Origin of the sequence: Chitinophaga sedimenti, assembly GCF_023156195.1 — a bacterium.
GTDB classification, from domain to species: Bacteria; Bacteroidota; Bacteroidia; order Chitinophagales; family Chitinophagaceae; genus Chitinophaga; species Chitinophaga sedimenti.
The window spans coordinates 4,357,642-4,415,312 of sequence record NZ_JAKUKA010000001.1; the positions used below are offsets into that span (position 1 = coordinate 4,357,642).

The 57,671-nt window shown below is 48.5% G+C and carries 55 protein-coding genes and 1 pseudogene (2 of these 56 only partly in view); 2 read left to right on the plus strand and 54 right to left on the minus strand.

What is annotated here, in order from left to right:
• Together MKQ70_RS24890 and MKQ70_RS24895 are read left to right on the plus strand one after the other, a co-directional pair.
• Positions 1–238, plus strand: partial view of a response regulator gene (locus MKQ70_RS24890; RefSeq protein WP_248075069.1) — the 3' portion only. The gene continues 98 nt to the left of window position 1, outside the view; 238 of the gene's 336 nt are visible here — the last part of the coding sequence; its start codon lies beyond the left edge, outside the window; its stop codon occupies positions 236–238.
• Positions 184–522, plus strand: a complete 339-nt coding sequence (locus MKQ70_RS24895; protein WP_248075071.1) for a response regulator transcription factor — start codon at positions 184–186, stop codon at positions 520–522. The genes MKQ70_RS24890 and MKQ70_RS24895 overlap by 55 nt, the downstream gene beginning before the upstream one ends.
• Before the next feature lie 16 nt (positions 523–538).
• On the opposite strand, the gene MKQ70_RS24900 is transcribed toward MKQ70_RS24895, so the two are convergent.
• From MKQ70_RS24900 to MKQ70_RS25150, 54 genes and pseudogenes are all read right to left on the minus strand, one after another.
• Entirely contained in the window at positions 539–1,645 is a 1,107-nt protein-coding gene (locus tag MKQ70_RS24900; RefSeq protein WP_248075073.1) for a hypothetical protein, read from the minus strand.
• A gap of 132 nt (positions 1,646–1,777) precedes the next feature.
• Entirely contained in the window at positions 1,778–2,221 is a 444-nt protein-coding gene (locus MKQ70_RS24905) for a DUF5362 family protein (RefSeq protein ID WP_248075075.1), read from the minus strand.
• A 233-nt stretch (positions 2,222–2,454) separates the two neighbouring features.
• Positions 2,455–2,733, minus strand: coding sequence for a hypothetical protein (locus MKQ70_RS24910; RefSeq protein WP_248075077.1), 279 nt, complete (start codon positions 2,731–2,733; stop codon positions 2,455–2,457).
• A gap of 70 nt (positions 2,734–2,803) precedes the next feature.
• Complete coding sequence (locus MKQ70_RS24915; protein ID WP_248075079.1) at positions 2,804–3,796, minus strand: Hint domain-containing protein; 993 nt, start codon at positions 3,794–3,796, stop codon at positions 2,804–2,806.
• Positions 3,797–3,809: 13 nt separating this feature from the next.
• On the minus strand, positions 3,810–4,034 hold the full coding sequence (locus tag MKQ70_RS24920) for a hypothetical protein (protein ID WP_248075081.1): 225 nt from the start codon (positions 4,032–4,034) through the stop codon (positions 3,810–3,812).
• Between the two features lie 13 nt (positions 4,035–4,047).
• Complete coding sequence (locus tag MKQ70_RS24925) at positions 4,048–4,506, minus strand: aminotransferase class I/II-fold pyridoxal phosphate-dependent enzyme (RefSeq protein WP_248075083.1); 459 nt, start codon at positions 4,504–4,506, stop codon at positions 4,048–4,050.
• Between the two features lie 55 nt (positions 4,507–4,561).
• A complete protein-coding gene (locus tag MKQ70_RS24930) occupies positions 4,562–4,966 on the minus strand; it encodes a hypothetical protein (protein ID WP_248075085.1) in 405 nt (134 codons plus the stop codon).
• Between the two features lie 31 nt (positions 4,967–4,997).
• Positions 4,998–6,571: pseudogene (locus tag MKQ70_RS24935) on the minus strand (flavin monoamine oxidase family protein).
• A gap of 363 nt (positions 6,572–6,934) precedes the next feature.
• Positions 6,935–7,816: a glycoside hydrolase family 43 protein gene (locus tag MKQ70_RS24940; protein WP_248075087.1), complete on the minus strand. Its 882-nt coding sequence runs from the start codon at positions 7,814–7,816 to the stop codon at positions 6,935–6,937.
• An 8-nt stretch (positions 7,817–7,824) separates the two neighbouring features.
• Entirely contained in the window at positions 7,825–8,655 is an 831-nt protein-coding gene (locus MKQ70_RS24945) for a beta-galactosidase small subunit (RefSeq protein ID WP_308199532.1), read from the minus strand.
• Positions 8,619–10,199, minus strand: a complete 1,581-nt coding sequence (locus MKQ70_RS24950; RefSeq protein WP_248081631.1) for a glycoside hydrolase family 2 TIM barrel-domain containing protein — start codon at positions 10,197–10,199, stop codon at positions 8,619–8,621. The genes MKQ70_RS24945 and MKQ70_RS24950 overlap by 37 nt, the downstream gene beginning before the upstream one ends.
• A 16-nt stretch (positions 10,200–10,215) precedes the next feature.
• Positions 10,216–10,854 carry a sugar-binding domain-containing protein gene (locus tag MKQ70_RS24955; RefSeq protein ID WP_248075088.1) on the minus strand — a complete coding sequence of 213 codons (639 nt, stop codon included), beginning with the start codon at positions 10,852–10,854 and terminating at the stop codon, positions 10,216–10,218.
• A gap of 97 nt (positions 10,855–10,951) precedes the next feature.
• Positions 10,952–11,398: an alpha-L-arabinofuranosidase C-terminal domain-containing protein gene (locus MKQ70_RS24960; RefSeq protein ID WP_248075090.1), complete on the minus strand. Its 447-nt coding sequence runs from the start codon at positions 11,396–11,398 to the stop codon at positions 10,952–10,954.
• Entirely contained in the window at positions 11,352–12,791 is a 1,440-nt protein-coding gene (locus MKQ70_RS41485) for an alpha-L-arabinofuranosidase family protein (protein WP_248075092.1), read from the minus strand. The genes MKQ70_RS24960 and MKQ70_RS41485 overlap by 47 nt, the downstream gene beginning before the upstream one ends.
• Positions 12,728–12,913, minus strand: a complete 186-nt coding sequence (locus MKQ70_RS24970; RefSeq protein ID WP_248075095.1) for a hypothetical protein — start codon at positions 12,911–12,913, stop codon at positions 12,728–12,730. The genes MKQ70_RS41485 and MKQ70_RS24970 overlap by 64 nt, the downstream gene beginning before the upstream one ends.
• Before the next feature lie 271 nt (positions 12,914–13,184).
• Positions 13,185–13,379 (minus strand): RagB/SusD family nutrient uptake outer membrane protein, encoded by a 195-nt coding sequence (locus MKQ70_RS24975; protein ID WP_248075098.1) that lies wholly within the window; start codon positions 13,377–13,379, stop codon positions 13,185–13,187.
• A gap of 17 nt (positions 13,380–13,396) precedes the next feature.
• Positions 13,397–14,716: a RagB/SusD family nutrient uptake outer membrane protein gene (locus tag MKQ70_RS24980; RefSeq protein WP_248075099.1), complete on the minus strand. Its 1,320-nt coding sequence runs from the start codon at positions 14,714–14,716 to the stop codon at positions 13,397–13,399.
• Positions 14,717–14,734: 18 nt separating this feature from the next.
• A complete protein-coding gene (locus tag MKQ70_RS24985; protein ID WP_308199533.1) occupies positions 14,735–16,951 on the minus strand; it encodes a SusC/RagA family TonB-linked outer membrane protein in 2,217 nt (738 codons plus the stop codon).
• Positions 16,918–17,844, minus strand: coding sequence for a TonB-dependent receptor plug domain-containing protein (locus MKQ70_RS24990; protein WP_248075101.1), 927 nt, complete (start codon positions 17,842–17,844; stop codon positions 16,918–16,920). The genes MKQ70_RS24985 and MKQ70_RS24990 overlap by 34 nt, the downstream gene beginning before the upstream one ends.
• On the minus strand, positions 17,808–18,233 hold the full coding sequence (locus MKQ70_RS24995; RefSeq protein ID WP_248075103.1) for a hypothetical protein: 426 nt from the start codon (positions 18,231–18,233) through the stop codon (positions 17,808–17,810). Before MKQ70_RS24995 ends, MKQ70_RS24990 begins: the two co-directional genes overlap by 37 nt.
• 243 nt (positions 18,234–18,476) lie before the next feature.
• Positions 18,477–19,082, minus strand: coding sequence for a FecR family protein (locus tag MKQ70_RS25000; protein WP_248081635.1), 606 nt, complete (start codon positions 19,080–19,082; stop codon positions 18,477–18,479).
• The gene (locus MKQ70_RS25005; protein ID WP_248075105.1) at positions 19,082–19,357 is read right to left on the minus strand and encodes a hypothetical protein; all 276 of its coding nucleotides are present in this window, start codon (positions 19,355–19,357) and stop codon (positions 19,082–19,084) included. The genes MKQ70_RS25000 and MKQ70_RS25005 overlap by 1 nt, the downstream gene beginning before the upstream one ends.
• A 64-nt stretch (positions 19,358–19,421) precedes the next feature.
• A complete protein-coding gene (locus MKQ70_RS25010; protein ID WP_308199534.1) occupies positions 19,422–19,652 on the minus strand; it encodes a sigma-70 family RNA polymerase sigma factor in 231 nt (76 codons plus the stop codon).
• A complete protein-coding gene (locus MKQ70_RS25015) occupies positions 19,544–20,020 on the minus strand; it encodes an RNA polymerase sigma factor (protein ID WP_248075106.1) in 477 nt (158 codons plus the stop codon). Before MKQ70_RS25015 ends, MKQ70_RS25010 begins: the two co-directional genes overlap by 109 nt.
• Positions 20,021–20,167: 147 nt before the next feature.
• Complete coding sequence (locus MKQ70_RS25020; protein ID WP_248075107.1) at positions 20,168–22,555, minus strand: ABC transporter permease; 2,388 nt, start codon at positions 22,553–22,555, stop codon at positions 20,168–20,170.
• Between the two features lie 212 nt (positions 22,556–22,767).
• Positions 22,768–23,418: an alpha/beta hydrolase family protein gene (locus tag MKQ70_RS25025; protein WP_248075108.1), complete on the minus strand. Its 651-nt coding sequence runs from the start codon at positions 23,416–23,418 to the stop codon at positions 22,768–22,770.
• Positions 23,388–25,106 carry a TolB-like translocation protein gene (locus MKQ70_RS25030; protein WP_248075109.1) on the minus strand — a complete coding sequence of 573 codons (1,719 nt, stop codon included), beginning with the start codon at positions 25,104–25,106 and terminating at the stop codon, positions 23,388–23,390. The genes MKQ70_RS25025 and MKQ70_RS25030 overlap by 31 nt, the downstream gene beginning before the upstream one ends.
• 204 nt (positions 25,107–25,310) lie before the next feature.
• Positions 25,311–27,866 (minus strand): T9SS type A sorting domain-containing protein, encoded by a 2,556-nt coding sequence (locus MKQ70_RS41490; RefSeq protein WP_248075110.1) that lies wholly within the window; start codon positions 27,864–27,866, stop codon positions 25,311–25,313.
• Positions 27,764–28,966, minus strand: coding sequence for an SGNH/GDSL hydrolase family protein (locus MKQ70_RS25040; protein WP_248075111.1), 1,203 nt, complete (start codon positions 28,964–28,966; stop codon positions 27,764–27,766). Before MKQ70_RS25040 ends, MKQ70_RS41490 begins: the two co-directional genes overlap by 103 nt.
• A gap of 233 nt (positions 28,967–29,199) precedes the next feature.
• Complete coding sequence (locus tag MKQ70_RS25045; protein ID WP_248075112.1) at positions 29,200–33,153, minus strand: T9SS type A sorting domain-containing protein; 3,954 nt, start codon at positions 33,151–33,153, stop codon at positions 29,200–29,202.
• A 5-nt stretch (positions 33,154–33,158) separates the two neighbouring features.
• Positions 33,159–33,482 carry an SGNH/GDSL hydrolase family protein gene (locus MKQ70_RS25050; protein WP_248075114.1) on the minus strand — a complete coding sequence of 108 codons (324 nt, stop codon included), beginning with the start codon at positions 33,480–33,482 and terminating at the stop codon, positions 33,159–33,161.
• A gap of 215 nt (positions 33,483–33,697) precedes the next feature.
• Entirely contained in the window at positions 33,698–35,875 is a 2,178-nt protein-coding gene (locus MKQ70_RS41495; RefSeq protein WP_248075116.1) for a T9SS type A sorting domain-containing protein, read from the minus strand.
• A gap of 37 nt (positions 35,876–35,912) precedes the next feature.
• Positions 35,913–37,748: a fibronectin type III domain-containing protein gene (locus MKQ70_RS25060; RefSeq protein ID WP_248075118.1), complete on the minus strand. Its 1,836-nt coding sequence runs from the start codon at positions 37,746–37,748 to the stop codon at positions 35,913–35,915.
• A complete protein-coding gene (locus MKQ70_RS25065) occupies positions 37,711–39,639 on the minus strand; it encodes an SGNH/GDSL hydrolase family protein (protein WP_248075120.1) in 1,929 nt (642 codons plus the stop codon). Before MKQ70_RS25065 ends, MKQ70_RS25060 begins: the two co-directional genes overlap by 38 nt.
• A gap of 258 nt (positions 39,640–39,897) precedes the next feature.
• Complete coding sequence (locus MKQ70_RS25070) at positions 39,898–40,101, minus strand: hypothetical protein (RefSeq protein ID WP_248075122.1); 204 nt, start codon at positions 40,099–40,101, stop codon at positions 39,898–39,900.
• Positions 40,098–41,033: an acyltransferase family protein gene (locus MKQ70_RS25075; RefSeq protein WP_248075123.1), complete on the minus strand. Its 936-nt coding sequence runs from the start codon at positions 41,031–41,033 to the stop codon at positions 40,098–40,100. Before MKQ70_RS25075 ends, MKQ70_RS25070 begins: the two co-directional genes overlap by 4 nt.
• A 134-nt stretch (positions 41,034–41,167) precedes the next feature.
• Positions 41,168–41,374, minus strand: coding sequence for an ABC transporter C-terminal domain-containing protein (locus MKQ70_RS25080; protein ID WP_248075125.1), 207 nt, complete (start codon positions 41,372–41,374; stop codon positions 41,168–41,170).
• A 49-nt stretch (positions 41,375–41,423) separates the two neighbouring features.
• On the minus strand, positions 41,424–43,058 hold the full coding sequence (locus tag MKQ70_RS25085) for an ABC-F family ATP-binding cassette domain-containing protein (RefSeq protein ID WP_248075127.1): 1,635 nt from the start codon (positions 43,056–43,058) through the stop codon (positions 41,424–41,426).
• A gap of 1,051 nt (positions 43,059–44,109) precedes the next feature.
• A complete protein-coding gene (locus tag MKQ70_RS25090; protein WP_248075129.1) occupies positions 44,110–44,415 on the minus strand; it encodes a hypothetical protein in 306 nt (101 codons plus the stop codon).
• A gap of 470 nt (positions 44,416–44,885) precedes the next feature.
• Positions 44,886–45,560: a hypothetical protein gene (locus tag MKQ70_RS25095; protein WP_248075131.1), complete on the minus strand. Its 675-nt coding sequence runs from the start codon at positions 45,558–45,560 to the stop codon at positions 44,886–44,888.
• A 203-nt stretch (positions 45,561–45,763) separates the two neighbouring features.
• Entirely contained in the window at positions 45,764–46,900 is a 1,137-nt protein-coding gene (locus MKQ70_RS25100; protein ID WP_248075133.1) for a glycosyltransferase family 4 protein, read from the minus strand.
• 7 nt (positions 46,901–46,907) lie between these two features.
• Positions 46,908–48,179 (minus strand): glycosyl hydrolase family 28-related protein, encoded by a 1,272-nt coding sequence (locus MKQ70_RS25105; RefSeq protein WP_248075135.1) that lies wholly within the window; start codon positions 48,177–48,179, stop codon positions 46,908–46,910.
• Complete coding sequence (locus MKQ70_RS42670) at positions 48,179–48,520, minus strand: glycosyltransferase family 4 protein (protein ID WP_372490031.1); 342 nt, start codon at positions 48,518–48,520, stop codon at positions 48,179–48,181. The genes MKQ70_RS25105 and MKQ70_RS42670 overlap by 1 nt, the downstream gene beginning before the upstream one ends.
• A gap of 39 nt (positions 48,521–48,559) precedes the next feature.
• On the minus strand, positions 48,560–48,856 hold the full coding sequence (locus MKQ70_RS39470) for a glycosyltransferase family protein (RefSeq protein ID WP_282456700.1): 297 nt from the start codon (positions 48,854–48,856) through the stop codon (positions 48,560–48,562).
• Positions 48,837–49,256 carry a glycosyltransferase gene (locus MKQ70_RS39475; protein ID WP_282456701.1) on the minus strand — a complete coding sequence of 140 codons (420 nt, stop codon included), beginning with the start codon at positions 49,254–49,256 and terminating at the stop codon, positions 48,837–48,839. The genes MKQ70_RS39470 and MKQ70_RS39475 overlap by 20 nt, the downstream gene beginning before the upstream one ends.
• A gap of 5 nt (positions 49,257–49,261) precedes the next feature.
• Positions 49,262–50,029, minus strand: coding sequence for a glycosyltransferase family 4 protein (locus tag MKQ70_RS25115; RefSeq protein ID WP_248075137.1), 768 nt, complete (start codon positions 50,027–50,029; stop codon positions 49,262–49,264).
• 795 nt (positions 50,030–50,824) lie between these two features.
• The gene (locus MKQ70_RS25120; RefSeq protein WP_248075139.1) at positions 50,825–51,313 is read right to left on the minus strand and encodes a hypothetical protein; all 489 of its coding nucleotides are present in this window, start codon (positions 51,311–51,313) and stop codon (positions 50,825–50,827) included.
• Positions 51,314–51,633: 320 nt separating this feature from the next.
• Entirely contained in the window at positions 51,634–52,530 is an 897-nt protein-coding gene (locus MKQ70_RS25125; protein WP_248075141.1) for a glycosyltransferase family protein, read from the minus strand.
• A gap of 8 nt (positions 52,531–52,538) precedes the next feature.
• The gene (gene wecB / locus MKQ70_RS25130; RefSeq protein ID WP_248075143.1) at positions 52,539–53,660 is read right to left on the minus strand and encodes a non-hydrolyzing UDP-N-acetylglucosamine 2-epimerase; all 1,122 of its coding nucleotides are present in this window, start codon (positions 53,658–53,660) and stop codon (positions 52,539–52,541) included.
• Between the two features lie 11 nt (positions 53,661–53,671).
• Entirely contained in the window at positions 53,672–54,841 is a 1,170-nt protein-coding gene (locus MKQ70_RS25135) for a glycosyltransferase family protein (RefSeq protein ID WP_248075145.1), read from the minus strand.
• A complete protein-coding gene (locus tag MKQ70_RS25140) occupies positions 54,838–55,509 on the minus strand; it encodes an MATE family efflux transporter (RefSeq protein ID WP_248075148.1) in 672 nt (223 codons plus the stop codon). Before MKQ70_RS25140 ends, MKQ70_RS25135 begins: the two co-directional genes overlap by 4 nt.
• A gap of 134 nt (positions 55,510–55,643) precedes the next feature.
• Positions 55,644–55,880, minus strand: coding sequence for a hypothetical protein (locus MKQ70_RS42675; RefSeq protein WP_372490032.1), 237 nt, complete (start codon positions 55,878–55,880; stop codon positions 55,644–55,646).
• 260 nt (positions 55,881–56,140) lie between these two features.
• A complete protein-coding gene (locus MKQ70_RS25145; RefSeq protein ID WP_248075150.1) occupies positions 56,141–57,274 on the minus strand; it encodes a DegT/DnrJ/EryC1/StrS family aminotransferase in 1,134 nt (377 codons plus the stop codon).
• Positions 57,275–57,344: 70 nt separating this feature from the next.
• Positions 57,345–57,671: the 3' portion of an acyltransferase gene (locus MKQ70_RS25150; RefSeq protein WP_248075152.1), read on the minus strand. 246 nt of this gene lie beyond the right edge of the window; only the last 327 of its 573 coding nucleotides appear in the window; the start codon falls outside the window, past its right edge; the stop codon is at positions 57,345–57,347.

Below are 57,671 nucleotides of genomic sequence, written 5' to 3' on the forward strand. Positions count from 1 at the left end.
CGGCAGCTGCGAAGAGGCGCTTAAAAACCTGCAGACTGACCAGCCTGACCTGGTACTGATGGACATTGAACTTCCGGGCATGAGCGGGATTGAAGGGATTACCCAGGTAAAAAAACGTCTGCCCGCCTGCATCATACTGATAATTACCGTGCATGAAGACAGCGAAAAGGTATTCCGTTCGCTTTGCGCCGGCGCCGGGGGTACATCATCAAAAATTCCGATACCGGGGCCATCGTAAAAAGTATACACGAAGCATTTGCAGGCGGCGCGCCCATGAGTTTGCAGATTGCAAAAATGGTGGTGCAATCCTTCAACCGCGAACAGGACTCGCCTTTATCGGACCGGGAAAAAGAGGTACTGCGCGGTATTGCAGAAGGCAAAAGTTATTCTAAAATAGCACTGGACTTATTCATCAGTAAAGAAACCGTCCGAAGCCATATCAAAAATATCTATCAAAAACTGGCCGTCAACTGCAAGGCCGATGCGTTAAAAGTGGCCGGGAGTAATCGCTGGCTGCATTAATGAACGGCCCCCCTCTCTAAGGGTACTTTACTTTAAAAACACCATCTGTCATTGCATGCGTTATTATTTGCCCGGTTATCGACTTCACTTTAAGGTCCGCGGTAAAACTGCCGGCAATTGTTTTAGTATCGGCATCTATCGCAGTAATAATAACAGTTGCTTTTCCACCTTCCTTTTTGCTGGATGAGGGCGGCAATCCGAACATGATGCGTTCCGCCTTATAATGATAGGTCATTTCTGAAACGGTAGACGCGTCGCAGATGTAAGTACCCGGCCCGGTAACATTTTCCAGTTTTATATTGATTTCCGTGCTGGAGGAATTGCCATCCAGTCCGCGGACAGCGTTCGATTGCCGCAGACCTTTAATACTTAAAGCCGACGACGTATAAGCAACGGATATAGAAGTATTCCGATTGTCATTAAACGTATCCCAAGAAGTAAAAGTGTCATTCAGCTTGCAGGATAACTCCCCGGTATTTACCAGCGGCGTAAAAATCACCTGACCGATATCTACCAACTGACTTTTTACAACAGTAACCGTTTCACTTGCCCGCCTCACAAAATCGCTGGCCGGCGTAAAATTGATCTCGTAAGTGTCAGCAGGTATCTGCCCCACCGAAAAGCGCCCCGTGCCGGGATCCGGTTTAAGCAGGAAATATATACCACCGTTCGACGTACTTCTGATATAGACCTCGCGGGCCGCTGCCGCGGGAACAATGGTGCCACTAATACTGGCGTTACCGGCAGATGCTATTTTGATAGCACCAGCCAGCACATTCTGTCCGCCAGTTAGGGTCACGGAAATATCATTGGGCTTAATGTAATCAGCCGCCGGTACAAAACTTAACTTGTAACTGCCGGGCAGTACGTCCCGGAAATAAAACTCCGGGGTGCCGTCCATTGGCAGTACCGATACGGTTTTTCCGGCAGCATCCAGCAATTCTACCGCTGTAGCCGACCTTGTTGGCATTACGCTCCCCGAAATGGTGCCCGGCCTGTAAAGGTGGCCCGTACTGGTCGTATCGGGTATATTGGGAGGAACAGGGCTGTTGTCGGCGCCATTTTTACGGCAGGCCGCCAATTGCAGGCATAGTATGATCAGGCAAAGAATAAGCTGCTTCATGTGATTGGCTGTTGGAGCACAAAATTACAAATCGGGGAAAGCCTTGACAATACAGCAGATTGGGGGATTTTTCGAGGTATTAAAAAAGGGATGCAGCAGCTGCACCCCTTTTCTACATGTAAATATTTTCAACTAGCTCATCAGCAACGCGCCGCCAAGCCCAAATACCAGCAACAAAGCGTAGAACGACAACACGATCAGTGTTACGATACCTACAAACTTGAAGCAGGATTTCAGGTTGCCCGCAGATTTGTTGAACGCTTCCTGGTCCAGCGTACGCAGTGCTACCTGCATTTTGCTGGCAAAATTGTAAAGGAACAGGCAAGGGAAAAAGTAAAGCAGCGCAATCAGGATATACACAACGGTCATAGCACCGCCGGCAGCAGCCATACCCCGCTCTCCGTAGATGCCGGACATAGCGCTCATGATAGCGCCCATAAAAAAGGACAACAACACGATAAGTCCACATACTACAAAGCCTACAATAGACAGGAACTTAGCCCAGCGCGCAGCCTGTCCGAAAAATGAGGTTGTTTCAGCGTCAATACGAAGTTCGAAAAGGTTTTGATTCTCCATTGGGTTAAAGGTTTTGCTTAAAATTATACATTATTTTCATTTGTTTCGCATTCTTACACTGTAAATTATTGCGCCGAGCAGACCAAACGCCGCAGCGAGATAACCGAACGAATGCATATACCCTACCGTGGTAAATGTGCCGGCTGCCACAACAAGGCCACACACAGCACCAATAACAGCCCCCAATACAGCCGCCCCCAGTACTATCCCCAGGGCCCGTTTTGCCACGGGCATTATTTTTTCTTTATGTTGATACCAGATGCCGTAACCGCCAATGCCAGCCCCGTCCACAAACCAACCCACCAGGTAGCCGCTACCGCCACGTATACGACCAGCGTCCGCGTCGGCAAAGCTCCCACGTAATCCGCCAGCCCACTCTGCTCGAACTTAAAAGTGGTATAATACTCCGGCGATATCGTATAGGTGAGCTGATCGTGCAATATCCCGTAAACAACGGCCATCGCAATCGCCAGCACGATCGTCCTGAAAAAATAGAAAACTCTTTGTTTCATAGATGGGATCAAATTAATAAAAAAGCGGCAGCACGCAATGTGCTGCCGCGCTGTATCAGGGCAGGATAGATTATTTCTGTAACACCATCACTCCGTTCATCATGAACGTATCACCACCATCAGCTACGATGTTATATACCGGCTGTGTGCCGCCGGCCTTCTCCATTTTGTCCCACACGATAAAACGGCGGTAAGCGCCGGTTTTCTCGTCCTTACAAATCACTTCTTCCGCTACGTTCACATCGCCCGCCTTTTTACGACCGTCGGCCGTCGTCATGGGATGATTGGGCGTGGCCTGCAATACACGGCTTAGTAAACGCACATCCTTCCCGGCGGTCGTTTCTGTTTCCTCGGCCGACAATAACAACAATTGTGTGATCGCGTAATTTTTAGCATCATGCCTGGTCAGTTCCTTCACGGTCACCGCGGTCGTGCGTTGTGTCGCGGGATCCACCGTCACAACGCGGTCGCCGGCCTGCACATCCTGCAACAGTTTCTGCGAACCGTCTGCCATGGACACCAGCTGCGAGCCGGGAAAACAGATGTCGCTGCCATAAGTGGCCGATTCCGGCTTCAGGTCTTTGCCCCGGTGCTGGGCTTTGTATAATTGGAACGCACATTCTTTCGACAGTACGTACGACAGCTTCAGCACGAAATTCTTTTCTTCTTTGTCAATTGCATGAATGTCCTCAAAGTAACGGTCCCATACTTTCGAATCTGCCGTAAAGTTGGGCAATACCGCAGTATACAGCTTTCCTTTTTCATTCGTGTAATAAATCATTGTACCCAGTTCCTGCATGCCTTCTTTGGCGAGCAGTTTATAAAGATCCACGCGTTTCTTCAGCCCATCATCCCCCGTGATGTAGTAGGGTTTGCGCATTTCGTAGCGGTCAAGCACATACGCATTTTCGAATTTCGCGTACGTATCGTTGTCCAGGTCTTTTACCGTAAACTTCTTTGCTTTTTCGTATTCATCCATTGTAATGGCGCGCGCCGGCTTGTCCTGCGCACCGGCTGCCAACCCGATACAGGCGAACAACAGCATAAAAAATGACTTCATCATCAACCTAAAAAATTTAAGATATTTCTTTAAATGCAGCAGCGAAGGCCTCCATTTCATCCATGCGGCCAATACTTACGCGGCACCAGTTCTTCCCGGAAAACTTCCAGGAACGCACACCAACGCCACGTTTCATCATCTCTTCCACGAACCGTTCGCTGTCCATTTTAACCGGGAACATCACGAAATTGGCTACAGACGGGATGTACTCATATCCTTCGGCCTTTAATGTTTTATACAAAAACGCTTTACTCTCATTGGTTTTCGCGAGCGCCCCCGAGGAATTCTTTATCCTGGTAAGCGGCAATGGCCGCATGGGTCGCCGGCGCCGAAATCGAAAAAGGGCCGGGCGTCACGCTCTCCAGCTTTTTGATCGTGTCCGGCAACGCCACTACATACCCTACGCGCAGTCCCGCAAACCCGTACAGCTTTGAAAAAGTACGTGCCACAATAATGTTCTGTCCTTTCTTCACCCCGCCAATCATGGTGGCGGCAGCCGGATCGGGCATATAATCTATGTAAGCCTCATCCACCATCACCATCACTTTCTTAGACACCCGATCGCAAAACGCCTGCAATTTCGCGATGTCCACCGCGGTGGCCGTGGGATTGTTTGGATTGCACACGTACACGAGTTTCGTATTGGCGTCTATAGCCTTTTCCATGGCATCCAGGTCCAGTTTATATTCAGCGGTCAGCGGTACTTTTTCCATGTGGCGCCGTACGAGGCCGAGCGCTCAGGCAAATCGTCGTAGGTAGGATCGCCGGTTACCAGGTTACCGCCGCCATGGCAAAACGCCAGCGCAGTCGCCAGCAACAGGGGGAGGAACCGGAAGAAAAAAGCAACATATCCTCCTGCACACCCTCATACGCTGCCACCTTCTTTACCAGGTCGCCGAAATACATAAAAGGATATTGATACGAAGAAGCCAGGTTGTCCACGATCGCCTTGCGCGCCTTTTCAGAGGGACCGAAAGGGTTTTCATTCGCAAACAATCGCGCCTTGAGGTCGGGTGGGGCCAGGCGTTCAAATTCGGCATCGCTCAGCTGGCGGTTGGGGTTATCCGCCCTGCGAGGACTTGCAAAACTGCCGAACGACGACAGGAATGGCAGTCCGCCTGTTACAATTGCGCCTGTCCGCAGCCAGTCGCGCCGGTTCATTAACGTAGGCATAAAAATATTTTATGGTTGATAAATAAGCAGTCTAAATTCCTGCGTACGCCACCCGCTGGCCCGTTACGCGCGCATGCAGCTCCGCCACTGTTTTGCGTGCCGACTCAAAAGCTCCCGCCATCCGGGCATTCAGGTAAGTCATATGCTCACCCGCAAAATACACCTGCTTGTCTGCCCGCTGCAACGCCGCATACGACGACTGCCGCGTTGCCGCCGTGTATAATGCCCAGCCACCAAGACTATGCTCGGTTTTATGCCAGCACACAGAAAATGCCTTTTCAAATTCCTGCTGATACTGCGGATGAATCAAACGGCCTTTGTCCAGCGCCAGCTGCTGACGTTGCACAAAATCCAGGTCGCCCATCTTTTTGCACGCTCATTAAAATTGTAAAAGCCTATCAGGATGCCCTTTTTGCCAAGATAGTCGTAAGAGGGGTAAAAAATTTGCGCCAGTTCGTTGTTGGTATGGGTGATGCCACCGTAAATCTGCTCGTCTTCTTCCCAGAAGCGCCGTTTAAACTGCAGTCCGATTTTACACGTTTGCATGTACGGCACAAAATCAATCGCCCTGCTCACGTCGGATGAAAAATTGTGATCGATGTTGCTTAATACCGGCAGGGGTATGGTACAGATGCAAAGATCGGCAGTTATTTGCTTTTCGCCACCATTATCTTTATACGTGACTTTTACGCCTTCCGGCTGATTGTGTATGGCGGTCACCTGGCAACCAAATTTGATCGCTGTGCCCACCTTGCCTTCAAACGCTTTCGCGATCGTGTCCATTCCGCCCACGGCCTGGAACATCGTCATTTGCAATTCGTACGCATATTCGGCTACATTGTAAAAATCGGGATCCATCAGCCCGGAGGATATAATGTCGCTTAACCTGTGCGGGTCCGCAATGCGGCCGGCTTTATCGCCCGCGCCGGGATGTTCTATGAAACCGCGCCGGTCGGATGCCTTGTATAATTTATCAATATCCAGCCCTCCTTCCGCGCGTAAAAACTCGATGATCTTCTGCGTATCCTCTTTCGTTAAACCCGCATCCAGCTGTCCCTGATCAATGGCCTTGGCGAGCATTTCCGCGGTATAACCGCGCACATCGCTGTGTATTTCGCGTACCCTTACTTTCTTATTACTCAGCATTCCATTTCCCTCAGCGAAATAATAGGCCGCCTCGTTGATGTTGTTGTACACCTGTAACGGCACACCTAATTCTTTACAGTAGTGCATCGTCAGCTCATGATGGTGCGGAATGCGCGAGGGACCGGCATTAAAATACTGCCCATCATCAAAAGCCGCTGTCTGCAAGGGCGCATCTGTTTCTTTATTCGTACTCCCTTTACGGACGGAAAACACACGGCCGCCCGCCCGCTGCCGAGCTTCGAGTATGGTACAGCGATACCCGAGTTTCTGCAATTCATACGCGGCAGCCATTCCCGCCAGCCCGGCGCCTAAAATCAGTACATGCTTGTTATCTCCGCTGCCTTCCAGTTCAAAAGCATGTGCCGGTGCAGATCGCAGCATACCCAAAGCCAGCATGGCGGGGTAGGCGGCAAGTGCAGAAGTACCGTTTCGGAGAAAAGCGCGTCTAGATATTGGCATTAACTCGTATATTTTCCATCTATACTAAAAATAAACCATTTTTCGCTGACATGGCAAGCATTATCCAGATAGTTAAAAATTGAATATGATTGACCAAAAACGGTTTACCATAAAAAAACGCCCGCCCACAAGGGCAGGCGCTCCTGACAAAACAATACGAAAACAAAAATCTTTTCTTCAGCTAGCTGGCAAACAACGCGTTTCAACTGCTATCATAGTACTATCCTTGCTACATCCTTCGCTGATCCTTCGCTCAACCTTCGCTAAAACCGCTGTGGCAGCCAATTAAGCATAGGATGAGCGAAGGATCAGCGAAAGATGCTGTTACTTACCTCATACCTTCCAGCACTTTCCTGCTCACCTTCAACACCGTACCATGGCGGATTCCTTCGGCATTTCGAGCTTTTCGCTCTCTTCCGTCCAGTTCACCAGGTCGGTGGAGGTAACCACGCCATACTTGTGCTGGGTATATTTATCAAAATACACTAACCATTTGTTGCCGATCTTGATCGCGGTAGGACCTTCGGCCCAGTAATTACCGGTGATCGGTTTGGTGGGTTTGCCGTAGCCACCGGTCAGTTTTTTGCTGGTCACCAAGTACAGCTTCTTCTGCGGTTGCGGTTTCAACGTTTCATCTTTCAGGAACATGAGGTATTGCTTACCATTTGGCTGAATACTCGCGTCGATTACATTAAAACCCTGGTCGTACAGCAATTTGGCCGGGGTGTAGGTTTTAAAATCCTTCGTGGTCACGTAATACATGCGGTGGTTATTGTCGCCCAACGAATCCGTAGCCGGAAAACGGCCCGGGATCGTAGTGGCCCAATAAATCATGTATTGCTTTCCTTTGGCGTCATATATAATCTCCGGCGCCCAGCAGTTCTGCGCATTTTCATGCGCCATTACCGGTACGTTTTGCTGTTCCGACCAGTGCACCAGGTCTTTCGACGAGGCGTAACCAATCGTTTTTTCGTGCCAGCTCACCGTCCACACCATATGAAACAAACCGTCCGGCCCCTGGATGATGCAAGGGTCACGCATCAGCTTATCCTGACCGGCCGTGGGTTTCAGGAAGGAACTATCGCCACGGAGCGCGCTCCATTTGTAACCATCTTCACTGTAAGCAAAGTGCAAACCATCCTCGCCGTTACCTTTAAAGTAGGAAAACAGGTATACGTCTTTTCCCTGCGCAAACGCAGCGGCAGAAAAGCACATCAAAAAAGCATTCAACAAAAATTTTCTCATATCAATCACTATTTACCGGGTATCAATCTCAAAATATAACTGTAAGCATAGGTTTTCTCCAACAGGCGATACTGCCTGTGTGGCAGAGCACCCCAGCTGTCATCGCCACCAAGGCCACGCTGCGCCAGGTCTACATGAAGGTACACTTCCCTGCGCGGTTTAATATCTGTCCAGTGCTGCTGCTTCTTCGTCATACCCGGATCAAAGTCTTCGGTCATGTGGTTCAGTGCGGAGAAGCCGATCGGTTTCGCGCCCTCTACCTGCAAACCGGCACCCGATTCGTCGGTAAGACGCAACCAGCGCACATCTGTTTTGTAACCATTTTCCTGCGGACGAATATAATTCTCGGTGCCCTGGTTGCTTACACTGTCTTTATAAATACCCACGAAGGCTGCGGTATTTCGGTCCGCGTAGTTTTCCCAGGGACCACGGCCGTAGTAAGCCAGGTTTTTATAAGCCGGCGGCAATTGCAAACGCATACCGAAACGCGGCAACTCTGGCAGCTCGCGACCAGCCATATCGATAGCAGCGGTAATTTTCACCGCACCGTCGTTCTGCACCTGGTAACTAACAGTATAGGTTACACCGATGCCGGTAAGCTCATAATCCACCTTAATATTAATACCGCCGGCATTCTGTTCACCTACCTGCACGGCTTTCACTTTACGGTTCACGTGTGCGTTACGCCATATGCCCATATTGGATTCCATGCCGTTACCAAAATCGTTATCTGTGGGAGCACGCCAGAAATAAGGCTCCGGCAGTTGCGCTATGATTCGCTTTCCGCTTATGCCATAACGGTTCAGCCGGCCGGACTCTGTATCAAATTCACCATTGATATTACCGGCAGTGAAGGATAACCTTTGCCATCGCGGGTTACTTTCAACGAACCGCCCTTGTCGCTTTCGGCGGCGAAGTAATTATCATTACCCACGACAAACTGCTCATTCGCTATTTCGTAACCGGCTGGCAGCAACCTGTCCGGCACTTTCCTGTGTGCGGAAACATTCAGCCGGTACTCCACACCAGCGGCCTCCTCCAGTGCAGGCAATGAAAGCTGTACGTCCTGTTCGCCGCGCGGCGCGGCTTTCACAGCAAACGTCCCTTCTTTTACCACTTCTCCATTTCTATATAAAACCCACTTGTAGTTAAAGTTATCGGCAGCGGTAAAAGCATACAGGTTCTTCACATGGATAATACCTTTGGATAAATCTTTCGCGCTGAACAGAATATCCTGGTACACTTTCTTCACTTCTTTTAAGGCGGGATGGGGCACACGGTCGGAACCGACCACACCATCGGAACAGGAGTTTTCGTCGTTCTGCAAATGGTACGCACCAAAGTCGCCACCATATGCCCAAAAGTAGCGGCCATCGGGCGTACGGGTCTTAATGCCCTGGTCTACCCAATCCCAGATAAAACCGCCCTGCATTTGTTTACTGCTGTAAATAATATCCCAGTAAGCCTGGAAGTTTCCGGTACTGTTACCCATCGAGTGTGCATATTCACACATGATGTAAGGACGTTTTTTATCAGTCGCTTTCGCGTACTGCTCCATATTGCGGATACGCGGGTACATCGGGCAAACGATATCAGTATTCCAGTCTTCACCCGCCTGTTCGAACTGTACAGGACGTGTGCTGTCCTGGCCTTTCAACCATGTATACATATCGTGGAACACGGCCCCGTTACCACATTCATTGCCCATACTCCAGATAATAATCGAAGCATGGTTCTTATCTCTTTCGAACATACGCGTAATACGGTCCTTGTGCGCCGGCGCCCACAGCGGCAAATAGGCGGGATGCTTCGTTTTATCGAACCAGGCCTGAAATTCAGCCCCCATGCCATGTGTTTCGATGTTCGCTTCGTCTACCAGGTAAATACCGTACTGATCGCAGAGTTTGTACCAGTAAGGATCATTGGGGTAGTGACTGTTACGCACAGCGTTCACATTATGCTCCTTCATCAGCTGAATGTCTTTCAGCATCAAAGCGCGGCTGGGTGTATGTCCTTCGTCCTCGTCATGTTCGTGGCGGTTAGTGCCGTGTACGATGAGCGGCTGGCCATTCAGCAACAGCTGTGCATTACGGATTTCTACCTTGCGGAAACCTACCTGCTGCTCCACCACGCCGAGCGACTGCCCATTGGCATCCGTCAACGTTAATTGCAAAGCATATAAATTTGGCGCTTCACTGCTCCATCGTTTTACATTTTTTATTTGTGTGTTGAAGCGAAGCTGGTACATCGTATCATTGCCTACCTGCAATGGTTTGGTCGCCTGGAACACGATACTGTTACCATCTTTCAGCACCACCTGCAACGACGCGTTTTTCGTAGCGGCGCCGGCAAATTTGCGGAGGTCTACTTCCAGATTAAACACACCATTGCGGTAGCTGTTATCTAATCCCGCCTGTACGAAATAATCCCAGATGGTCAATTTGGGCTGCGCGTACAGGAATACATCGCGCTCGATGCCGCTCAAACGCCAGAAGTCCCGGGTCTTCAAGGTAGCTGCCATCGTGCCAGCGGAATACCTGTACCGCGAGCAGATTTTGCCCCGGCTTCAGGTAACGGGTTATATTGAATTCGGCTTCTGTTTTGGAAGCCTTGCTCATGCCCACTTTCTGGCCATTTACATATACAAAGGCACAACCGGTAATAGAACCGAAGTGCACCAATACCTCTTTATTGCTCCACGCCGCTGGCACCGTGAACGTTTTACGGTAAGTACCCACCGGATTATTATCGCCCACGAATGGCGGATTACGAGGGAACATATAAGTGATGTTCGTGAACACCGGCAACCCGAAACCCTGCAACTCCCAGTTGGAAGGCACTTTAATATCCTTCCACTCGTTATCATCTAAATCGGGACGAAAGAACTCCATCGGCCGCGCAGAGGTTTTGTCTGCATACCAGAATTTCCAATTACCGTTCAGGGACTGATAATACGAAGAGCGGCTGTAATCTTCCGCCGATACTTCACCCGCATGATCAAACACCATGAAATTGGCGCGGGGCTTTTCTTTGTTCAATTCATAAAGAGAGGGATTTTCCAGTCGTTCTGTTGCGCGACGGCCAGCTGTGATAACAGCAGACCGCCTATCAATAATGCTTTCATCTATGTTTCTTTTATTTTACCGGCACACTGATCACCGTGAAAGAGGCGGGTTTCAGTGATGCGGTAAGGCTGGATTTCTTCGTTTTAAGCGTGCTGATAACAGGTGTTACTTCATTTGGTTTCTCCAGTGTATTGTAACTGGAAAGTGCCGTTGCTGCCAGTGTTTCCACTTTCACATTACTGTTGGCAGCAGCGCCTGCGATATTGAACGTGACTGTTTTGGTTTGATGAGAAGTGTTCACGATTTTGATATAAGCCGTTTTCGTGGGCTGGTCGATCACCGCGCTGGCGTACAGGCTGTCTTTTCCCGTAAGTGCCGCACCGTTCGCTGTAATAGGCAGTACATTAGATCCTTTATAATTGCCATACAACTTCTGTACATAAAAATTCGGCGTACCCACGGTCTGCAGGTTATCGAACCAGATCAGGTCGGGGGCGCCACTGCCATGCTTCCACATGTGCGAACAGTGGCGCGTAGGAACACATGTGTACTACGTCGGCATTACGTTCCAGGCCGGTCATGAAGGCAGCTTCGGCCAGTGCGCTCAGCCAGGTATTACGGCTTTCAGATTGCGGCTTTTCTTCCTTTTCATGCGCGGCATATTCGCCGGCAAATACTTTCGGGCCCTTACGATCATAATTGTCGTAACGGGCAGCATTCAGGAAGAACCAATCCGGCGGACGGTAATAATGTTCGTCGATTAATGGCGCATTCAGCTTACGCAGTTCTTTCCAGGCAAACTCAAACTCCTTCCCGCTTGCTCCGGGGCCAGAGCCCGATACCAGCACAATTTCAGGATGCTGCTTCTGCAGCACTTCTGCAAATATTTTATACCGGTCAATGTATTGTACATCCCATTGCTCGTTGCCAATGCCGAGATATTTCAGGTTGAAAGGCGCCGGGTGCCCCATGTCTGCACGCAGTTTACCCCATTTGGTAGTGACTGCACCGTTCGCGAATTCGATCAGGTCAAGTGCATCCTGTACGTAAGGAACCAGTTGATCCAATGCTACCACTTCGCCGGTGTTGTACTGGCAAGCCATACCACAGTTCAGGATCGGGAGCGCCGCAGCACCCAGATCTTCCGCCAGCTGGAAGTATTCATAAAAACCAAGACCAAACGTCTGGAAATAATCCGGTGCATTACGATGCGAAAATTCTGTATTCCAGCGGTTGATGATCAGCTCCCTGTCCTCTACACGTCCCACTGTTTTTTTCCACTGGTACCGGTTCATCAGGTCGCGGCCCTCCACTATGCAACCACCGGGAAAACGCACGAAGCCGGGTTTCAGTTCAGCCAGTCTTTCTACTAAATCCTTTCTTAAACCACCGGGTCGGCCTTTCCAGGTATCTTTCGGGAACAGGGAGATCATATCCGCTTCGAGCACGCCTTTTCCTTCGAAATAAATTTCCAGGTGTGCTTTGGCTGCTGTTTTAGTCGCGGTGATCGCCGCTTTATGCTGGTCCCACTCGCCGGTAAATCCGCCCAGGGTCGTTTCGCCCAGCTTATCGCCATTCGCATCCACCAGTGCAATCCGCAGTTTGATATCACCTTCCGCCTTACGCGCCCACAATGAAAAATCATAACCAGCACCCTGCTTTACACCCATGCCACGGAAGCCGTCGTTGGACAAACCAAACATGCCTTCCGATGTAATGGTGGCGTAACGGGGGTTAGCGGGATTAGCCGCCACGTGATTATTGATGAGCACCTTGCCGCGCAATCCTTCCCTGCGAATGTCTTTCCATGCCATCATTGGCTGCAAAAATTCGAAGGAGCGGTTCTTCACCATTTCGGCGTACAAGCCACCGTCCGCGGCGAAGTTGATGTCTTCAAAAAGATCCCCCACATCGTGGATTGAATGGGAGCGCCGGGCTTATTGGCCAGTACTGAAATCTGCTGCGCCTGTGCGCCCGCCATCGCCTGGGAAATTAACAGCAGCGACAAAGCTGCTTTCCGAAGGATATTCATAAGTATCAGTGCACTATTTTAAATTGATAAAAGATCTGTTTACTCTACGTCTAAAGCCACTGTGGGCCGGTGGCGACACGTGGAATTGAATGGACGCATATAATAATTGTTAAATTAACACTTATTTACTGAAGGCTAAAATACCTTTAATCGGGGGCGCATCATAGCATTAAATTAACCTATCATAGCTATATATTAACCCTTTGATCAGTGGAAAAAAGAAAGGGCGCACCGGAAAACCGGGCGCCCGTCACATATAAAAACTGAGTGGTTAATAATTTTGGTTCTGTTTTATCCCAGCCACCAGTACATCGTTATTGGGAATCGGCAATACTTCATTTTTATTTGGTTCGAAGCCCAGCGGGCCTAATACGGCCTCCGCCCTGCCCCAGCGTACCAGATCTACATAACGGTAGCCCTCGAAAGCAAGTTCCAGCTGACGCTCTGTTACAATTGCCTCGAACAATGCGTTACCCGAAGCGGTTACCTCGCCGAGGTTCGCACGGAGGCGTACTTTTTTAATTCTGTCCGGGCGCGATCTTCATCCCCCGCGCGATAGTAAGCCTCTGCGGCCATCAGCAGCACATCGGCATAACGTAACAAACGCCAGTTCGTACCATAGTTCAACTCCGCCACCGCACCACCGGAGCCGTTGGTCTGCCCCTGGTAAGAACCATACTTACGTTGCAGGTAACCCTCAAAATCCCAGCTGGTTGGGTCGGTCCAGTCGCCACCGGCGGCCTTCAATTCGGCAACGGACATCACGGTATTCTGGCGGCGTTTTACGTCACCTGCTGCTATGTAAGCATCATACAATGATTTCTTAGGAAGATTAAAGCCCCAGCCTGCGATAAGCGAATCGGCCGGCGCCTTCTTATAATAATCGGCGCGGGGCCCCATCAGCTGAATATGAATATTGCTTTCCAAAGCGCGGCCATTATCCCAGGGAAAATTGCCCCAGTCATAAGGCACATTGGACACGTAGTTCACTTCGAACAAAGACTCGATCCCAAATTCGCCTTGCAAGGAGAACACCTTCGCAAAATCGGGTTCCAGGTCGTATTGGCCGGACTTGATCACGAGATCGAATTGGGCTGCGGCAGGCGCCCATTTTTTCTGGTACAGCAATGCCTTACCAAGAATAGCCTGCGCAGTGCCTTTAGACAGCCGAAACCGATCGGCGGCGCTATATTCGCTTTTCAACGGCAAATCAGGTATCGCTTCATTCAGGTCTTTTTCGATCTGCGCATATACATCCACAGCGGGTGTGCGTGGTGTTTTCTGGAAGTCGCTCAACGAAATGGCTTTTGTTACAACGGGCACATCTCCCCAAAGACTCACCAGTTCGAGATAGTTGTATGCCCGCATGGCCTTCGCTTCGGCGATAAGCCTTTTGCGCAGGGCGTTTTCAGGTTTTACATTGTTGATTACTAGATTAGCGCGGGCAATGGTGTAATAGGTCATGCGCCAGGCGCCAAATACCGCTTCATTCTGCGAATCGAAAGTAAAATCATCGAGCGCCTGGTAGCCGGGCTGGTCGCCGGGACCGTTACCGCCGGCATTACTTTCATCCGAAGGAAAAGTTTTTACTAAGGTGATACTGGACCATCCGAAATTGTAGTGCTCAGACAGGAAGTCGTACATGGCAACAGTGGCCTGCATCGCATCTGCATCGGTTTTGTAGAAGCCATCAATAGGTAGCCGCCCAGGAATTTCCTGGTCAAGGAAACTCTTGGAGCAGCTACCGGTCAGCATGAACGTGGAGAAACTAAGTGCAGCTATTTTAAGAATCGAATTTTTCATGATAACGTGTTTTTCAGATTAAAAACTCACATTCAGGCCAAACATCAGTTTACGCGGAATCGGGTATACACCGCGGTCGATACCCAGGCTGTTGGCATTGTTGCTGCCCGCTTCGGGATCCATACCCGGGTAATCGGTGAAGGTGAAGAAATCGTCGAGCGACACGTAAAGGCGCGCCCGCGTGATGTTTGCGCGTGTCAGCAGCGGCTTCGGCAGGGAGTAACCCAGTTGCAGCTGACGGATGCGGGCGTAGGAGCCATTGAAGATCATCTTATCTGAATTGTATACAAACTCGCTGTTGGTATTCGCCGCGAACCAGGTATTGGTGCTGCCTGCGCCAGTCCAGCGGTTATTGTAGAAGAACGCGGGTTTATTCGCGGTGGGCCTGTCTACACGATTAAAGCCCATGAAAATATCATTGCCAGCCTGTCCCTGCAAAAACATCAGGAAGTCAAAACCCTTGTACGACAAGTTCACACGGCCGCCGTAAAGCAGGTTCGGATGCGGGCTGCCGATGAAAGTATGGTCGGCGTTGGAAATGGATTTATCTCCGTTCACATCCACCACGATCGGATCCCCGGGTTTGGGATTATAACCGGTGATGCCGGTAGTTGCTTTGTACTTATCGATCTCCGCCTGGTCCTGGAAAATACCGGAAGTTTTGTAGCCGCGGAAATACCAGATCGGGTATCCCACTTCAAAGAAAGTAGCCGTATAACCGGTGCCCAGGCCCGTACCCGGCAAGCGTTGTACGAACGGGTTGAGGTAAGTCACCTCGTTATTTAGTGTGGCCAGGTTACCGCCGATTTCCCACTTAAATTCGTTGTCATCGTTCCTGTAACCGAGGTCAATTTCTATACCTTTATTACGCACGTCGCCGCTGTTCACAAAAGGCAGTGCAAAGCCTGCGAACCCCGGCGCTGTACCCGGCGAAATCAGGTCTTTAGTTGTCTTATTATAGTAATCTACCGATAGATTCACCTTGTTATTGAACATCATCAAATCGAAACCGATATCGATATGATTGCTTTCTTCCCACTTCAATGCAGGGTTAGCGATGTTCGCCGCTTCTGCCCCTACGAGGAATGCGCCACTTGCATCCGGATAACGCAGGCCCTGTGCGGTAATGACAGAAGCCCACTGGCCAATGCCGATATTAGACAAACTACCGTTAATTCCCCAGCTGGCGCGAATCTTCAGGTAATCGATCACCGGAACCGATTCCTTAAAGAAAGATTCATTCGACACTACCCAGCCCGCAGACACAGACGGGAACAATCCCCACTGGTTCGACGGCGGCAGCACAGAACCGCCATCACGGCGCACCGTCACGTTCAACAAGTATTTATCGTCGTAATCATAAATCACGCGGCCATAATAGGAAAGCAGCTGTTTGTAGTTCTGCTGTCCCGCAATACGGTCTACATCATCGGGCGTAAAATCGCTGTAAGCGAACTTGTCCTCTTCCGCAAACATACCGGAAGAGCTGCCATTGAGGCGGTTATATCCCATCTTGATGGCCGACATGCCGGCGAGTAACGAGAGGTTGTGTTTACCGAACTTCCTGCTGTAGTTCGCAAAGTTTTCCCACTGCCAGTTAAACCAGTTTTCGTTGTTGTCGGTTACGCTGGAAACAGTGTTTAGTCTTTCTGAGGAGTACCAGAAAGTAGGCGACCAGGAGTGGTTGCGCTGGAAGGCAGCGTCGATGCCGAAGCGGGTGGTGAGTTTCAGTCCTTTAATAGGTTCCAGTTCGCCATACACATTGCCTACAACCTTGCTTTGCCTGGTTTCCTGGTGGGTGTTGTGCATTTGTGCGATGGGGTTGGAAATTTCGCCTTTTACAAAATCGGAGATGCCGTAGTAATTACCATTTTCATCGCGGCTCAGGGGATTGCCTGCATTCAGCGCCGACTGGGCGTGTGCGGGCAGGGTGCCGGTATAAATAACGGGGGTGATCGGGTCCATGAGGATCGCGTTATTGATCACCGCACCAAATTCAGAATCTTCTGTCACCCCTCTTCTTTTAAAATGAGAGAAGGAAAACCGGTTACCGACATTCAGCCAGGGCTTGATTTTGTAATCGGTATTGATGCGCAGCGTGTATCGGTCGAACTTTGCTTTGCTCCCGCCGACTACGCCATCCTGCGAAAAGATGGTGCCGCCGATGAGGTAAGCTGATTTTTCCGTGCCACCGCTCAGGTTCAGCGCATAACGTTGCAGGGGGCGGTCGTAAATATTTCATCCAGCCAGTCGGTGCCTTTCACGCCGTTAACATCCGCCGGGGTTGGACGGTTGGCTGTACTGGATTCATTCAGGTAAGTGGCGTATTGTTCTACGTTCATCAGCTTCATCGGGTTTTTCACCGACTGCTGGCCGTATTGCATGGAAAAGTTGATTTCGCTGGAATTAATTTTACCGGTTTTCGTGGTAATGATCACTACGCCATTTGCGCCTTCCGCCCCGTAAATCGCTGCGGAGGCGCCGTCTTTCAGCACTTCCACGCTGGCGATCTCAGAGGGATCGAGGTATTCGATGCCGCCTGCGCGCACACCATCAATAATATACAACGGTTCCGCGGATCCGTTGGAACCGGTACCGCGCACCCTTACCCGCATGCCGCTGCCAGGCGAACCGGAGGCAGGCAAAACGCTCACACCGGGTGTACGCCCCTGCAGCGCCTGTTCAATACGACTGCTCGAAACGGTCGCAATCTGTTCCGCGCGAACAGAAGAAATAGCACCGGTCACCAGGCTCTTTTTCTGCGCGCCATACCCTACCACCACGATCTCATTCAGGGATTTATTGCTGGCTACCAGCTGCATGTTCAGCGTGGTGGCGCCGGTCACCAGCACTTCCTTTGCGTCGTAGCCAATAAGCGAGAACACAAGGGTTTTACCTACGGGCACATCCAGGCCGAAGCTGCCATCTGCTTTTACCTGGGTGCCGCGATTTTCTCCTTTAATGATCACGTTTACACCCAGGAGGGGATCGCCGGTAGTCTCGTCGGTAACGGTCCCGGTTACATGGGCAGACCGAACGGTGTCGGCCACCTGGTTAAACGACTGGCTGGAACCTCCTTTCGGCACGGACATCAGTAGCAGCGGGTCCTCTTTTTTATCTTTCTGCACAGGCTGCACCGGACTATTGGTACGCGGCGCATCTGTTGGCGCGCCGGCACTATGGCATACGTATTCGGCTGCACTACCTGCGCATCCAATCCCAGCGGCGACAGCAAACCGCGCAACATATCTTCAACATTCCGGTAGCGGGCGGGATCGAATGACACTTTTACATCGGGGAGTTTCTTTGCCTCGTATAACAGGTCAACTTTATAGTTCTTGTGAATTTCTTTTAATAAGGCCACGAGCGTTTTCTTTGACTTATCGCCCTGCTTAACGGTATGGGGTGCCCGGGTAAGGGCCAGGTCTTGCGGAAGGGCCGCATACGACGAATAACTGATTGCTGCAAAAGCCGTGACAAGCAGGCTTTGCCGGCAAAACAAAATTCGCTTTTTCATGATGTGGAATTTGTTTATGAGCGTTAAGGATTTCTTTCTTCTACCAGTTTAAATTTTAGTTGATACGTGTATTAAAAAGTTTAAGTGAAAGCAAGCGGATACTTTCTATCCGCTTTCCGATTTGGTGTGTTTGTTTGCCAGGAGTGTCCTGTGTTCTTAAAAGGTCAATAAACTTCTCCCTTTCGGAGACTTTTTTTTCTCATAATCAAAGTTGCAGTAAGCAAAAAAAAGTAATAAGCAGATTTAGTTTTTTGGTTTAAAAATCAATTGTTGATCTTTCTTCTCAATATAAATATTCATGGTAATTGATAAGGCCTTCGCAAACTGGTCAATGTCGCGGGCAGACAAGTCACCGCTGATACCCCGGCTGTTCAGGGATTCGTCGGCGATCACTACTTCATAACCAAACCGGGTGCGAATCAATTCCGTGATATCCGCCAGCGTTGTATTGTCAAAGTGATAGCGGTGGTTGCGCCAGTCTGCGATTTGCTCCACGTTGGTAAACACCTTATGATAATTTTTCCTTTCTGTTACCTGTACCTCGTCGCCGGGACTCATCAAATACGGCCCGGGACGCTCTTTACCGGTAAGCTGTACCTTCCCTTCTTTAAGCGATACCGTGGTTTTCTGCGTCAGCACATTGACATTGAACTTGGTTCCCAGTACTTCCACATCTACACTTTCGGTATGTACGATAAACTGTGCATTGCCGGCACCCGGCTTTTTCGTGATCTCAAAATACGCTTCCCCTTTTAGCCACACGGTGCGGGCTTCGCGGGAATCCCAGACTTCGGGTACGCGGAGCGACGAATTTGCATTCAGGTACACCACGGAACTATCCGGCAGCATCACCTTTTAATTTCGCCATAGGCAGTGGCGATGGTGGTGGTGCGGGAGCAATAGGCCATGTAGCCTAAATAACTACCCGCGGCAAGCACTAACAAAACCGACATCGCAGCCACAACACGGCGCAGGCGGACGCGCTGCCTGTCGGCAACCGGCGCCGCGGTGATGCCCGCTTCCACATTATTCCAGCTTTCCTTCGTCAATTCCTCCGGGACCGGCTTTCGCCTGAACCGGATGGGTAAAGCTCCATCCTTTCCTGGCACGGAACGCTCGTCCATATTTGCGTGCTTTTGATAGTAAGACACCGAAATATCCTGCGGGATACCCCTTTTTCGAAAAATTTTAGAAAATATTTCTCGCAGCCAGCCAAACCGGCCCCAGTAGCGAGAATGAAGATATGAGTCCGCGTAATTGTTTCAGGGCTTTTTGCATCACGTTCAATACCGACTGGTAATTAATGTCCATCACATCGGCAATTTCCTCGTAGGAAAGCTCTTCATAATAATACAGGTAGATGACTTCCTTTTGCCGTTTTGGGAGTTCGTTGAGGTAACGGGCCAGCTTTTCCCGGATATCCTGCTGCTGTTCGGCGGCAACGATAATGTCTTCGGCAGAAAATTCAATGTCGGGTTCGGAGGGAGTAGAATCTGCAGGCGGCGCAGACTGCGAAGCTGGTTCAGTGCCTGGCGGCGGAGCGCTGTCAGGAAAAAAGCACGCACGTTTTGCAGGACGCCTATCTTCTCTTTCCTGAACCAGATTTTAATAAACAACTCACGGAGCACGTCGCCGGCCAGTGCCTCGTCGTTAAGCATGGCAAAGGCGTACCGGTACAATACCGGGTGCAGCAGTTCATGAACGTGTGAATAAGCCATCGTATCCCCGTTCAGCACCGCCTCCCACCATATACGTAAGTTGTCGTCCGTACTCAGGATCTCTGACATGACATTTAGGCCAAAGCTAACAAATCGTTATCCTGTAAAATAAGCAATAGAAATGATTTTTACGGTAGGATGGGCTAAACGGAAAAAGAAAACCGGGAGCTGTTACGCCCCCGGCTTCTTTTCTTCTGCTTGTGAAATTGGCGGGTATTATTCTGCTTTAAGACTTTTAACGGGGTTTGCCAGTGCAGTGCTGAGCGCACGGCCGCCTACGGTAATCCAGGCGATCATCACAGACAATGCGATGGCGGCTAAAAAGATGCCTGCACCTAGATGAATGCTGAACTCAAAATTTTCGAGCCACGAATTCATGAAATACCCCGCCAGCGGCGCGGCAATTACGAAGGCGATCATGGTGAGCATGGTAAACTCACGCGAGAACAGATAGAGGATATTCCCTACAGAAGCCCCCATCACCTTGCGGATGCCCATCTCCTTTTGCCTTTGTACGGCCATAAACGATACCAGGCCGTATAAGCCGAGGCAGGAAATAAAGATGGCAATGCCGGCAAAGATTTCGTATACGGTAGCCGTTTGCTGTTCTTCGCGGTAGAAGCTGGCCACCTTATCGTCGAGGAACTGGTAGCTGTACGTGTAATCGGGATAAGCGGCGTTCCAGTGTTTCTCGATGTAATCCATGGCGGGTTTTACATTGGCCGTAGCGAGGCGGATGTTTAATACACCGTACTGGCGCAGGTTGGACGATAACAAAACCGGCGCGATCGCTGAATGCAGCGAGCTGCTATGAAAATCCTTCATTACACCTACTACCGGCGCTTCCATCCTGCCCCATAAATTGATTCTTTTACCGATGATGTCCTGCGGACTTTTTAATCCCAGTTTATTTACCAATGATTCATTTACAATAAACTCGCGTACGGAGTCCGATGCTGTCGTGAAATTATGCCCGGCCACAAAAGGTATATCGTACACCTTAAAGAAGTCGCCGTCCGCCCACTTGATCGTAGTAGCCCAATCTGTTTCCCCAACAGTATCGTAGCGGAAGCCGGACCACCAATGTCCGTAGTCCGATGGTGTAACAGAACTGGCGCTCACCATCGTAATCCCCGGATATTCCAGCAGCTGCTGGCGCAGCACGGCTATCCTGGAGCGGCTGACGCTATCCGGCGGGACGGGCACATTTACTACTGATTCTTTATTGTAACCCATAGGCGTACTGCGGAAATAATTCATTTGCTTCAACACCACCAGGGTGCCAATGATCAGCCCCTGTGCGATCATGAACTGGAATACAACGAGTACGCGGCGCAGGGACAGACCTCCGATGGTGCGGGTGGTAATCCTGTTTTTCAATGCCATCACCGGGTTAAAGCCCGAGAGCACAATAGCCGGGTAGAAGCCCGATAAAATAGTTACCACCAATGTTATCCCTATGAGGAACAGCAGCAAAGGCAGGATATTAGCAACACCGAGCCGAACGCGTGTGTCGATCAGGTCATTCACGAAGGGAAGCGTGATGATGGCAATGATAGCGCCGATAAACATAGCCGTAACCGTAATGAGCAGCATTTCGCTCATAAACTGGACGATTAGCTGGCGGCGGGTACTGCCCAATGTTTTGCGTACGCCTATCTCGCGGGAACGGCTCACCGCCTGTGCCGTAGCCAGGTTGATGAAGTTAACGCAGGCAGTGATCAGCAGGAAAGAGCCGATCAATATTAAAACAAGCCGGCTGTTAGCCGTAACGATCGTATTACTCAGGTTACCATAACGGTCGTCGAAATGCACTTCGCTGATGGGTTGCAGCAACGGCGTACGCTTAGAGTCGGGTGTGTGCCGCAGTATCAGCGCCCGCATTTCGCGGCGCGCCAGTTCTTGCGATACGCCGGGGCGCAGCTTCACGTACAAATTAGAGCCGCTGCTTATACTCACCCAGTCATCAAATCCGCCGAAATAGGTATTACGATGGCGAAAAGCCATCTGGATATTGAAGTCTGTATTAGCGGGTGGATTTTCTATAATGGCCGCCACTTTACAATCCTGGCGGTTGCGATAACGGAAACCTTTACCCAGCGCGTTCTGCCAGCTACCATACATACGTTCGGCGGTGGCGCGGCTGAGGATGGCATTATTCGGATCGGACAGCACATTTTTATCACCGGCCAGGAACTTAAAGCCAGTCATGCTGAAGAAATCCGGGTCCACGAAAAACACATTGTCCTGCGAAAATTTCTTGGGCTCGCCGCTGCCATCCCTGATGAGGATCTGGTCGCCACCAGTCGTGGCCACGCCGCTTACATATTCGAACTGCGCGAGTTCCTGTTTAAAGGCGCCCGGCCAGGGTAATGATACCGCATCATTGAGGTTAGGGCCATTGGAGCCGGTATCCGCTACCACTACACGGTAAAGACGGTCGCGATCCGGATGGAAATTATCAAAACTCAACTGGAATTGCAGCACCAGGAAAATGAGCACGCAGGCAGCTATGCCCGTGGCCAGTCCCGCAATATTGATGATCGCGTACGCTTTGTTGCGCTTCAAATTGCGGAAGGCGATCTTTAAATAGTTCCTGAACATTTGGTTTTAGGTTTGGGTAAGCTATGCCTGCATCCCGTATACCAAAATCTTTCTACCTATTAATGAACACATTTAGATATTATCTAAATCATATACATGTTCGGTAATGAACGCCGCGCGTCCGGAATTACGGCTTGGCAGCTACGGATGCTTCGTCAGCTACAGACCGTTTTTATAGGTCACGGCCAGAAAACGGTTTTCATAGATAGGTGTCATTTTAGGGGAAAAAGCCGGGCGATATGCCCGGCTCTAAAGGTTATTTCGCGTCTTTCACGTATTTCATCAGCCATTGGTCCATTTCCCACAGCATGTGCAGTACACTTTCTTGCGGCATAGCCATGGCTTTCCTGCGGCAGGAATACCAGCCGTACCGTTCCGCCATTGCCTTTAATGGCATTGTACAACCTTTCGCTTTGAATCGGGAAAGTACCGGAATTGTTATCCGCTTCACCGTGGATCATCAGCAAAGGCTCTTTAATTTTATCGGCATAAGAGAAGGGAGACATTTTATAATATACCTCGGGCGCCTGCCAGTAGGTACGCTGCTCGTTCTGGAAACCAAACGGCGTAAGCGTGCGGTTGTATGCGCCACTCCTTGCGATACCGGCTTTAAAAATGTCCGTATGCGCCATGAGGTTCGCCGTCATGAACGCACCGTACGAGTGGCCACCAACGGCCAGCCGGTTCTTATCCCCCACGCCCATGCTGGTAATTTTATCGGCGGCCGCTTCGGCATTCATCACCACCTGCTCAATAAAGTTGTCGTTCGGTTCTTTGTTCCCTTCACCCACGATCGGCATTTCAGTAGCGTCCATCACCGCGAAACCGCGCGTTACCCAAAAGATCGCGGAGCCGTAACCCACACGTGTGAAGCGATATTGCGAACCGCGCACCTGCGCCGCATCGCTCGCACTTTTGTACTCACGGGGTACGCCCACATCAATACCGGTAAACGACCGTCCTTTTCAGGACTGTAGCCTTTCGGCAGGTACAACATGGCCGTCAGGTCCACGCCGTCTTTGCGTTTATACTTCAGCAATTGTTTCTGTACCCCCAGCAGTTGCGGTTGCGGATGGGTGAAGAAAGTAAGTTGGGTTGATTTTTTCTTTTTGATATCGCGCAGGAAATAATTCGCCGGCTCCTCCACCGACTCCCGGCTGGTCACGATCTGCAGTTTTGCGGGGTCGAGCACTTCTACGGTAGATTCATAGTACGGAGCAGCACTGCGCCACAGTATTTTCTGCTTGCCGGTTTCCAGACCAAAAGACGCCAGGAACGGCATATCACCTTCCGGCGATGCACCGTCAGACGTCATCAGCAATTCTTTAGCGGGAGAAATATACAGCACGTTCGTACCGAAGCTGCTCTTCACGGTTACCGGATCGCCGGGATCGTTATAACGGTCGTTATCAGAACGCTCGATCAATGTTACCGGTTCTTTCGCCGGATTAGAAGGATCAATTTTGCTCATCTTCGATTTTTGCAAACTGCGCATGCCTTCGGACAACAGCGCCAGTTGCGCATTGCCCCACATGATGCCACGGTAGCGCATGGCAGTACGCGCCAGGGAAACCGGTTCGCCATCAAAAGGCGCCGCCAGCATTTTTACTTCGTCCCTTATTGCAATACGTTTACGCGGATCGCCGCCGTCCAGCGCCTGCGCCCATACGACAGTAGCCGCTACATCGGCACGCCAGTTAAAGCTGCGCGGGAAACTCACGGTCGCATCAAAACCAGTCGGACGAATTTCATCCAATGGATTTTCCGCGAGCGTTTTTACTTTTTCGCCGGATACTTTCCAGAGCTCTATATTGGTCGGGAACCGTTCTGCCGGCACGAGGTACGAATACGGCTTACGTAACCGCTGCACCAGCAGGTATTGCTTGTCTGGCGACGGCCGCACGGAAGTATAAATACCCGCCGCGCCAATGGTTTGCTCTCCACCTGTGCCAACAATTACCAGTTCTGTCTGAAAATAATAATCGAATAATTTTTCATCATAAGGATTTTTGAGCAGATCCTGGAAAGTGGCAGCCGGAGCAGCTTTGCCACTGGTTTCCTGTACGGTGGGACCTTCGGCCGCCGGCGGCTTCTGCGGCGGTGCACCAATGCCTGCGGGTACCGCCTGCACCAAAATTTTATCATCACTTAACCAGGCCATGGGATTGCCCAGTATCGTATTGATCTTTCTCGTACTTACCTGCGCGGCCACTTTGGTAACCACATCTACTTTCCATAAAGTGATACCGTTGTTGCCCGTCACCAGGAATGCAAAGTATTTCCCGGACGGCGACCAGCTGATCGCACCAATGCGGGCACCGGCCGGCAGGCCCGTTACAGCCGACTGCTTTTTAGTCAGCGGGTCTACTACGGTAATACTCGTATAATAACTACTACGGCTTTGCCCGAACGTAGCGGGATTAATGCGCACACCGGCGAGCCGGTACTCGGGTTGCGACAATTCCTCGATGGTCGGGTAAGTGCTGCGGCCGAGCAGCAGCATCATCGTTCCCCTCTCGTTAAAGCTCACCGCGGGTGTTGGCGCCGCCATGGCCGGTCATAGATCTCCGCGGGAGGCCGCTGGTATTTAAGCTCGTCCTGCGCCCACGCCGGGATGGTTGCGAGCAGCAGGGCTGAAAGCAGTAATCTCTTCATAAACAAATTTGCTTGTGTAAGCGTCCAAGATAAGGAATATAAACAAAACGGGCCACCCGTTTGCCAGGCAGCCCGTTTCGTATGCGATCATTTCGCCTGGTTACTGTTTTATCAGTCTTAGCCTGATATTTCCATCATCTACCAGCACGTAATATACACCCGCAGTCCACTCCGACCCGTCGATGACGGAACCGGCTTCGTAGCCACGGTCGCGGTATTTCAGCTGTCCATTACTATTAAATACATCCACGTTGTGCACGCCGGCCGGCAAACCCAGGATGCGGAAGTTGCCGCTGGTGGGATTGGGAGCAAGTTGCACCGGCTGTACACTTTCTTCCTGAACAGATGCGGCAAACGCTAACCTGGCACCGGATCCCGGCGTTACGGTAATGCTTGCACTGTTGAAGCTGCGAGATGCGGAGTCCTTCAACTGCAGGCGGTAGTAGGTGGCAGCAGTCACCGTAAAGTTATCGTTATAACTATAACTGGCGCCTGTAAGCGTACGACCAGCAGCATTCTGCGTGTTGACGGTCGTCCATGACCAGCCATTGGTACTGCGTTGCAGCAACCATTTAGAAGATTCTTTTTCTATCGTCGTCGTCCAGGAAACATTGGGTTTACCCGCCACCAGTAATGCTGTGAAGGAACCCAGGTTGATCGGCTGCAGCTGCACCGGATCCGGCGCGGCTTTCACGACAGGACTGTAGGTGGCTGCGCCGTTCGTCGTTTCCATTTTCAGACGGTAGAAGAATGTTTGCGAAGGCACCAGCGGATCTTTGTACGCATAGCTGCGCGTGGTGGTGCTGGTTCCTGCGGCGTTGACGAATGAGAGAATTTGCCATACGGAAGAATCTGAACTACGCTGCAACACAAACTTAGCCGTATTGGTTTCACTCGCGGTACTCCAGGCCATGTATGCATCATCGTAATCGCGGGTAACGGAGAAGCTGGTGAGGTTGAACGGACCTGTTGCATAAGCCAGCATTACGGAAGCGCTGTAGAATACGCGGCGTGCGGTGTCCTCCATCTTCAGGCGGTAGTACACGTTTTGCGTATAAGCCGTACTATCCGTATAGTTATAATTGCGTGTGGTGGTGCTGTTTCCGGCAGCGGCCACAATGCGGGCGCTCGTCCAGCTGGTGTTGTTAAAGCTCCGTTCTACCGTAAACTGCGAAGTATTCTTTTCGCGGGTAGTACTCCATTGCACGTACGGGAAACTGCCAACTTTCGTTACGGTTGGACCGGCGTATGTGAACGGCTGTGCGTACAGCGGGTCCGGCTGAATTTTAATACCGGCGCTGTAGGTGTGCACACCGGATGTGTCTTCCATGTGCAGGCGGTAGTACCATACCTGCTGCGTTACATTCTTATCGGCATATGTATAATTAGTTACTGCAGATGCGGTACCAGCGGCGGTTACATTGCCTCTTGCGCTCCAGGCAAGCGAATCCGCACTACGCTCCACGATGAAACGCAGGGAACCATTTTCGCTGGAGGTGGACCAGCTTAGGTTGCGCTGATCATAATCCGCAGCGCCGCTGAAGGCGGTCAATACAAAAGGCAGCACCAGTTTCTCCAGCTTCACGGAATCCGTGTAGAAGGAGCGCTGGCTGGTATCCTCCATCTTCAATCTATAAAACACATCCTCATTAAACACACTGTTATCGGTGAAGTTGTACTGGCGTAAGGTGTTACTGTTACCCGCAGCCGAGACTGTACCCGCCGTCGTCCAACTGGTAGCAGCCAGGCGGCGTTGCACGGTAAAGTGCAGCGTGTTCTTTTCTTTAGTCGTACTCCATTGGAGATAGGGCAAATTATTCTGCCGGCTAACGGCTGGGCCGCTATACGTAAACGGCTGCGCATACGCGGGGTCCGGCTGTACCTTTACGCCGGCGGAATAAAAGTGACGGGAGGCATTATCTTCCATATGTAAACGATAGAAGAAAACCTGCTGCGGTACGGGCTTATCAACATACATATAATAGCGCGGCGTGGAAGAAGTACCCGTTGCATTCACTGTACCCACGGTACTCCAGCTCAGCGAATCGGCACTTCTTTCCAGGTAGAATTTAAGCGCGTTATATTCGGAGCTCGTTTTCCAACCAGCTTTACGCTGGTCCCAATCGGCGGAAACACTAAAGCTGTCCAGCACAAAAGCGGGTTGCGGCTTCAGGAGTTTGATGGAATCGCTATAGAAACTGCGGTTCAAACTATCTTCCATTTCAAGTCGATAATGCACATCGTAACTAAAGCGGCTGTAGTCGGCGGAGGTGTAGTTACGCAACGTTGCAGAACGACCGGCAGCCGGCATCGTATCGATATTTACCCAGCCTGTGCCAGCGCTGCGTTGTACTACAAACTGCCATGCATACTTTTCTCTTTTGGTTTGCCAGCTGAGCTGAGCAGCGGTGTCCGTACCCAGCACCGCGAAGTTTTGCCAGACAAAAGGTTTCCAGTAACCGCTATCGGCCAGTACGTAAATACTGTCTGTAAAGTACTGCCGGCCGGTACTATCGGAAAAATGCAGCCTGTAAAACCGCGCGGTGTCTGATGTTAAAGTATCTGTATAATTGTATGTACGCTGCGTGGTCGAGTTCCCGAATGCCTGCACATCGGCGATCTGCTTCCAGGACGTGGTAGCGGTTTTGCGTTGCACTTTGATACGCCCAGTTTGGTTTCGTACGAGGTGCCCCAGTTGAGACGTACCGTATCGTATCCCGGGGCGCCGTTGAAATACGTGAGGGCGTAGGGTGCAGGCTGCGCATCAAACTTAACTCCTTTCGTATAAAAAAGGCGGTTGCGTGTATCGCGGAGTTTTAAGCGGTAATAGATCGCGGTGGTCTGTGTGCTGTTATCAGTATATGTGTAATTCAGCGTGGCAATATTACTGCCACCTGCATTTACCACACCGATCGAATCCCAGGCCAGCGAATCAACGCTGCGCTGCACGATGTATCTCGACATCAGCCGTTCGCCGGTGGTGGTCCAGCTGACCTGCCGGCCACTACCAGCGGCCGTTACGCCGAGCAACTGCAAACGGATCGGTCCTTTACACAGCGTGTCCGGAATACCTTCTGCCGCCACGCGATCAAACATGATTTTGTGTGCGGCATTGTTCAGGTGAATGCCATCACCATAAGCATAAGTCGGATTGATCGTACCATCGCTATTCGCAAATCCTGTCCAGAAGTCGATGTACTTTGCGCCGAAGCGGGTGGCCAGCCAGTCGCGCATATCCATTAATGGCTGCCGCGGCGCTCCCCACATCTGGTCGCGCGGCTGTGTGGAAGTAACCCATACCGCGATGTTCATCGAATCGGCCGTAGCCCATATGCGGTTAAAGTTCGCCTGCTGCTCCGATAACGGGTAGCCGGAAGCCGCGTCGTTAGAAGGCAGGCTGATTAAAATCGCATCGGGACTGTACTCATTGATCGCGCGGGTGATGTTGATTGACGGATCGGGCGAGGGACGAGAATCTCCGGGAATCACCGGCGGTTTGTACCAGGTAGGTTGTACACTGTAGCTGTTAATGCCACTGGAAGCAATGTTGTACACGCGCCAATCCGGGTGAATGGCTTCCAGGTGGCGTTTAAGCCGGCGCCCGAACGAGCTGTCGATGTGCGATGGGCCGGTCCAGCCGGCAGCAGTGGATGAACCCACAATCACCAGTCTGAAACCTTTGTCGGTGCAGACCTGGGCGTACGTGGAGGCGGTGGTGAGCAATGCAAGCAGCACCAGCGCATAAAATTGTTTCATGCGGAACAAGTTTTGAGGCTCAATAAAAAATCGAAGTTTCCGGGGTTCTTTAACAGGTATGGAAAAATTATTCGTCTAACGAGATTGGGGCAATACGATAAAATTACGCCGACAATCTACCCTAGCATATAGCACATTCATGTGATCACCCTTAATTTTTCTTCATTTCACGGTAAAAAAGCCCGTTCAGCCGAATGGAGCTGAACGGGCCAAGGTGTTAACCAATTTATCTGCTATAGCTTTATCAGGCTGATGCGATACCTGCCCTTACCGAGCACTATGTAATAGGCGCCGGCGGGCCATGCAGAAGCGTTGATTTCCTCTCCGCGATACGCCTTATTGTAATACACCTGTACGCCGCGGCTGTTATACACTTCCACGTCCACACCGTTTGCAAAGCCATTTACCTTAAAGCTGCCACTCACCGGGTTGGGGAACGCAAACACTTTACCAGTGGGCTGTTGCGGGCCGTCAGGCAGGGCCGTGATGAGGGCCACCATTTTCAGTGCGTTACTGAGCGTGCGGGCGCCGGCTTTATCGATCATCACCAGGCGGTAGTATACCCAAACGGTGCCGGTGTTGTATTCGTCAGTAAAGCTGTAATTCACGACTACCTCGGAATTACCGGTAGCCGCTATTACCTTAACGCTCTTCCAGGTGGCTGAATCGGTGCTGCGCTCAATGTCGAAGCTGGCCGCACCGTTTTCGCTGCTGGTGCTCCATTCCGGGAGGCGCGCCGTGTTCTGGCCTTTCTTTAACGTAAAACTTTTCAGGTTGAAGGCGTTGCGATAGCCGAGGTCCGGCGTCAGGACCAGTTGCTGACTGGTGAAATCACGGCCATCTTTGTCGTGCGCGGTTACGCGGTACGTGGCAGGTTTCTCCTGCGTTTCTATGTCGGTATAACTGTATTCGGAAGCTACACCTTTTGCAGGCACCACTGCGATAATATCCCAGCCCGCTTCCCGACTGCGGCCGTTGACTGCGGTTGGTGCTTTGCGCTCTACATAAAAACTATCGAGGTTCCATTCTTTTGAAGTAGACCAGTTGATCACCTGTTTCTCCTTTTGCTGCGCCACGGTAAAGGAAGACAAGCGGACCGGGGTAATATAATTGGTATCAGACGGCAACGACAGTTCGCGCGAATTGAACGTGCGGGCGGATGCGTCTGTCATGACGAGGCGATAAGTTAATGCGCCGGTCAGGTGCGTTTCATCTGTATAAGCATATGTTTTTCCGGTCATGCCCGCTGCCGGTACGGTGGTTACCTGTTCCCAGGCGCCATTGCCCTGCCTGCGTTCAATCGCAAATGTTTTAGTACGGAACTCTTTGGAGGTTGTCCAGCTCAATATCTGCTTCTTATACTCGCGGGCAGCTGAAAGTTCCGCATAACGGACCGGCGTAATAAAGTTGGTGTCCGACCTTACGAACCGCTCATCCGACAGGAAGGCACGCCCAAATACATCCTTCGCCTGGATGCGGTAATACGTTTCCAGTTCGGAATAAGCCGTATCCGTGAATTGATATTCACCGGGACCAGCCGCCTTTACACTATCAATAGCGGTGAGTTTACCGCCGATGATACGCAGGATGTTAAACTGTGCCAGTTTAAATTCTTTCGTCGTGTTCCAGGAAATTACCTGTTTGTCCAGTTCGCGCCTTACACCGTAAGTGGCGTACCGAACGGGGGTAACGTAGTTGGTGTCCATTTTCACCCAGGCTTCGCCGCTTCTTTCGGAGCGATTAAACTTGTCGAATACCGTGATGCGATAGTAAGTTTCCTGGTATTTGTAGGCCGTGTCTGTATAGGCATAGGTCCGGCCCTGCATTGCGATACCGGCGGCGGCTACGGAATCAAGTATTTCCCAACCCAATCCGAAGTTCCTTTCAATGCGGAACTTCACGGTATTCCATTCTTTGGACGTGCTCCAGTCGATGGTTTGCTGGTTACCATCGCGTTTTGCAGTGAAGGCGGCCAGTTTATAAAATCGGGTATAGTTGGAGTCTACGGCCAGCGCTAACACCGGTGACGTGAAGCTGCGTCCATATTTGTCTACCATCTGAACGCGGTAGCTGATATTTTTCTCGCTGTAGGAAGTGTCGGTTGCGGCATAATTGCTTAACGTTTCCGACGTACCTTTTGCGGGCAGTGAATCTATCTTAGTCCAGCCGGTGTTTGCCACGTTGCGCTCCAGCAAATAATGACTCATACGCCATTCTTTGGAAGTGCTCCAGGTAATGGATTGACTGGTAAGGTTGCGTTCCGCTGCGAGACCCGCCAACCGGTAAGGATTAGCGAAGTTGGTGTCTGCGACGATTTTCACCGTGCCTACCAGGAAGGGCGTGCGGTTCAGCGAGTCAATGAGACGCAGGCGGTAATGCACGTTTTTAGTGGTGGTGGAAATATTGTAAGTATAGGTGACGCTGTAACTGCGACCGGTTGGGGCAGTGCCCGCTGCTACCGTATCGATGCCTGTACGCCAGGTGGTGCCGTCATCGCTGCGGTCTACCACGTAGCGGGCGGTTTTCTTTTCGACGGAAGTGCGCCACTCCAATGTTTGCTGGTTGGCGTCCTGTGTGCCGGTGAAGGATTGCAGGCGGTAGGGTTGGGCGTACATGCTGTCGGGAGTTACCAGTAACTTTTCAGCAGCGTAAACGTGACGCCCGGCGCTGTCTTCTACGCCTATCTGATAATACAACGGAATTTGTTGTACACGCAAATCAGTGTGTGTATAATCCCTGATATCGGTCGAGTTACCGGCAGCAGGTTTTGCGCCGATAATATCCCACTTGAAGCCGTCAGCACTTCTTCTGATAACAAATCGTAGCGTCTTTGTTTCAAAGGCAGTCTGCCAGTTTAAAACAACATTACCGAAATCGGCAGCAGCCTCCCATTTATTATATTTAGCGTGACGCGTGCCACCGGGTAGTGTTACGGCCTGAGTATAAAATACACGACCGAGTGTATCTGCCGCAAAAACTTTGTATTGTACGTCCTTTTCGTAAAATACGACGTCATAGAAATCATCCCTCGACGAATGTGCTCCATTGTTATATTGCTGTGATCTTTTGGAGCCAACTGTATCCCATGTCAGCCCATTATCAGCCGAACGAAGCAGCTGCGTGTAGTTCAGGCCTTTTCTGATCGTCGTCGATAGGGCAACATATATTGCCCGGTCGCTATTAATGCTGGCAGTCAGCGAATAAATTCTCCAGGGATTAAAATACATTGTATCGGGCACCACTTTCAGCGCAGTTGAATATCGTTTCACCCCGGAGGAATCTTCTGACTGGATCCTATACCACTTCACTTTATCAGGTGATGCGTCATCATCAGATTTGTACACGTAAGGCAAGCCAGGTGTGAACGACTTTACATCGACCCACTGCGCAGAGTCAAGACTACGCTGTATCAACATGGTTTTCAACTTCCCGATGGTGGGCGTTGACCAATCCATTTTAACCAGGTTAAAATCAGCAACAGCTTTGAATCCTGTAACCTGATAAGGTTGCCAGGACGACGGCGGTGTGTAACCGGTAACAGACACTTCATACCCACGATTGGCATGATCCATTGCTACAATACGGTAATAATAAGCGTTATGTGTTGTCACCAGCTGGTAAGTATTGCCTGCATATGCAGGCCCTTTCGCGGGAATATTCACATGGTCGACCAACGTTTGCCAGTTATCACCATCGGAACTGGCTTGAACATAAAAGTAGCTGATACGGCGTTCGCGCGTGGTTTTCCAATTAAGTGACACACTATTGCCATTATGCAGCGTTGCCGTAAAATAAGCCGCCTCAGAAGCTCCTTTACAAAGCGTATCCAATATTCCCGCTTTCATGACCCTATTGGCCATTAAACGATGGGCCTTATCATTAAAGTGGATGCCATCGCCGCTTCCCAAACTGTCGATGATGGTACCATCATCCTTCGCGATCCCCGTCCAGAAATCAATACACTTAGCCCCAAAACGCGTTTTAAGCCAGTCACGCATCTGCACCAGTGGCACGCGGGAGGCGCCCCACATCGTATCGCGACCGGTCGTAGTGGTTACCCAGAGCGGCACATTCATACTGTCGCACGTCGCCGCTATCCGTTCAAAGTTCGCTTTCTGCTCATCCAGCGTGTATCGTGAGGACGCATCATTGGAAGGAAAATTGACGATTACCGCATCGGCCTTCAATGTATTCAGTGCGTAAGAAATGTTTTTTCGGGGTTTGGCGCCGGACGCACATTGGTATTTACATACCAGGAAGGCTGCACGTTATAAGTGACCGTTCCTGCTACCGCGAGGTTATGCACGGTGGTAAAAGGACTGTTTTCGTCAGAGAAATACTTTTTGACAATATTTACCCACGCGCTGTCGGGTTTACTGGCGCCTGTTCCCGCGGCGGTAGAACTTCCCAAAACCACGATCGAATAAGTCCTTCCCCAACAGTTGAAATTTTGGGCATTAAGAGAGGTAATACCGGCGATCATCATCACCAGCAAAAGTGTAAAAAATTTCTTCATGCGTTGCGTTTATGCGCCGGGAAAACAACGGTATAGGGGTGCATTCTCCGGTTATTCACTAATTGATAAGCTGCGTTACTTGGTTCTTGCACAGGGATGGTTAACAATAATCGGAGGCGAAATTACAAACTATGGGACGCCACATACTAACATATTCGTGTTACCTAATTGGGTATAAATGAAAAAGCCCGTTCGAAATGAACGGGCTTAAGTCATTATAATTTGATCAGACTGAGGCGATACCTGCCTTTATTCAGTACAATGTAGTACATGCCTGCGGGCCACGCTGAGGCGTTGATTTCCCCGCCACTATATTGCTTGTTATAGTACACCTGTACACCAAGACTGTTAAACACTTCCACCTGCACACCATTTGCAAACCCGCTGATCTTAAAGCTGTTGCTTACCGGGTTCGGGAAGGCGGCTACTTTGCCGGTGGACTGCTGCGGATCGTCTGGCAGTGCGGTAATGAGGGCAACCATTTTCAGTGCGTTGCTAAGGTTGCGCGCACCATCTTTGTCGATCATCACCAGGCGATAGTAAACCCAGATGGTGCCGGTGTTGTATTCGTCGATGAAGCTGTAATTCACCGCAACATCTGAATTACCGGTAGCTGTTATCGTTTTGATGCTCTTCCAGGCTACGGAATCAGTACTGCGTTCGATCTCGAAGCTGGCGGCGCCATTTTCGCTGCTGGTACTCCATTCGAGTAATCTTGCCGCACTTTGCGCCTTCAGGGTAAAGTTTTTCAGGTTGAAGGCGTTGCGATAACTCAGGTCCGGTGTGAGGATCACATTCTGACTGGTAAAGTCGCGGCCCAGTTTGTCAAGTGCCGTGATGCGGTAAGCAGTCTGTTTATCCTGTGCCACCACATCAACATAAGCATAAGTAGAAGAACCACCTTTTGCCGGAAGCACCGCGATAATTTCCCAACCATCTTTGCTTACACGCCCGTTGGTTGCAGGAATTATCTGGCGCTCCACGTAGAAGCTGTCGATGTTCCATTCGTTGTCGGTGCTCCAGTTTAATATCTGTTTGTCTTTTTGCTGTTCAACTACCAGTGTGCCGAGCTTAAAGGTTTCGGTATAGGTAGGATCCGCAGCTACAGACACTTCCGCGCTATTAAACGTACGTGCATCTTTGTCGGCCATCACCAGTTTATACGTAACGGCCAGCTGCGTGTAAGCGGTGTCCGTAAATGTATAATCAGCAGGAACGCCGGCAGCGACTTTTACGCCAATTTCCTTCCAGGTACCGTTTTCTTCTTTACGTTGAATGCTGAAATCTTTTGTCCGGAATTCTTTGCTGGTGCGCCAGTTCAGTTGTTGTTGCAGGTTGCTGCGTACGGCAGTGAAGCTGGAAAGCACGAACGGTTCTGCATAGTTTGCATCTGCCGCAATATCCACCTGCGCACTGTTGAAAGTACGGCCGTCTCTATCCATTCCCACCAGCCTGTAAGAAGTGGGCTGCGACGAGTAGGAAGCATCTGTAAATGCATAAGAACGTGGTACACCCGCTGCTATCAACGTATCGATGCTGTTCCAGTTGCCTGAAGCAACTTTTCGTTGAACGAAAATGTGCCGGAGACGGAACTCTTTTCCCGTATTCCATGCCAGTTGTTGCGTCAGACTGTCGCGCGTTACGACAAAACCCTTCACCACAAAAGGTTGCGTGTAATTTGTATCCGCATCGAGCGGCTGCACATCACTATAAAACACCCGCGCATCCACGTCTTTCATACCGATGCGATACGTTACCGCACCCGGCCTGTAAGTAGTATCAGTATAACTATAATTACCCGCGCCTGTTGCCGGCAATGCCGCGAACTGTATCCAGCCGCCATTTTGCAGGCGTTGGACCAACATACTGTCGCCACGGAACTCTTTGCTGGTGTTCCAGTTCAGTTGTTGCGCCGCGCCATTGCGGGCTACCACGAAGGAAGTCATCTCAAATGGCTGATCATAATTTTCATCGCCTGCCAACACGAGTGTATCCCTTCCGAAATGCTGGTTATGAATATCCGTCAACCGTACGCGGTAGGTTGTGGCATCCTTACGATAGATCGTATCACGATAAACATATTGATAACCGGCACCTTGTGCGGGGAACTGTTGCCCAGCTTTCCATTCGCCGGCCTCCAGCCGTTCTATATTGATAAATTTGACGTTTGCTTCCTCCGTAGACGTAAGCCGCACCACCTGCACCAGGCTGTCGCGTAGGACTTCCGTTGTGCTGGAAAAACGCATAAAGTTCAGATCATCTCCCGGCTGGCTTTCGCCAATAAAGTGGGTGTAACCCAACAGGTCATCTACATACAGGCGATACAGCATGGAGTATGCTCTATATACCGTATCGATATGGGTGTAATCCGTTCCCGCCCCGGCCGCTGGCACAAGGCCATTGTGTCTGTAACACCATTCACGGTAGCGGTCAGTATGTATCGCACGATGTTTGTCTCCTGTGTGCTATGCCACACCACTCGTTGCGTAGTATCGGTGCGTTGCACGGCAAAACCGGTAATATTGTATGCAGGTGCTCGTCCAGAGTCTGCCGCGAGTTTCGGCAATGAAAAATAAAAATATTCGACCACTGGGAAAGCCCTTTAATACGATAGTAAGTTGTATAAGGATGATAGGAGCTGTCTGTGATGGAATACATTTTATCCGATCCTTCATCAGATATGGCGGCCACAGGAACGGTTGACCAGTTAATGCTGTCTGCGCTGTACTGCAAACTGTAGTTAGCCATCATCACGGAACGGCCCATCGTCCAGGTAATTACCTGTTTATGCTCCTTACGCGCGACTAAACCTCCCGTAAATTCAGCCCTCTCTACTTTTACCGTGTCGGCGGCCAGTACATACTGCGGCCCCTCCAGCAGCTTACCATCCAGATCCTCCGCCATCCAGCGGTAGCTGGTCTGCGGACGCCGGTAAACAGAATCGGAGAAGGTATAGGTTTGACCGGAGCCGGCTGCAGGCCATATCGCTAAGCGCTTCCAGGCAGAATCGTCCCGCACTTCCGCGATAATGTTTTTCAATCCCCGCTCTTTCCAGGTCGTGATGCGAAGACGTTGTATATCGTACTGGCGCTCAACCTGGGGAGTAGCAGTAGTAAAAGCCGAATTGTATATCGTATCCGCTTCCAGTAACACCGGAGTACTATAATACCCGGAACCCGTGTGATCATATGCCAATACCTGATACCGGACCGTATCTGGCCGGAAAATGGTATCAACATAAATATAATTGTTGCCGCTGCCTACTGCTGTTACAGTATCCACGACTTCCCACCCCGTATTAACGATGCGTCGAATCTCGTAACAGTCAATTTTAAATTCCTTTGTGGATGTCCAGGTCAGTTGCTGCACTTTACCCTGACGTTCCACGTTCAACGGGCCCATTTCCATATAACCATTGAGGCTCGTATCGTTTCCTAGTTCCAGTACAAAAGCGGTATCAGTTACACCAAAGCGGTCGTCGATCAGCAGCCGATACGAGATGTGCCCTGCATAATAAAGTGAATCCATCACCTCGTATACACCTCTTCCCTTAGGAGATATTGTACGTACCGGCTCCCAACCATAGTCCCTAAAACGTTCCACGCGCATGTTTACGAGGTTCCGCTCCCCATCAGTGACCCAAGATAGGTACTGCCTGTCGAAAGAGCGTATTAAATTAGATGCAATAATCTTATAATCAGCAACCGACACGCTACTGTCCATGGGCACCTCAACGATATTGCTGATATATTCACCGCCAAAGTTATCAGTCGTTAACACCCGGTAAGATTTTTCGCGGGGTTCGAAAGTTGAATCATTAAAAGAATAAGCCGTACTAGCGCCAGTAGATTCCTGCGCTACGGCAATGGTCTTGATCGTGGACCAGTTTTCTGCGCCCACCTTACGTTGCAGTTGATGTTGCGCTACGTTAATTTCCATATAAGCATTCCAGGCCAACGTGGTACCGGTCCTGAAAAGCTGGTACGATTCATACGCCGCCGCATTACCGGTTTCCGGGTTTAGGATAACACGGTTGCTCACGCTGTGTACGTTGAAGGCATCGCGGACGAGGAGGCGATACTCAGCCAGACCGGGAATGTAAGTGGTATCCGTGAAGGAATACGAACTATTGGAACCTGTTGCGGCAATGGTCGATAGCTCCGTCCATGCCTGCGATCCCGGCTGCCGGCGCTGGATAATATAGGCAGAGATATTCACCTCACGCGGATTATACCACCCCATGATCTGCCTGGCCCCTGAGCGCATAACCCAGGGCGCTTCCAGGTGGGACACGACTATACGCGCCATGTCGGCGGACAAAGAAAAAAACAGGCAGTGTATCATGCTTATCATACGGACTGGTGACGATCACTCTATAATCAATTGCCAGTCTGTTATACACAGAATCCGTAAACGTGTAACTCGCCTTCGACCCTTCGAAAGCAATTGACCCCGCATGCTCCCAGTCGCCAGTCGCTTTACGCTGCAACGTAAGTGCTGCAATGTTACGCGCATCGGCCACACTAAAATCTACTTTCTGCACATCATAGTCGCGGTGAGCAGTGTATTGCGGGTTGCGGTAAACAGGGCGCTGCGTGTTCAGATCAATACCGGTATTGGCATAGCTGTATGCGAACAAACTGTCATAAATATCCACCGGCTGAATCATGTAATTCACCGCATAGGGACGGAACGCACGATCAGTATAGGTGTAACTGCGGGTGCCATTTCCCAGGCTCCTTACCGAATCGACGTATACCCAACTATTTCCTTCCTGGCGGAGCAGCCGGTAAGCACGGATGTTTCGCTCGTTGGCTGTTTCCCACCAGAGAATACGCGTGTCGTTGATACGGGTAACACCTGTACGGGTCATTGTTACGGCAGAAGGTTCTTTATATATAGTAACCTGCCGACTGGCTGTATATTTAATACTCCCCGCCCAACTGCTGTAGTGCAGGCGGTAAGTCCCCGCACCAAAACCAGCGGGCAACTCCACGCGATAACTGGCGGTATCATATCTGCTTCCTTTTGCATTGATACCCGACACCAGGTGTAGCCATTGGCCAGCCAGATTATATTCCACCCCCATGGTATCCAGTTGATATTCGCTGGAAGTGGCCCACTCCAGGAACATTTTCCCGCTTTCATTTTTCGCCTGCATACGGGAGATCAGTACTTCTGAAGCATCCGGCACCTGTATACTACCGGTATAGAATACACGGTTTTTAGTGTCCGTGATCGCCAGTCGCACGGGGTAAGCACCAATACCCGAGGCCGTATAGTTCATCCAGGAATTGGGCTGCTGCTGCATGGGAATATTTCCCGTCATACTATACCAGGTGCTACCACTTTGATATTGCAACTGATAGTGCTTTACCGCGCGCTGGCCCACATGCCATAAGAAATCGGCATATCCGGCGCTGGTGTACCAGCCTCTGAAAACCGGCATTCGTACAGGACCAGCACACATCGTATCCGGGATTGCTTCGTTAAACACACGTTGCGCCATTATGTAATGGGCAGTATTGTTCAGGTGAATCCCGTCCGCATGGCTGTAAGCAGTATTAATAGAACCGTCCGCATTGGCGAACGGACTCCAGAAGTCAATGTACCTGTCACGAAAACGGTCCAGCAACCAGTCGCGCATATCGAATAATGGCTGACGCGACACACCATACATTTGCGTACGCGGCTGCGTGGAAGTAACCCACACGGGCACATGCAAGGAATCTGCCGAGGCTACAATGCGCTGAAAATTAGCCTGTTGCTCCGCCAGTGTGTAACTATTGATAGCGTCGTTGGTCGGGAAGTTCACGATCACCGCGTCGGCCTGATAGCCGATCAAGGCTTTTGTGATGTTCTTCGCGGTATCCGGTACCGGCCTGCCATTCGGCGGCGTGTACCAGCTCGGTTGCGCGGCATAGGTAGTAGTACCGGCCACGGCCAGGTTGATCACCCGGTAATTGGCGTTGATGAACTGGAAGTTCCGGGTTAAGATGCTCACCCAGGCGCTGTCACGCTCCGTGGGGCCATCCCAGCCGGCAGCCGTGGAACTTCCGAGTACAACTACAACAAATCCTTTGTCGGTACAGGTTTGCGCAAAAATGGAGGATACGCCGGCGGTCAGCGCCAGCAAAAGGGCAAAAATTTTCTTCATGAATTCACATTTATGACCGGGCAAAACAGCACAATGTACAGGGATCGTTTCGCCGGTTTCTTAACTTGGTTTCAGTGATGCATATCATCGGTTGGCATGGTCACACATACGGTCGCACGGGTTAATGATACTGGTTTTTTCATGAGACAGGTTAACAATAACGGGAACGAAAGTAATAAAGAAATATGGCGAAGTCCTAACACCTTCATGCTATAAAGAAAAAAGGGGCGGAGTAATGAACTCCGCCCCATGGCTATTTTATACTTTGATGTAAATTTTCTTTTTATCAAGCCACCAGCCCAACAGCCAGAAAAGCCCCACATGAAACAACGCAAATAACAGGGAACCATTCAGTTCGCCTCCAATGGGCTTAAACACGGTTTCATAAAACCAGCTGTAAAAACCTTTTCCGGGAACGGGTCGAATAAGTCCATAAATTTTTACCAGCACACCGGACATCACAAAGATGAACAGCGGATTTTTCCCGAACACCTCAAAAAGTACCAGCCCTTTTTCCATTGCATAATTTCTATCAGGTACACAAAGATGCAAAGCAGGATGGTGGCCAGTCCAACTGTCAGCAATACATAGGAACTGGTCCATATTTTTTTGTTGATGGGGAACCAGATATCCCAGATGTACGCCAACACAATGAATACCAGCCCGGTAAGCGCAAGGCGCAGGATCGTATTGCTGTTCTTTCCCTTTTGTTGCAGATAGTCGCCTACAAGGTAGCCGCAAATCACGTTCACGATGGCAGGCAGGGTGCTGAGCAAACCTTCGGGATCAAAGGCAACGCCTTCACCATGGTACATGTGGTTTTCTCCGAGGATGGCTTTATCGATAAACAGTCCGGCATTGCCTTCCAGGCTATAAGGATCGCCCTGACCCAAAGCCAGCAGGATGGCCCAATAGCCGAACAGCAACAACAGCGATGCGTAGATGGACCCTTTATGCTTCAGGTAATGAATAATCAGCGCTGCAAAGCCGTAACAAAGTGCAATACGCTGCAACACACCCATGATGCGGAGTTTCGACAACGGCTTCATTACCAGCTGATCGTCCGACCAGGCAACAAAGGGGAACCAGTTGAGGATTAAACCGATGAGGAAGATAAGTGCCGTGCGTTTGAAGATCTTCTGCAATACAGCGGCGTTACCGAGCGCCTCGTACTTTTTGAGTGCGAAGCTCATGGCGTTGCCTACCGCGAACAGGAAAAACGGGAACACCAGGTCGGTGGGCGTCCAGCCGTGCCATTTGGCATGGCCGAGCGGTGCATAAATATGTGCCCAGCTGCCGGGGTTGTTCACCAGTATCATACAGGCAACGGTGAGGCCGCGGAATACGTCCAGCGACAAAAAACGGTTTGAAGATGACGTGGGTAGTTGGCTCATAAACGATATTGGTTGAAAGCTAAAGCTAGAAAAAAAGTGGATAGATTTACGGCCTTTAAAGTGAGTGATGGCGGCCCATAACAGTGCAAAAGCTGTTACCCCAAAAAAGAGGCGGTATATAAACCGCCTCCTCATTATGCTAATTCGCTTAACTCCAGCCAGCGAAGGCCCTTTTCGTCCAATTGCTCCATGACCACCCCGATCCGCGCCGACGCCGCCTGCAGCTGATCGTAACTCAGCGAGCCGGATGCCAGCTGCTCGTCCAGTTGCTTCTTTTCGTTCTCCAGCGCTTCCATGTCTTTCTCAAGCAACTCCATTTCGCGCTTCTCTTTGAAAGACATTTTTTCTTCGGTGCTTCGGGGGCCTGCTGTTGTTCCGCAGGTTTCTCTGCTACGCGCTCTTCCTTTTAGGTTCCTGTTTCTCCTGGTCTTTCTGCCATTCGCGGTACTGGGTGTAATTGCCCGGGTAGTCGCGTATTTCACCTTCGCCCTCGAATACAAACAGGTGGTCCACCAGTTTGTCCATAAAATAACGGTCGTGGCTTACGATGAGAATACAACCCTGATAGTTAAGCAGGAACTCCTCGAGGATGCTCAACGTGGGCAGGTCAAGGTCGTTCGTGGGTTCATCTAGTATCAAAAAGTTCGGGTTGCGGAACAGGATAGACAACAGGTGTAACCTGCGTCGCTCACCGCCGCTTAACCGCGACACATAAGTGTATTGCTTTTCAGGCGGGAACAAAAACAGTTGCAGGAACTGTGCGGCGCTCACTTTGGTACCATCTGCCAGCGGAAAGTTTTCAGCGATGTTCTTCACGAACTCGATCACGCGCATGTCCTCTTTTATTTTGAGGCCTTCCTGCGAATAGTTGCCGAAAATAATGGTATCGCCCACGTTGATTTTTCCCGAATCCGCAGATTCGTGTCCCATGATGATGTTCACGAAGGTGGATTTACCGGCGCCGTTTTTACCGACTACGCCTACCCGTTCTCCTTTCTTAAAAGTATAATCGAACCCTTTGAGGATGACTTTTTCGCCGTACGCTTTGTACACCTTTTTCATCTCGATGATCTTTCCACCGAGCCGGCTCATTTTCACGTTCAGTTCCAGCTGCTGACTTTCCAGCTTAGCGGAAGCCCGTTCCTTTACCTCGTAAAACGCATCCTGGCGGGACTTCGACTTGGTGGTACGGGCTTTCGGCTGCTTGCGCATCCACTCCAGCTCCTTGCGGTAGGTGTTGCGGGCTTTTTCCACGCTGGCCTTTTCAGACTCTTCGCGGGCGGCCTTCTTTTCGAGGTAGTTTTCGTAATTGCCTTTATAGATGTAGAGCTGACGGTTATCAAGCTCCATAATTTCGTTACAAACACTGTCGAGGAAGTAGCGGTCGTGCGTTACCAGCAGGAGCGTTACATTTTCCTGGTCCAGGTAATTTTCCAGCCATTCGATCATGCTTACGTCAAGGTGGTTCGTAGGTTCGTCCATGATGAGCAGGGTATGCTTATGTTCGAAACCAATGTCTATCAGCACCTTAGCAAGCGCCACACGCTTTTGCTGGCCACCGGAGAGGCTGCCGACCTTTTGATCGAGATGGTGAATATTAAGTTTACCGAGAATCTGTTTCACCTTGGAATCGAAGTGCCAGGCCCCGAGTTCGTCCATTTTGGCGATGGCGTCGGTAAGCGCGATGGGATCGGGCTCCGCATCTTCGTCGGTGAGCAGTTCGTACTCACGGATGGCGTTGAGGATGGGATGGCTGTGGTCGAAGATGTTTTCGATCACTGTTTTCTGCAGGTCGAACCCGTGATTCTGCTCAAGCATCACCACGGTCACATCTTTGTGAATCCACACTTTACCCGCATCGGGCACGTCTTTGCCGCAGAGAATGCGGAGCAGGGTCGATTTACCGCTGCCGTTAAGGGCTACCAGGGCGATTTTATCGCCTTCTTCTATATGGAAAGAAATATCTTCAAATAATGGTGCTTCGCCGAAGGATTTCGTCAGGCCTTCTACAGTAACATAATGCATGGGGGCGAAGTTACATGGTTTTTGGGATAAGTTTGGGGGAGATGCGGGTATCGAGGAGGCCGGTTTTATAACGGAATTAACATAAAAACCGCGTTTCCCATATATGAAATCCCAATATTATATCGTATATTCATAATAGCTAATGAACTATCCGACGAACAAGACACAGACTAACAGCAAATCATCTCATTTCATATCATCGACTTTCAAATAGAAGACGTGTATACTCCCCATGTGATTTTGACATCGTGGAGGGTAAAGGGGGATGCACATTCGCGGTTCCGTTTATGCGGAGCAGTGAGCCCGGCCTTTATCTATGCGGTTTCTTTTGTTTGTCTCCCCTTATTTTGGCAATATAAAGCCCCGGCAAATCGCCGGGGCTTTTGGTTTTTTGGCCTTAGCCGGTTGCCTGCTATCCCAGCTGGCAAGCGTGCAGGATAACAGGTGTTCCGGGTAATGGGCCAGAAACAGTCATTCCCGGTTCAAGCGCCGGACGTATCTCCTGGCTGGTTTCATAACGCTGGGCTGGCAAGCTCGCTGGCGGTATGTACACAGCTTTGGAGGATGATCGCTTACGCGACACATCACGTTTCAGAATGGAATTTACCGGTTGGTGCCGGTTTTTGATGTTGACAGTTGGTTAGGTAATAAATTAAGTTTCACTGTGTTTAGCCTTTCAGTCGGCTGGTGGTGAGCCAGCGGAAAGCGGCATAAAATGCCGTTACTGTAGTCATGGCTAAAAGATGACTCAGAAAGTTGTACATAGCTCTCGATTTAAATAAAGACGTTTTTTCTGTTGCGTGGACTCGTTCCTAATTATGTGCCTCGATGATTTAAAGTTAAGAAGAATTCGTGTCTGATGAACACCTCTTTAGGGGGATTATTTTTGGGTAGCTATTTTGGGTGTTTTGTGAGGGGATGGGCGATTGAATGGAAGAGCTGGGTGGGAGACATTACACTTTCGTGTTAGGAAGATTGCAATATTGCGGCGTAAAAAGGCCTCACCGTGATGGCGAGGCCTTTACCGCTATTATATGCTTGCCAACAATAATCAGAAGTCATAATAGAACTGCCTGAAGCTCGTGCGCAGGCCGAATTGGAAAATAGTCTCCTTATTGGTGAATGCGGAGTTCTTTTCCTGGCGGTGCGTGATGGAGGCTTCAAGTCTCAAATTGTATTTCGGATTGAAGACGTACGCGAGCGAACCGGTAGCGTATACAAGGTCGGTTTTAAGCCCCTGGCCGATTTTATTACCGTATTCGCGCTGGCGGGTGGTGTAATCCTTAAATATGATGTCTTTGCCCCAGTTGGTGGCATCGTCCTGGTCGAGGCCGTAATTAGCGTAAGTCAGTTGCACGCGCAGGTACCAACGCTTGTAAGTGTACGACGCGATGCCCAGTACTTTCACGGAAGTTGGCCCCCAGCGGGTGGGCAAGCGACTGATTATAATGCGCGTAATTCGCGAAGGAGTTACGGAAAGAATAGGTATAAGGCCGCACGACATTATACTCGCCCCGGAAGTCCAGTTTTTTCACTTTAAACAGATCGAAGGAGCGGAAGCCGAGTTGCATGCCCCACTTGTTGGCCCACCAGCCTTTACCGTTACTGCCGAAAAATTCACTCAGCTTGAATTCGTCGAGGACGAACTGGCCATAGGTGGTTACTTTCGGCAGCACTTTATATTTTACGTTGAGGCCGATCATTGCATTATCCGAGGAACCTACTGAAAATTCAGCAGGTCGGAGGAAGATGATCGGGTTCATGTAGGTCCAGTCGAAACCGCGCTTGCGTCTTGAGGTGGTATCGTAGTCGTTCCACATTACTGCGTCAAAAAGGCCTACAGTTATTTTTTTGTTGATGTTCCAGTCGAGGAAGTGGAATACACCCCACTTCTTGTAGTAGCCAGCATCGGCTTCCGCTTCTCTGAACCCTAAACTCTTCAGGTCCACGGAACTGTGCCCACATGGAAGTGTATTGCACGTTACCGAGATTTAGCGTGGCTTTGAGGTATGGATAACTGAAGGGAACATCGGAAAGGATTAAGGAACGGTAGCCGTCGCCGATGGAATTGCTACCATAGCCCATTGTCATGTTCAGAAACTTGCTTGGGGTGTACGAGAGCATGGCGCTCACATATGCGTAATCAAATGCTTTACCACCAGAAAAATCGCGGATTTCGCCCTGACCTGGAACTACCCGGTGTTTGCGGATAAACGTATCAAGATAAACAGGGAAGGCGCCCTGGTTTTCAAAGAAGTAAGATTCGAAGTACAGCTGTTTGCCAATATTGCCCTGAATAGACGCCCCTCGAGTGTTAAGCCACGTATTTTTACCGCCACCTGCATTGGTGCGACCAACATTGAGGTCGGCATGGAGGTCCATAAAAACGTTAAAGTCAGGCTGCTTTATTTCGATGAGGTGTTCGTAGAAGAGTTTACGGTAAAGCCAGTTGTTTTTATCGTTACTAACTACGCTAGAGTCATAACGAAGCACTGCCTTCAACGCAGTGTGATGGTTCACCGTATCAATGTAGATCTCCCGGGTGTCTATATGGTTATAGACAGATATCGTCGTGTCCTTTTTTGGGCATGCGTGGTAGATATTACCAGAATACCGAAGAAGATGCAAAATAACAATTTCATTAGGATATGTATATTTCCGGATGCAAATGTAACCTTCTCAGCGAAACCGTGAGGTATGCCATTCTACAATTGCATGCCTGTTGAATGTTCTTTGAAATCGTGAAGCAACTCAAAGTATCTTTCAAAAACAACACGCTCACTATATTGTGCTAACATTTTCTGGCGACCATTTTCGCCCATTTGTTTTCTCTCCTTATCCGACAAACCAATCATCCACATCATTTTCACAGCAAGATCCTCCGAATTTCTGGCCTGGCATAATAAACCGGAGTGTTTATCATCTACCAACTCCCGACAGCCGGGAATATCGCTAACGATCAATGGCAAAGCCATCGAGGCACTTTCCATCAGTACCATTGACATCCCCTCTCTATATGATGGCAATACGACACAGGAATATTCCTGTAAAATTTTCCGCACATCATCTACACTTCCAAGATACTTTATGACCCCCTCCTTTTCCCATTCTTCTATCTGGGCAAATGGAATTGCCGTTGGATTATCAATATTTGCGGCGCCTAACAAAGCGAATTGCACAGCAGGATATTCTTTCAACACTATTCTTGCTGCCTCTACATATTCTTTAATGCCCTTATCATATAACATTCGCGCCGGTAGCACAAACCGGACACCAAACTGCTCCGGATTAACCTGTTCAATGGGCGCGAAGTAGTCGCAATTTATCCCCTCTCCCGGTAAAACGAACGCCTGCTTGGCTTTTACTAACTTCTTAGATACAAAAATTTCTCTATCATCGTCATTGAGAAACCAAACCGATTTTACTTTTCTTAAAGCCACTTTGTAAAGCATACGCGCCACGGAAGGAACAATACCCTTATTTATGAACGTAAAGCCCAAGCCGGTAATCACCGCAATTACGGGGATTTTAACCACTCGAGCTGCGAGGGAGCCATATATATTGGGTTTAATCGTATACTGAAAAATAATATCGGGCCGTTCAGATCTGTATAAAGTTATTAATTCCCGAATTAATTTTAACTCGTTAACAGGTCCAACACCTCGTCCCTGCATATATTGAAGTGCTATAAACTTCACTCCAATATCCTTAAGCTCCTTCACAAATTGGTCCGAATTGGCCACCACAACCACTTCGTGTCCCTTTTTAACTAGTTCGCCCAGCAGGCCCTTGCGAAACTTATAGAAACTCCAGGAAGTATTAGAAACCAGCAAGACTTTCATCAATCAATCATTTTTTTAGCATTTCCGACGGAAAGTTGTTGCCCGACACGCGATTCTTTCTTTCATTCAAATTTATCTGCGGCTTTATCTTGGCATTTAATTTTATTGGCTTATAGCTATTCTTAGAAATAGCTACCCCTTCTTCCAAGTTACGCAGCACAATGTCCGACACAAGCCCGGATTCACCGGTAATGCTGAGGGTATTACCCGAAATTACTGAACCCTGTCTACAAGCTTTATCAGACTCCAAAGAAATAAGGGATCTTTCTCCACGATTTCTTACAGTTTTTAACGACAGTCCTGAAGGTATGTTTTCATTACTTACAAAATTATCCTTCACGTAAATTGGACCTATTTTACGTCTGCCAGAGTTCCAGATTAAAATACCAAAGTCAGATCCAGTTAGCTTATTATTTAAAATGGAAATGTTTCCCAGATCTTCTTCGACGTGGATATTTCTGTCATAGCCACTCACTGTATTATTAACAACCTCAACATTTTCTACGTTATACTCTAATACAATGCCAGCCCGACCGAATTGTCGTGTATAACGGAGGTCATTACGGACAATGTTTCCCGTGATCTTGCCAGAAGCGACGTTATTTACATAAATACCATCTCCATACTCATCGTATAAGCCTCCATCAGGTGTTGGATTCAATCCCCACGTATTAAAAATTTGATTTTTATTCAACAACATCTTTTTTACCCTATCGCCAACAGGCGCATCGTGAAAAAGAGTATTTCCAATATAAATGCCCTGCCCGTAAACATTTTTTACTACACATTGCTCAATAGATACAGACTTGCAATTGATAACCCCTATGCCGATACGGTAAGAATTTGGCACATCATAGTATGGATGCTTCGCCGTATAGGGAACATTGTTGCCTTCGACCTGCACATATTTAACCGCTACGTCCATCGCAGGCTTGTGAGCATCTCCCTCGATATATATTAAATTAATAAAGTTGGACGACTTGATAACTGGCCGATTGCCTCCTTTGACAATTCCTTTTATTTGTATAGATCCTGCTGAATTAGAATTTACATAAATTGGCCTGGAAATATAGTAGCGTCCATAGGGAATCTCCAGCACACCGCCAGCCTTGGCCAATACAGCAACCGCCTTGTCAAACGCCGGAGAATCATCTGTTTTCCCGTCCCCTTTTGCGCCGTAACTTTTTATATTCAAGCGCTTTGACTGAGCATGAACGTTAACTCTGCATAACCCAGTTATTATTATGCATGCTAAAAAGAAAAAAATTCTAATACCCATCAAATGAGATTTTTATAAAGCTCATAATAGTTATCAATCATATACTCCAATGAATATTCCTTAATCTTTCTGCTGTTAGCCGCGATTACTTCCTGACAAAAAACGTCGTCCAGGCACTGCCTGATTTTTATAGCAACACTTTCTGGCTTATTGTCGAAAAGGCACTGTGATGTCCCCACCACATCCATGATTCCCGGAACCCGGGAACCTATAAACGGCCGCTTACAGCGCATTGCTTCCAGTGTAACTCCTGACAAGCCTTCATAATCAGAACATAGTATATTTATATCGGCCGAAGCCATAAGTTGACTAACGTCATGCACCATACCAAGGAAAAGCACTGGTCTTCACATTTCAAGGTGCGTGCCAAGCTCTCAAATTCAACCTTGTTTTCCCGTTCCCGCAAGAAAAAGTTTGAAGCCAGGGCCAAGTTTGGACAGTGCTTTTATCACGATATCCTGTCGTTTTGGTGCATCTAGTCGGGCGACCATCAATAAACTAGTATGAGTGTCCGACAAGGCATTACTTTGCCCTTCCTCCTCTATGTTTTCTCCTGAAAGTTTCACTCCATTGCTGATGACCACCACACGTTGACTATATGCCCCCAGCCACTTATCTAAAATATTTTTTACCGCCGGTGTAATTGCGATGACCCTGTCATAGAGCGAATAAATCAAACGTTCGGCGGGACGAAAAAACATTCCCCAGCCGTCCGTTTGCAGTGCTGTGCTCCGTAAAAACTAATTTTGTCTTCACTTTGAAAAGTAGCTTCAATAAAGCTACCCAGTAAAGGGATGGAAAAAGATGAGCATGAACAACCTCATAACCACCCGAGACAATTATCTTTCTTAGCTTTAAAAGTATATTCGGGCTATAAACCGATTTCCCGAGAGTAATGATCTCGATCCCGCTCGCCCGAAGCTCGTCAACATAGGCATCAACTGTGTTGGTATTACACAGTTGCACAACCGTAAATGCCACATGCTGCTTTTTAGTGAATTCCTTCAAAAAATTCACCAGCAGCTTTTCCGCTCCTCCAGGTCCAAAACTGTTAATTACATATAAAATTCGCATCATGGTTATTATAAACATCTGCAAATAGTGCGCTCCCAGCGTCGCGCTAACTTCTCCACCGAAAACTCCTCCTCAACGATCATCGCGCCCGCACGCCCCATTTCCCTCCGAAGACTGTCATTTTTTAGCAGTGTGATTAACGCATATTCCCACTCAGGGCCAGATGAGGCGCCCATCCCACAATTTTTCCGGGCAAGCAAGTCCGCATTCATGCCAACAGGGCTTACCACTACCGGCAAGCCACAAGCCATATATGTCAGCATTTTAAAACTGCATTTGCCCCGTGACCAGTCGTCAAAAAAAAGCGGCATAATGCCAATACTCATTTTCTGCAGGCATTGCACCTCCGTATCAACAGACCATGGTATATAGTCCACCCTTAGAGGGTCGAGCATTTTAAATTCAGGAGGCCGGTCCGCAACAATCATTAAGCGGGCCGTTTTCGCAACATTCAAAACATTAACGAGGGCGCTTTCTATAGAATATAAATACTTGAAACCACTACTACTTCCAGACCACCCTATCACCAAATCTTCTTGTTGTGCTTCAACGGGGGTATATCGGCTGGTGTCAACAGCTGTCGGTATTATCTCGATATTGGAGTTAAACTTGGAGAACCACTCAGCAAGGTAGCTATTTCCGCAAACAACTATATCCGCCAACTTACCTAAGGCAGCGGCAGCCTTGCCACCTCTGTGCAGAAAAATAGCGTCGTCAACGTCAAATATACGGGGAGCCTTAAGAAAGCGTTCACAGGTATACATGGTAGACATCATCTCGCGCTGTATAATCGACAAATCATACCTATAGGAGCAAAAGCTCTTCAAAGCACGCTCTGCCAGATGCACACCTGCCCAAAGTGGCCTATAAGCCTTCGTTGGTGGAGGATAATTTCCAAATACGGCATGAAAATCCTTTGTCTCGATGCCCCTTTTTCTCCATTCACCAATAAACTGCCGGATCCTGAATCTGGAGGACGGGTCATTTAGCCCTCCCGTATATGTCGCTATCCTAGGCATGAGATAAAATTCGTTTAGTATTTAGGTAATTCAAATAACATATAATAAACGGAAGTGAATATATTGTCCGGAAGTACCCCAGATTTATAAACCCAAGCTCAAATAACATGTAAGTCGAAAATAAAAGGATGAAATCGGCGACTGATATCAGATTCTTTCGAAGGAAATAACAAAAACCTCCATAAAAGAACAGTAGCAACACCAGCGATCCGCGCAGCCAGAAAATAATTAGGCCGGAATCTCCGAGGAAAAACTCATTACTGTTCGTGATGCCGATCGGTCGAAACGGATGTTCTTTAATGAAATTAATCATTGGTACTAAAGTTGAACTAGACGAATACCGGCCAGCAACTCCATGACCTTCGTCGGAAAACGCTGCTATTAATTCTGTTACTGAGAAATATTCAAGCAAATCCGACAATAGAAACGCAGCAACAACAGAAAGCAAAAACGTTCCTATGATAAACCGAACCCAAACAATTGGCCGATTATAGTTAGATATCAATATATACAGAACTCCGATTGCAGTAAACACATAAGCCGTAACCGATCTTAAAAAAGCGACGAGATCAGAAACAAATAGGCTACCAGCAGAAATTTACGCTCCCGCTTAATCTGGTAGGTTTTATAGTTAAGTAAAAAAAAAATAAAAAAATAAAAACCCGCAATAGAATGGGTAGCAAAGGTAAGCACTGGCTTACGCCCCCAATCTAACATTATCATTAGCAAATCCGGATAAAAAGCGGAGTACGAATTTTTAAGAATAGGGGAAATGTCGTATACCTTGGTAATGATCATTACTGCGCCGACTAGCAATAAAACACTTACATAGAACAACAAACTTTCACTCCAACCACCGACAGGAATATCCCGCCAGCGAATAGAAATCATTAATACAAATCCCAAAAACGGGAGCAATGCTCCGTAAGTATATTCGGATAGCGGAGATATAAGAGTTGCTAATATTAATATCGCGATAATACCCAACCCTGTAAACAAGCCAATTGAGTCGATTTTCTTTCTTAAATACACCAACCCCAAAAAAAAAACAAAATAGTATTAACCAGTTGAACACTTCCAGACGTCCTTGTATCTCACCTCCTATAGAAGTGGGTAGAAACAGGCCCAGAAGGAACAGTAGCGATATTAACCAAGATTGTATTTTCTCTATTGTTAATTTCATACCCTCTCGATAGCTTTTCTTAAATCGCCCTCGCGATCGCTTTCTCGAATTTTCTGAAAAATGGATTTGTTGATCGTGCTTTTAACCGGCTTTAAATTGCTGTTGAAATCTTGATAATTTAACCTTTCATAATTCAATAAGAAATAATCGCCAATCTTTTCAAATTTAACAATCGGAATTATTCCATATTCCGGTACTCACCAAGTTTGGTTGGATTCGCAACAATATTTACCGCACTATTATCTCTCAAAATAAATCCATAATGCGCGAGGGTATAATATGCGGGAAGTTCTTTAGGTGTAACAGATAATACTGTCACCATTGCTTCATCCAATCCGTATTTATCAAGTTTCGCCCGAAACGCTGCCGGTTCTCCGGTTAAAATTATGTACTTATAGTTTTCTCTCCGCTGGCTACTAATTAGTTGCAACATCAGGTCTACATTCTGCCATACCTGGCAGTTTCCACTATACATTATAACAACGTCGCCCTCCTGTATTCTTAATTGTGACCTTAACAACTCTTCTCCTTCATTCGTGACGCCTGTGCCTGGCTGATTTACTATATAATATACAACGTTTTCGGAAGTGAGTGATGGATATTTTGATTCGTAAAACTTCTTCATAGCATCTGTCACATGTATTAGTAATCGTGAGCGATGAAAGAAATAATACTCCAGCCAACCATATAACCTAGAGGACATCCGCTGACCTCTCATCGCAAATTCTTCAGGAACTGCGCCATGTACGTCGATGACAAGTCGATACTGCCGTCCCATCAAAATAAACTGCGGCCAAACTTTTAACAGACGAATGATTGAATGACTGTATATAAATTTAGCTGACCTCAGAATACGGAGTATCAGAAAAAAATGTAAAAAAGCGTTGCAATATATGACTTCGAGCAGCGGGTCGACCTGCTGCGTTCGTCGCTTTAGATTTTTAGTAAAGCTTACCTCCAGGTGTAAACGTGGTTCATTCCTGAACACCGCTTCAATATCCTCCACACGGCGTACATACCCGTCCTTTATATTTTCGGCATTAGGAAATATCGATAAAAAAACCACTTTACTCATGACGGCATTTAATTTTGAGAACTTATAAAATCGACTATGCTGGTCGCTGCGCTTCCATCTCCAAAAGGATTGCGACCTATTGTTAACGGTTGATCGGCAGCTTCTAAAAAGCGCTCGGCGACGCTAACAATCTTTTCAACATTCGTACCAACGAGGAAAACACTATTTCCTTCCAGCGCCTCAGGGCGTTCCGTGTTCTCACGCATTACAAGCACTGGTTTACTTAATGTGGGCGCCTCCTCCTGTATACCACCGCTATCCGTCAAAATAAGAAAAGCACGTTTCATCAACCAAACAAATGCAGGGTATGCCAGTGGTGAGATAAGCTTTACGTTTGGAATATTTGAGAGTAATTTATTTACTGGTTGCTGAACATTAGGGTTCAGGTGTACGGGGTAAACGACTGAAACGTTAGCTTTCTCTGCAATCTTTGCAATGGCCCTACAAATATTTTCAAAACCTTCGCCAAAGTTTTCACGCCGGTGTCCTGTCACCAACACTATCCGCGAGGAGAAGTCAATTTGCTTCTTTAAGCCCTCAATCTCAGGATCCACTATATCCTCGACTTTTTCTTTTGCTATCAGTAATGCGTCGATCACAGTATTCCCGGTCACAACAATGCGGTCAGCAGGAATACCCTCTTTAAGCAAATTAGCTTTCGACAAATCAGTTGGAGCAAAATGGTAATCCGCTATTTTAGAAGTTAACTGCCTGTTCAATTCTTCAGGATAGGGAGAATATTTGTCATTTGTCCTCAATCCCGCTTCAACATGGCAAACTTTGGTCTTAGCGTAAAACGCACTTAACGCAACCATAGTTGAAGTAGTAGTATCCCCGTGAACAAATGTGTAATCGGGTATATATTCGGCAAACACCTTTTTCATACCCAAAAGGATATTTGACGAAAGATCATAAAGCGTTTGATTAGGCTGCATCAAATTCAAATCGTAATCCGGTTTTAGGTCAAAGAAAGCCAAAACCTGATCAAGCATTTGCCGGTGTTGTGCGGTCACACAAACCTTCACCTCAAATCGGGCGTCCGCTTTAAAGGCCATCACCAGTGGCGCCATTTTTATTGCCTCCGGCCGCGTGCCAAATACGATGAGTATCCTTTTCTTATCTGAAGCCATCTTATTACTGATTAAATAATTGTTTTGAGTACCTTAAAGGAGAAATCACCTCGGGTAATTGCCAGTTCCAATTTATTAACTACAACGTCCAGGGTATGGTGTGCTCGTACATATCTATAACACTCCAAACCGAGTCGTCGTTTATCTACCCTTACCTGGTCCAGCATTTCTGCTATCGTATACTGATTTATGATGCGTTTTCGCCGGTAATTCATCATTCTGCCAAGTGTATATCCCGTAGTTTGAAATAGCCAGCGAAATTTATAGTTGGATACTTTTGAGTAGGACGCATCCAGCAAGCAGGTAGGTATCATCATTGCGCCACCTTCGAGGGCAGATGTTCCCATTGCAAAAAGCAAATCTACATTCTTACGGATATAACCGCTAAGTTCACTATGTGGAATCGCGCCCTTAAACACAACCTCCAACCCCACATATCGCTTTGCGAATGAAGCGACATCGCCCTTACTTTTTCCATCACCAATTATTTCAAGACGGACCTGACTCCCCCCTTCTAAAAGGCCCAATTCACTAATTATGTATTTAAGAATCGGAATCTTAAAATCCGACAACCGGCCAATGTACGCTACTGTTATCTTAGTTCGGACTACGCCAGGTTTATCATCCAATTCCAGTAGGCGAGAAACGGGTATCGGAGTATAAGTAGGCTGTTCATTTCCCAAAGAGAAAAACTCCCGATTTATAAAGTAATTTTCCTCATCCATAAAGGTAACACCATTATTTTTCATGGCCATTTTCATAAGCTCTCTAAAAGCGTGGTAATAGCGTGGAAAAATATATTTATTAATTCTCCTTAACAACGAGGGATAACTGTACTGAATGTCAGGGGGAATACGCGGGATAATTTTCAACCCATTATATGGGTGAATAAACCAAAAAAGCACCTTTGCATTTTTGTCCACAGTAGCAAGACGCGAGAATTTCTTTAGGCCCACTGGCGGAAGAATGATAATCGCATCTCGCCGGATAGGCTCGTTTACCCCAATGATCTTTACATCGCTATCGACGGTCAGTAAACTGTAGATTCCGTCGGTATGATCGACGATAGTTACATCAAATCCTCTGATTGTGAGAGCCTTAGCTACCGTAGCAAATAATACTTCTGCCCCGCCCAATACCTTACTTGGATAATAGAAATATATACTTCTTTTAGTTTTCAAATTTGCTCAGACGATTTTTTATTAAAAACAAGATCTCTGAAAATCCACAGCATAACTATAAAATACAAAAAGTAGTTGATCGCGTATGCGTAGGTAACTCCTACTAAGCCAAGGTAATTAATCAGGACAACTGATAACAAAATGTAGCTTAAGGTGAAAATAACCTCCGTTACAATATAGTATACGGTCATTGCCTTCGCAACCATCTGAAAAGCGAGCAGCCAGGATATGACCTTGAAAACATCTCCGACACATTGCCCTAGAAACAGATCAGCGGCACTTGAAAAATCTTTCGTGAAAAGAATCCGAATGATCAAGTAACGGAAAAAATAAATGAGAATGGAAGCTATAATCGCTATGGGTGCCACTATCTTATATACCTTCCCAATCTCCTGCCTCAAATCCCCGCCACTTTTTAATTCCGATAATTTTGGAAGATAGTAGGTCGTCAGTGTTGTCGTTACAAACATCAGGTAAATAGTTGATATCCTACTTACCGACTCCCATATCCCCGCGCCAGTCAGCGACAGATTATTGATAATATATCCCCTGATGTACATCTGACCAATAGGTACAGTAGCAGTGGTCACCAGGGCCATCAAAACAAATTTCCCCAAGTCCCTAACGTGCTGAACATCGATGCTCTTTATTAAATTTGCACGGCGCATCCATGTTTCATTCCTGAAGCATAAAACGGACACGAAGAAAACGATCGACTGGTTTACTACTATTGCCACTAAGGCTCCGCCTATACGGTTAAAATAAATAAATAAAAACGAAAGAAGCAGGCTAATTAAACTAGTCAGAATATTGACAAAATTGTATTTTTAAATGCCTTATGACCATTAACCACTGCAATCAGGAAACTATTGAGCCCGTAGAACACAACCGTTAGCCCAAAGAGTATAAATACATATTGATATTCAGGCGTCATCAATATCTTCATCGATAACCAACCAGAAAACAAACAGAGCAACACACCAACTAATATCCCGGAGATAACCGTGAGTTTGAAAGCCGTACTCAAAAAAGAAGACAATCTATCTGGTGCATTAAGGTTATATTCAGATGTGTACTTTACAACACCTGTCCCTAACGCTCCCCCGCCAAAACAAGTACAATCGTTACAAAACTTGTAAGTTGACCAATTAACCCAAGCCCTCCCGGTCCTAAATATATTGCGATGATCTTACTCATTACGAACGCCGTTGCTACTCTCACCAGCGTAGCTATCCCGGAGTATAATGAAGATTGGACAAGTTCAGACCTGAATATTTGTTTTATTCTGTCGTACACCTGCTAATTTGCTTTATATGAATTCACCACGGCTATCACCCTATCGACCTCTTCGTTCGGCATAATCGGACTTATAGGCAAGCTTATTACTTCGCGATGAATTACTTCGCATACCGGTAAAATCAAAGTTTTTAATTCCATATACGCCTCTTGAAGATGCGGAGGCAATGGGTAATGAATTACAGTCTGAATTCCGTTATCTGATAAATATTTTTGCAGATGGTCTCTGTCTTTTACCCGGATGACGAACAAGTGCCAAACATGTGACAACTCCGACGTAACTTCAGGTAATACAATTTCAGAATTTACGATTTCTCTGCGATACCGCTGTGCAATTACTCTCCGGTGTGCATTGCCCTCATCAAGATCTTTTAATTTGACACTTAAAAATGCCGCTTGTAATTCATCGAGGCGACTATTAACACCCTTATAAATGTTGTAATATTTTTTATTTGATCCATAGTTCCCCAAGGCTCTTATACACGCCGCCAGGTTGTCGTTATTTGTGGTAACAGCACCTCCGTCTCCCAGCGCACCCAAATTTTTACCCGGATAAAATGAATGTCCCGCAGCATCGCCCAGATTACCGGATTTCTTACCGGTATTTGGGCAGATCGCACCATGAGATTGTGCAGCATCTTCAACAATCAATAAGTTATGCTTCATTGCGATCGCATTAATAGCCTCCATGTCACACAGCTGGCCATAGAGATGCACCGGAATGATCGCTTTCGTTCTTTCTGTGATATGCGCTTCGATTAGGGAGGGGTCTATATTATAAGAATCCGGGCTCGGCTCTATCAATACCGGGACCAAATCAACTGCCGAAACGGCCAGAACACTTGCAATATAGGTATTTGCCGGCACCAATACTTCATCCCCTGCATTTAACATTCCGAGTTCCTTGTACGCTCGAAATATAAGAATCAGCGCGTCAAGACCGTTAGCTACGCCAATGCAATGCTTTACGCCGCAATAGTCTGCATATTCTCTCTCAAAATCTTTAGTCCGTTGGCCTTGAATGAACCATCCGGCATCTAGTACATCCTGTAATGCAGCTGCAAATGCGGATTCATATCTTTTATTAAGTGCTTGCAGATCTAAAAATTTAACCATGTCTGACACTTCGATTTTCATATTATTAACAATTACAGAATTTGTTCGTTTAGAAACAGATTAGATACAGTGGTTTCAGCCCCTATTCAAGCTAAGACATCGACTCGTGGCGTATTAATCCATCAACTCCTTTTTTATATAATACGCCATCATGCGATCGCCATATGTCTTCGCCACAGGCGTTCAGCTTCGTCCCATCGGTGTGTATCCATCCGCGATGCCTAGCAGGATTCCCATACACTAAGGCATGTGCAGGAACGGATTTTGTTACTACACTACCAGCGCCGACCATAGAAAATTCTCCGATGGTTGTTCCTGCCACTATGGTGGTGTTTGCTCCGATTGATGCGCCTCGACGGACCATAGTAGAGGCAAAAGAAGCGGGGTAAACCTTTGAGCGCGGCAACAAATCGTTCGT

Excerpts from the sequence above, each read along its gene's own strand:
- MKQ70_RS25100 (WP_248075133.1), bottom strand. The coding sequence starts at position 46,900 with ATGAAAGTCTTGCTGGTTTCTAATACTTCCTGGAGTTTCTATAAGTTT.
- MKQ70_RS24910 (WP_248075077.1), bottom strand. The coding sequence starts at position 2,733 with ATGAAACAAAGAGTTTTCTATTTTTTCAGGACGATCGTGCTGGCGATT.
- wecB (WP_248075143.1), bottom strand. The coding sequence starts at position 53,660 with ATGGCTTCAGATAAGAAAAGGATACTCATCGTATTTGGCACGCGGCCG.
- MKQ70_RS25030 (WP_248075109.1), bottom strand. The coding sequence starts at position 25,106 with ATGGCGGCGCCAACACCCGCGGTGAGCTTTAACGAGAGGGGAACGATG.
- MKQ70_RS24980 (WP_248075099.1), bottom strand. The coding sequence starts at position 14,716 with ATGAAAAATTCGATTCTTAAAATAGCTGCACTTAGTTTCTCCACGTTC.
- MKQ70_RS25085 (WP_248075127.1), bottom strand. The coding sequence starts at position 43,058 with ATGCATTATGTTACTGTAGAAGGCCTGACGAAATCCTTCGGCGAAGCA.
- MKQ70_RS25105 (WP_248075135.1), bottom strand. The coding sequence starts at position 48,179 with ATGGGTATTAGAATTTTTTTCTTTTTAGCATGCATAATAATAACTGGG.
- MKQ70_RS24930 (WP_248075085.1), bottom strand. The coding sequence starts at position 4,966 with ATGCCTACGTTAATGAACCGGCGCGACTGGCTGCGGACAGGCGCAATT.
- MKQ70_RS25050 (WP_248075114.1), bottom strand. The coding sequence starts at position 33,482 with ATGAAGAAATTTTTTACACTTTTGCTGGTGATGATGATCGCCGGTATT.
- MKQ70_RS25140 (WP_248075148.1), bottom strand. The coding sequence starts at position 55,509 with ATGCGCCGTGCAAATTTAATAAAGAGCATCGATGTTCAGCACGTTAGG.
- MKQ70_RS39475 (WP_282456701.1), bottom strand. The coding sequence starts at position 49,256 with ATGATGCGAATTTTATATGTAATTAACAGTTTTGGACCTGGAGGAGCG.
- MKQ70_RS25005 (WP_248075105.1), bottom strand. The coding sequence starts at position 19,357 with ATGGACGAGCGTTCCGTGCCAGGAAAGGATGGAGCTTTACCCATCCGG.
- MKQ70_RS25060 (WP_248075118.1), bottom strand. The coding sequence starts at position 37,748 with ATGCGCTCAGGGGCCAGGCAGATCATGGGGTGGTATAATCCGCGTGAG.
- MKQ70_RS24915 (WP_248075079.1), bottom strand. The coding sequence starts at position 3,796 with ATGATGAAGTCATTTTTTATGCTGTTGTTCGCCTGTATCGGGTTGGCA.
- MKQ70_RS24900 (WP_248075073.1), bottom strand. The coding sequence starts at position 1,645 with ATGAAGCAGCTTATTCTTTGCCTGATCATACTATGCCTGCAATTGGCG.
- MKQ70_RS25040 (WP_248075111.1), bottom strand. The coding sequence starts at position 28,966 with ATGAAACAATTTTATGCGCTGGTGCTGCTTGCATTGCTCACCACCGCC.
- MKQ70_RS25000 (WP_248081635.1), bottom strand. The coding sequence starts at position 19,082 with ATGCTGCCGGATAGTTCCGTGGTGTACCTGAATGCAAATTCGTCGCTC.
- MKQ70_RS24960 (WP_248075090.1), bottom strand. The coding sequence starts at position 11,398 with ATGTGGAAGCATGGCAGTGGCGCCCCCGACCTGATCTGGTTCGATAAC.
- MKQ70_RS25145 (WP_248075150.1), bottom strand. The coding sequence starts at position 57,274 with ATGAAAATCGAAGTGTCAGACATGGTTAAATTTTTAGATCTGCAAGCA.
- MKQ70_RS25065 (WP_248075120.1), bottom strand. The coding sequence starts at position 39,639 with ATGAAGAAAATTTTTGCCCTTTTGCTGGCGCTGACCGCCGGCGTATCC.
- MKQ70_RS25020 (WP_248075107.1), bottom strand. The coding sequence starts at position 22,555 with ATGTTCAGGAACTATTTAAAGATCGCCTTCCGCAATTTGAAGCGCAAC.
- MKQ70_RS24995 (WP_248075103.1), bottom strand. The coding sequence starts at position 18,233 with ATGAAAAAGCGAATTTTGTTTTGCCGGCAAAGCCTGCTTGTCACGGCT.
- MKQ70_RS25075 (WP_248075123.1), bottom strand. The coding sequence starts at position 41,033 with ATGAGCCAACTACCCACGTCATCTTCAAACCGTTTTTTGTCGCTGGAC.
- MKQ70_RS24925 (WP_248075083.1), bottom strand. The coding sequence starts at position 4,506 with ATGGAAAAAGTACCGCTGACCGCTGAATATAAACTGGACCTGGATGCC.
- MKQ70_RS24940 (WP_248075087.1), bottom strand. The coding sequence starts at position 7,816 with ATGAGAAAATTTTTGTTGAATGCTTTTTTGATGTGCTTTTCTGCCGCT.
- MKQ70_RS24970 (WP_248075095.1), bottom strand. The coding sequence starts at position 12,913 with ATGAATATCCTTCGGAAAGCAGCTTTGTCGCTGCTGTTAATTTCCCAG.
- MKQ70_RS24905 (WP_248075075.1), bottom strand. The coding sequence starts at position 2,221 with ATGGAGAATCAAAACCTTTTCGAACTTCGTATTGACGCTGAAACAACC.
- MKQ70_RS25080 (WP_248075125.1), bottom strand. The coding sequence starts at position 41,374 with ATGTCTTTCAAAGAGAAGCGCGAAATGGAGTTGCTTGAGAAAGACATG.
- MKQ70_RS25115 (WP_248075137.1), bottom strand. The coding sequence starts at position 50,029 with ATGATGTCTACCATGTATACCTGTGAACGCTTTCTTAAGGCTCCCCGT.
- MKQ70_RS25125 (WP_248075141.1), bottom strand. The coding sequence starts at position 52,530 with ATGAGTAAAGTGGTTTTTTTATCGATATTTCCTAATGCCGAAAATATA.
- MKQ70_RS25015 (WP_248075106.1), bottom strand. The coding sequence starts at position 20,020 with ATGTCAGAGATCCTGAGTACGGACGACAACTTACGTATATGGTGGGAG.